The 57,671-nt window shown below is 66.4% G+C and carries 41 protein-coding genes (1 of these 41 only partly in view); 19 read left to right on the plus strand and 22 right to left on the minus strand.

Annotated features, from left to right (window positions below; genetic code table 11):
- Both JHD77_RS26955 and JHD77_RS26960 read left to right on the plus strand, forming a co-directional pair.
- A partial coding sequence (locus JHD77_RS26955) for an amino acid adenylation domain-containing protein (protein WP_442793169.1) occupies positions 1–6,042 on the plus strand: 6,042 nt, incomplete at its 5' end.
- Between the two features lie 176 nt (positions 6,043–6,218).
- Entirely contained in the window at positions 6,219–8,666 is a 2,448-nt protein-coding gene (locus JHD77_RS26960) for a TonB-dependent siderophore receptor (protein ID WP_023082193.1), read from the plus strand.
- 400 nt (positions 8,667–9,066) lie between these two features.
- Here JHD77_RS26960 and JHD77_RS26965 read toward each other — a convergent pair whose 3' ends face one another.
- Positions 9,067–10,719 carry a cyclic peptide export ABC transporter gene (locus JHD77_RS26965; protein ID WP_012614134.1) on the minus strand — a complete coding sequence of 551 codons (1,653 nt, stop codon included), beginning with the start codon at positions 10,717–10,719 and terminating at the stop codon, positions 9,067–9,069.
- Between the two features lie 359 nt (positions 10,720–11,078).
- Here JHD77_RS26965 and pvdF point away from each other — a divergent pair, with 359 nt between their 5' ends.
- Entirely contained in the window at positions 11,079–11,906 is an 828-nt protein-coding gene (pvdF, locus tag JHD77_RS26970; protein WP_012614135.1) for a pyoverdine biosynthesis hydroxyornithine transformylase PvdF, read from the plus strand.
- A 59-nt stretch (positions 11,907–11,965) separates the two neighbouring features.
- Here the strand turns inward: pvdF and pvdO are convergent, their stop codons facing one another.
- The 3 genes from pvdO to pvdM are packed head-to-tail and all read right to left on the minus strand — an operon-like array spanning position 11,966 to position 15,496.
- On the minus strand, positions 11,966–12,820 hold the full coding sequence (pvdO, locus tag JHD77_RS26975; protein ID WP_012614136.1) for a dihydropyoverdine dehydrogenase: 855 nt from the start codon (positions 12,818–12,820) through the stop codon (positions 11,966–11,968).
- A gap of 28 nt (positions 12,821–12,848) precedes the next feature.
- Entirely contained in the window at positions 12,849–14,126 is a 1,278-nt protein-coding gene (pvdN, locus tag JHD77_RS26980; protein ID WP_191519443.1) for a pyoverdine-tailoring periplasmic protein PvdN, read from the minus strand.
- Between the two features lie 11 nt (positions 14,127–14,137).
- Positions 14,138–15,496 carry a pyoverdine-tailoring dipeptidase-like protein PvdM gene (gene pvdM / locus JHD77_RS26985; RefSeq protein WP_012614138.1) on the minus strand — a complete coding sequence of 453 codons (1,359 nt, stop codon included), beginning with the start codon at positions 15,494–15,496 and terminating at the stop codon, positions 14,138–14,140.
- A 214-nt stretch (positions 15,497–15,710) separates the two neighbouring features.
- On the opposite strand from pvdM, the gene pvdP reads away from it, so the two are divergent.
- The gene (gene pvdP, locus JHD77_RS26990; protein WP_031755553.1) at positions 15,711–17,348 is read left to right on the plus strand and encodes a pyoverdine maturation tyrosinase PvdP; all 1,638 of its coding nucleotides are present in this window, start codon (positions 15,711–15,713) and stop codon (positions 17,346–17,348) included.
- A gap of 48 nt (positions 17,349–17,396) precedes the next feature.
- Here pvdP and ompQ read toward each other — a convergent pair whose 3' ends face one another.
- The 4 genes from ompQ to fpvR all read right to left on the minus strand — a co-directional run bounded on the left by ompQ (position 17,397) and on the right by fpvR (position 23,089).
- A complete protein-coding gene (ompQ, locus tag JHD77_RS26995) occupies positions 17,397–18,821 on the minus strand; it encodes a pyoverdine export/recycling transporter outer membrane subunit OmpQ (RefSeq protein ID WP_003120134.1) in 1,425 nt (474 codons plus the stop codon).
- Between the two features lie 5 nt (positions 18,822–18,826).
- The gene (gene pvdT, locus JHD77_RS27000) at positions 18,827–20,818 is read right to left on the minus strand and encodes a pyoverdine export/recycling transporter ATP-binding/permease subunit PvdT (protein WP_003139295.1); all 1,992 of its coding nucleotides are present in this window, start codon (positions 20,816–20,818) and stop codon (positions 18,827–18,829) included.
- A complete protein-coding gene (pvdR, locus tag JHD77_RS27005; RefSeq protein WP_003089547.1) occupies positions 20,818–21,993 on the minus strand; it encodes a pyoverdine export/recycling transporter periplasmic adaptor subunit PvdR in 1,176 nt (391 codons plus the stop codon). The genes pvdT and pvdR overlap by 1 nt, the downstream gene beginning before the upstream one ends.
- Before the next feature lie 100 nt (positions 21,994–22,093).
- Positions 22,094–23,089, minus strand: coding sequence for a pyoverdine signaling pathway anti-sigma factor FpvR (gene fpvR, locus JHD77_RS27010; RefSeq protein WP_003120136.1), 996 nt, complete (start codon positions 23,087–23,089; stop codon positions 22,094–22,096).
- 163 nt (positions 23,090–23,252) lie between these two features.
- Here fpvR and fpvI point away from each other — a divergent pair, with 163 nt between their 5' ends.
- The 6 genes from fpvI (at position 23,253) to lldA (ending at position 30,321) form a co-directional block, all read left to right on the plus strand.
- Complete coding sequence (gene fpvI, locus JHD77_RS27015) at positions 23,253–23,732, plus strand: pyoverdine signaling pathway sigma factor FpvI (RefSeq protein ID WP_003103620.1); 480 nt, start codon at positions 23,253–23,255, stop codon at positions 23,730–23,732.
- A gap of 132 nt (positions 23,733–23,864) precedes the next feature.
- Entirely contained in the window at positions 23,865–25,196 is a 1,332-nt protein-coding gene (gene pvdA, locus JHD77_RS27020; RefSeq protein WP_003103622.1) for an L-ornithine N(5)-monooxygenase PvdA, read from the plus strand.
- A 122-nt stretch (positions 25,197–25,318) separates the two neighbouring features.
- Positions 25,319–27,607 carry a bifunctional acylase PvdQ gene (gene pvdQ, locus JHD77_RS27025; protein ID WP_003103624.1) on the plus strand — a complete coding sequence of 763 codons (2,289 nt, stop codon included), beginning with the start codon at positions 25,319–25,321 and terminating at the stop codon, positions 27,605–27,607.
- A gap of 180 nt (positions 27,608–27,787) precedes the next feature.
- A complete protein-coding gene (locus JHD77_RS27030; RefSeq protein WP_003089535.1) occupies positions 27,788–28,111 on the plus strand; it encodes a transcriptional repressor in 324 nt (107 codons plus the stop codon).
- A 41-nt stretch (positions 28,112–28,152) separates the two neighbouring features.
- On the plus strand, positions 28,153–29,073 hold the full coding sequence (locus JHD77_RS27035) for a LysR substrate-binding domain-containing protein (protein ID WP_003114511.1): 921 nt from the start codon (positions 28,153–28,155) through the stop codon (positions 29,071–29,073).
- A gap of 96 nt (positions 29,074–29,169) precedes the next feature.
- Positions 29,170–30,321 carry an L-lactate dehydrogenase LldA gene (gene lldA / locus JHD77_RS27040; RefSeq protein WP_003104946.1) on the plus strand — a complete coding sequence of 384 codons (1,152 nt, stop codon included), beginning with the start codon at positions 29,170–29,172 and terminating at the stop codon, positions 30,319–30,321.
- A gap of 71 nt (positions 30,322–30,392) precedes the next feature.
- On the opposite strand, the gene JHD77_RS27045 is transcribed toward lldA, so the two are convergent.
- Positions 30,393–30,635, minus strand: a complete 243-nt coding sequence (locus tag JHD77_RS27045) for a DUF1654 domain-containing protein (RefSeq protein WP_003089526.1) — start codon at positions 30,633–30,635, stop codon at positions 30,393–30,395.
- A gap of 294 nt (positions 30,636–30,929) precedes the next feature.
- On the opposite strand from JHD77_RS27045, the gene JHD77_RS27050 reads away from it, so the two are divergent.
- The 3 genes from JHD77_RS27050 to JHD77_RS27060 all read left to right on the plus strand — a co-directional run bounded on the left by JHD77_RS27050 (position 30,930) and on the right by JHD77_RS27060 (position 34,214).
- The gene (locus JHD77_RS27050; protein WP_003104944.1) at positions 30,930–31,166 is read left to right on the plus strand and encodes a hypothetical protein; all 237 of its coding nucleotides are present in this window, start codon (positions 30,930–30,932) and stop codon (positions 31,164–31,166) included.
- Between the two features lie 265 nt (positions 31,167–31,431).
- Positions 31,432–31,902, plus strand: coding sequence for a (2Fe-2S)-binding protein (locus tag JHD77_RS27055; protein WP_003089521.1), 471 nt, complete (start codon positions 31,432–31,434; stop codon positions 31,900–31,902).
- Complete coding sequence (locus tag JHD77_RS27060) at positions 31,899–34,214, plus strand: xanthine dehydrogenase family protein molybdopterin-binding subunit (RefSeq protein WP_019726221.1); 2,316 nt, start codon at positions 31,899–31,901, stop codon at positions 34,212–34,214. The genes JHD77_RS27055 and JHD77_RS27060 overlap by 4 nt, the downstream gene beginning before the upstream one ends.
- A gap of 416 nt (positions 34,215–34,630) precedes the next feature.
- Here JHD77_RS27060 and JHD77_RS27065 read toward each other — a convergent pair whose 3' ends face one another.
- Positions 34,631–35,836 carry an ABC transporter substrate-binding protein gene (locus JHD77_RS27065; RefSeq protein WP_003115787.1) on the minus strand — a complete coding sequence of 402 codons (1,206 nt, stop codon included), beginning with the start codon at positions 35,834–35,836 and terminating at the stop codon, positions 34,631–34,633.
- Positions 35,837–36,036: 200 nt separating this feature from the next.
- Complete coding sequence (locus JHD77_RS27070) at positions 36,037–36,678, minus strand: LuxR C-terminal-related transcriptional regulator (protein WP_023108143.1); 642 nt, start codon at positions 36,676–36,678, stop codon at positions 36,037–36,039.
- A gap of 275 nt (positions 36,679–36,953) precedes the next feature.
- Between JHD77_RS27070 and JHD77_RS27075 the strand changes: the two genes are divergently transcribed.
- On the plus strand, positions 36,954–37,349 hold the full coding sequence (locus JHD77_RS27075) for a DUF4280 domain-containing protein (protein ID WP_003089513.1): 396 nt from the start codon (positions 36,954–36,956) through the stop codon (positions 37,347–37,349).
- A 22-nt stretch (positions 37,350–37,371) separates the two neighbouring features.
- Here JHD77_RS27075 and JHD77_RS27080 read toward each other — a convergent pair whose 3' ends face one another.
- From JHD77_RS27080 to tssB, 11 genes are all read right to left on the minus strand, one after another.
- The gene (locus tag JHD77_RS27080; RefSeq protein WP_003122691.1) at positions 37,372–37,908 is read right to left on the minus strand and encodes a toxin-antitoxin system YwqK family antitoxin; all 537 of its coding nucleotides are present in this window, start codon (positions 37,906–37,908) and stop codon (positions 37,372–37,374) included.
- 10 nt (positions 37,909–37,918) lie between these two features.
- Complete coding sequence (gene tssI, locus JHD77_RS27085) at positions 37,919–39,925, minus strand: type VI secretion system Vgr family protein (protein ID WP_009316136.1); 2,007 nt, start codon at positions 39,923–39,925, stop codon at positions 37,919–37,921.
- A 36-nt stretch (positions 39,926–39,961) separates the two neighbouring features.
- Positions 39,962–41,029, minus strand: a complete 1,068-nt coding sequence (locus JHD77_RS27090; protein ID WP_003124577.1) for a M91 family zinc metallopeptidase — start codon at positions 41,027–41,029, stop codon at positions 39,962–39,964.
- 38 nt (positions 41,030–41,067) lie between these two features.
- Positions 41,068–41,601 (minus strand): hypothetical protein, encoded by a 534-nt coding sequence (locus tag JHD77_RS27095; protein WP_003089506.1) that lies wholly within the window; start codon positions 41,599–41,601, stop codon positions 41,068–41,070.
- 73 nt (positions 41,602–41,674) lie between these two features.
- The gene (gene tssH, locus JHD77_RS27100; protein WP_023116883.1) at positions 41,675–44,224 is read right to left on the minus strand and encodes a type VI secretion system ATPase TssH; all 2,550 of its coding nucleotides are present in this window, start codon (positions 44,222–44,224) and stop codon (positions 41,675–41,677) included.
- Position 44,225: 1 nt separating this feature from the next.
- A complete protein-coding gene (gene tssG, locus JHD77_RS27105) occupies positions 44,226–45,242 on the minus strand; it encodes a type VI secretion system baseplate subunit TssG (protein WP_031755551.1) in 1,017 nt (338 codons plus the stop codon).
- A complete protein-coding gene (tssF, locus tag JHD77_RS27110) occupies positions 45,206–46,999 on the minus strand; it encodes a type VI secretion system baseplate subunit TssF (RefSeq protein WP_191519444.1) in 1,794 nt (597 codons plus the stop codon). The genes tssG and tssF overlap by 37 nt, the downstream gene beginning before the upstream one ends.
- The gene (gene tssE / locus JHD77_RS27115) at positions 46,983–47,408 is read right to left on the minus strand and encodes a type VI secretion system baseplate subunit TssE (RefSeq protein ID WP_003122696.1); all 426 of its coding nucleotides are present in this window, start codon (positions 47,406–47,408) and stop codon (positions 46,983–46,985) included. The genes tssF and tssE overlap by 17 nt, the downstream gene beginning before the upstream one ends.
- Before the next feature lie 12 nt (positions 47,409–47,420).
- On the minus strand, positions 47,421–47,918 hold the full coding sequence (locus tag JHD77_RS27120) for an Hcp family type VI secretion system effector (protein WP_003089495.1): 498 nt from the start codon (positions 47,916–47,918) through the stop codon (positions 47,421–47,423).
- A gap of 73 nt (positions 47,919–47,991) precedes the next feature.
- Positions 47,992–49,476: a type VI secretion system contractile sheath large subunit gene (tssC, locus tag JHD77_RS27125; protein WP_003089494.1), complete on the minus strand. Its 1,485-nt coding sequence runs from the start codon at positions 49,474–49,476 to the stop codon at positions 47,992–47,994.
- Between the two features lie 22 nt (positions 49,477–49,498).
- Positions 49,499–50,044 carry a type VI secretion system contractile sheath small subunit gene (tssB, locus tag JHD77_RS27130; RefSeq protein WP_003089493.1) on the minus strand — a complete coding sequence of 182 codons (546 nt, stop codon included), beginning with the start codon at positions 50,042–50,044 and terminating at the stop codon, positions 49,499–49,501.
- Positions 50,045–50,252: 208 nt separating this feature from the next.
- On the opposite strand from tssB, the gene JHD77_RS27135 reads away from it, so the two are divergent.
- The 5 genes in view from JHD77_RS27135 to tssA are tightly spaced (at most 59 nt apart) and all read left to right on the plus strand, a layout consistent with a single transcriptional unit that may run on beyond the window.
- Positions 50,253–50,729, plus strand: a complete 477-nt coding sequence (locus JHD77_RS27135; RefSeq protein WP_003124582.1) for a hypothetical protein — start codon at positions 50,253–50,255, stop codon at positions 50,727–50,729.
- A 59-nt stretch (positions 50,730–50,788) separates the two neighbouring features.
- Positions 50,789–52,120: a type VI secretion system baseplate subunit TssK gene (tssK, locus tag JHD77_RS27140; protein ID WP_003122697.1), complete on the plus strand. Its 1,332-nt coding sequence runs from the start codon at positions 50,789–50,791 to the stop codon at positions 52,118–52,120.
- A gap of 17 nt (positions 52,121–52,137) precedes the next feature.
- Positions 52,138–52,896 (plus strand): DotU family type IV/VI secretion system protein, encoded by a 759-nt coding sequence (locus tag JHD77_RS27145; protein WP_031755548.1) that lies wholly within the window; start codon positions 52,138–52,140, stop codon positions 52,894–52,896.
- Entirely contained in the window at positions 52,893–56,708 is a 3,816-nt protein-coding gene (locus tag JHD77_RS27150; RefSeq protein ID WP_031755547.1) for a type VI secretion system protein, read from the plus strand. The genes JHD77_RS27145 and JHD77_RS27150 overlap by 4 nt, the downstream gene beginning before the upstream one ends.
- A protein-coding gene (gene tssA, locus JHD77_RS27155) for a type VI secretion system protein TssA (RefSeq protein WP_012614152.1) crosses the window boundary here: on the plus strand, positions 56,705–57,671 show its 5' portion. The gene runs 134 nt beyond the window's last position; only the first 967 of its 1,101 coding nucleotides appear in the window; its start codon is at positions 56,705–56,707; its stop codon lies beyond the right edge, outside the window. Before JHD77_RS27150 ends, tssA begins: the two co-directional genes overlap by 4 nt.

The following is a 57,671-nucleotide window of genomic DNA, read 5'->3' on the forward strand; positions in this document are numbered from 1 at the left end:
TACCTGGGTGGAGAAGGTGTGGCGCGGGGTTACCTGGACCGGCCGGCGCTGACGGCCGAGCGTTTCGTCCCGGATCCGTACGGCAACGGCGAGCGGGTCTATCGCAGCGGCGACCTGACCCGGGCACGTGCCGATGGGCTGGTGGACTACCTGGGGCGTGTCGACCACCAGGTGAAGATCCGGGGTTTCCGCATCGAGCTGGGTGAGATCGAAGCGCGCCTGCTGGAGCAGGAGTGCGTGCGCGAAGCGGTGGTTCTGGCCCGCGATGGCGCGAGCGGCAAGCAACTGGTGGGCTACGTGGTGCCGCAGGATGTCGGTGCGCTGGAGGACGAGAAGCGCGGCGCCCTGCGTGAAGTGCTGAAGTCGGCGCTCAAGGCGAGCCTGCCGGAATACATGGTGCCGACCCAGTGGGTGTTCCTGGCGGCGTTGCCGCTGACGCCCAACGGCAAGCTGGACCGCAAGGCGCTACCGGCGCCGGACGCCAGTGACAGCCAGCAACAGTATGTGGCGCCGGTGACGGAGCTGGAGCGCACATTGGCAGCGATCTGGGCGGATGTGCTGAAGCTGGAGCGGGTCGGGATGGCCGACAACTTCTTCGAGCTCGGCGGGGATTCGATCATCTCGCTGCAACTGGTTAGCCGGGCGCGCCAGGCGGGAATCCGCTTTACTCCCAAGGATCTGTTCCAGTACCAGACGATACAGGGACTGGCAGGGGCTGTGCGGTTCGATACGGGGCAGCTTGTCGATCAGGGGCCTGTTCTCGGCTCGATGCCACTGATGCCGATCCAGCAACGTTTCTTCGAGGAGGATGTCCCCGAGCGCCATCACTGGAACCAGTCTTTGCTGCTGGAACCCAGCGAGGCGCTCGACCCTCAGGCGCTGCAGGGGGCCCTGGCGGCGCTGGTCGAACAGCATGATGCCCTGCGCTTGCGTTACATGCCTGGCGAAAGGGGCTGGCAGGCGGAGTTCCTGCCGCAGGAGGCGAGCGAAGAGTTGTTGTGGGAACGTACGCTGGATGCTACGGAAGAACTGGAGGAGGTGATCGAGGCCTGCCAGCGCAGCCTGGATTTGCGTCATGGCCCCCTGTTGCGGGCGTTGCTTGCGGCCCTGCCGGACGGCAGCCAGCGACTGCTGCTGGTCGTACACCACCTGGTGGTGGATGGGGTGTCCTGGCGGATATTGCTGGAAGACCTGCAGCAGGCCTATCAGGCATTGGCGACCGGAGAGATGCCGCACCTGCCGGCGAAGACCAGTTCATTCAAGGTCTGGGCCGAGCGTGTGCAGGAACATGCCCGGGGGCCGGCACTCAAATCGGAGCTTGCCTACTGGCAGGCACAGCTTCAGGGCTTGTCGGATAACCTGCCCTGCGACAACCCTCATGGGAGACGTCAGCTGAAGCATGCCGCCTACGTTGGCGGGCGGCTGGAGCGAGAGTGGACCCGCCGTCTGTTGCAGCAGGCTCCGGCGGCCTATCGCACGCAGATCAATGATCTGCTGTTGACGGCCCTGGCCCGGGTGGTCTGCCGCTGGAGCGGTGAGGCCGAGGTGCTGGTGCGTCTTGAAGGACATGGTCGCGAAGATCTTTTCGAGGATATCGACCTGAGCCGTACCGTTGGCTGGTTCACCAGCCTCTACCCATTGCGGCTCAGTCCACGAATCGATCTGGTCGACTCGATCAAGACCATCAAGGAGCAGATACGGGCCGTGCCGAACAAGGGTATCGGCTATGGCCTGCTGCGCTATCTCGGCGACGATGAAGCTCGGACAACGCTCGGGTGCCTGCCGGAGGGCCAATTGGTCTTCAACTATCTAGGCCAGTTCGACGGCAGCTTCGACCAGGAGCAGGGGTTGTTCGTGCCCGCGCGGGAGGGAAGCGGTGCCGAGCGTAGCGACGAGGCAGTTCTCGACGGCCTGCTGGCTCTGAGCGGGCAGGTCTATGACGGCGAATTGAGTCTGCAATGGACGTTCAGTCGGGAAGTGTTCGAAGAAGCCACCATCCAGCGGCTTGCGGACGAATACTTGTCAGAACTCCAGGCATTGGTTGCGCACTGTTGCGAAGAGCGGAATCGTGGGCTGACGCCTTCGGACTTTCCTCTGGCGGATATCGACCAGGCACGCCTGGATAGCCTGCCATTGCCCGTCGGCTCGATCGCCGACCTCTACCCGTTGTCTCCCATGCAGCAGGGTATGTTGTTCCACTCTTTGTACGAAGAGGGCGCTGGCGATTACATCAACCAGATGCAGGTGGAAGTGGAAGGGCTGGACGTCGCCCGCTTCCGCCTGGCCTGGGAAGCGACCCTGGAGGCGCACGATGTCCTGCGCAGCGGCTTCGTCTGGGAGGGAGAGCTGGGTCGGCCGTTGCAGGTGGTGCACAAAAGCGTTTCGCTTCCTTTTGCCGAGCACGACTGGCGCGGGCGCACCGACCTCGAGTCAGCCCTGGAGGACCTGGCAGACCAGGAGCGGCTGCGGACGTTCGATTTGCAACAGGCGCCGCTCCTGCGTTGGGTCTCGGTACGAGTGGCCGACCACCGGCATCGCCTGATCTACACCAATCACCACATCCTGATGGATGGCTGGAGCGGCTCCCTGCTGCTCGGCGAAGTACTTGAACGCTACTCGGGGCGTCAGCCTGCTCCTCAGGCCGGCCGGTACCGCGACTACATCGCCTGGCTACAGCGACAGGACCGGGAAAGCGCCGAGCGCTACTGGAAAGAGCGGCTCGCCGAGCTCGATGCGCCAACTCGCCTGGCACAGGCTATACGTTGCGAACTGTTGCCAGCGAGCGGACATGGCCATTTCGTCCACGCCTTCGATCCGGTTTCCACCCAGCATTTCGAGGCATTTGCCCGCACCCAGCGGGTGACCTTGAACACCTTGGTGCAATCGGCCTGGCTGTTGCTGTTGCAGCGTTACACCGGGCAGGACACGGTGTGTTTCGGCGCCACGGTGGCGGGGCGACCGATGGAGTTGCCCGGCATCGAGCAACAGGTGGGATTGTTCATCAATACTCTGCCGGTGATCGCTAGCCCGAGGGCGGACCTGAGTGTTGTCGATTGGATCAGCCAGGTGCAGGACTGCAACCTGGGCCTGCGCGAGTATGAGCATACGCCACTGTACGAAGTGCAGCGCTGGGCCGGGCAGGGCGGCGAGGGATTGTTCGACAGCCTGCTGGTATTCGAGAACTATCCGGTATCGGAGGCACTGGAGCAGGGTGCCCCGTCGGGGCTGCGCTTCGGTGAGGTAGAGAACCGGGAGCAGACGAACTATCCGCTGACCTTGTCGGTCGGTCTGGGGGAGACCCTCCAGGTACAGTACAGCTACGATCGCCGTTATCTGGATTCCGAGACGGTAGAGCGGTTGGCGTCGCACTGGCGCAACTTGCTGGAGGCTATGTGCCGGGCGCCGGAAATCCGCCTTGGCGAACTGCGGATGTTGGACGAGGATGAACGGCAGCGTTACCTGGCGCTTGGCTGCGACATGGATGCGGAATATCCTCGCGGCCTTTGCCTGCATACGCTGTTCGAGGCGCAGGCAGGGCGCTTCGCGGACGCGCCTGCGGTGCTCTTCGACGGTGAGCTACTGACCTACGGTGAACTCAACCGACGCGCCAACCGCCTCGCGCACTACCTGCTCGCTGAGGGAGTGGGGACAGAGAGTCTGGTGGGAATCGCCATGGAGCGCGGGCCGGACATGCTTGTCGGCCTACTGGCGGTGCTCAAGGCAGGTGCCGCCTATGTGCCCCTGGATCCCGACTATCCTCGCGAGCGGCTTGCCTACATGCTGGAAGACAGCGGCGTACGGCTGGTACTGAGCCAGTCCTGGCTGTCCCCTGGGTTGCCCTTGGCGAAGGGCGTGGCCGCCCTCGACCTGGATCGGACTGGCTGGCTGGATGGTTATCCCTCGAATGACCCGCTGCGTCCCCTGGCTGCGGAAAACCTGGCCTATGTGATCTACACGTCAGGCTCGACCGGCAGGCCGAAAGGTGTCCAGATCGAACATCGTTCGCTGCTCAACTTCCTCGCCAGCATGGCGCGGGAGCCGGGGTGCACCTCTTCCGACCGGCTGCTGCAATTGACGTCCCTGTCCTTCGATATCGCTGGCCTGGAGCTATACCTGGGCCTGACCCGCGGTGCCTGTATCGTCATGCCTAAGGCTCAGCAGAGCAAGGATCCGCAGGCGCTGCTGGCCCTCATCGAAGAGGCTGAGGTCAGCATCATCCAGGCGACGCCGGCGACTTGGAGGATGCTGCTGGACGGCGCTCCGGAGCGCGCCGAGGTCCTGCGTGGCCGCAAGGCGCTCTGTGGTGGTGAGGCGCTGGGCGGAGGCCTGGCACGACGTCTGCTCGCGCACGTGGACTCCCTATGGAACGTCTACGGTCCCACCGAGACCACCATCTGGTCGTCCTGCCAGCGTGTGCTCGACAGCGAGGTCATCCATCTTGGCGGACCTATCGGCAACACCGCGCTACACGTCCTGGATGACGAACTCGAACCCATGCCGGCGGGGGGCGGCGGTGAACTGCTGATCGGCGGGGGCGGTCTGGCCAGGGGCTATTTCGCACGTCCCGCCCTGACAGCAGAACGCTTCGTGCCCAACCCGTTCGATGCACACGGCGGACGCCTCTACCGCACCGGAGATTTGGCCAGCCGCCGCTCCGATGGCGTTATCGACTATCTCGGCCGTGTCGACCATCAGGTGAAGATCCGCGGGTTCCGCATCGAACTGGGCGAGATCGAGGCGCGCCTGCAGGAGCAGGGCCTCGTGCGCGAGGCTGTGGTGCTGGCACAGGAGGGAGCCCATGGCGCGCAACTGGTTGGCTACGTAGTGCCCATCACGTCAGAACTGGCACCAGATTGGCGCGATGTGCTGAGGAATGCACTGAAGGGCTGCCTGCCGGAATACATGGTGCCTGCGCAATTGGTGGCGCTCGAACGGTTGCCGCTGACGCCCAACGGCAAGATCGACCGCAAGGCCTTGCCGAAGCCGGATGCCGGCGCACAGACGCAGGCATACGCGCCCCCGCAGACCGAAGCGGAAAAAGACCTGGCGCGGCTCTGGAGAGAGGTACTCGGTGTCGAGCGGGTCGGTTTGCACGACAACTTCTTCGAGCTTGGCGGCGATTCGATCCTGGCCGTCCAACTGGTGGGGAGAATCAGGCTGTGGCGTGCTCCGGGCTTGGAGATCAGCCTGCGCGACCTGATGCACAAGCCAACCATCGCCGCGTTGCTGGAGTCGCGGTCACATGCAGGGAGTCCGCTGGTGAGCTTGAACAGGGGGCTTGAGCAGGTGCCGCCGTTGTTCTGCATTCACGGAATCTTCGGCACGGCCTTCGACTACCTGCCGTTTGCGCGGCGGATGGAGGGACGACGCACGGTTATCGGTATCCAGTCGCCGTTGCTCTCCGGTTATCGCCCCGAAGGCCTGGCGATGCGGGAGCTGGCCAGGCAGTACGCCGGACTGATCAGGCAAAGACAACCTCAGGGTCCTTACAGCCTGATGGGCTGGTCGCTGGGCGCAGTCATCAGCCTCTTCGTGGCGCGGGAACTGGAGAAGCAGGGCGAGGAGGTCGTCTTCCTCGGCCTCGCGGATGCACCGCTGGTCGACGGCAGGGGAAGAAGCGATCAGGAGCTGGGCCAGGTCCTCGATGAGTTCTTGGAGATATTCCTGGGGACGCGCTCCCGGCTTCCGGCCGAGGCGTCGGTGGATGCCTCTGTCGTAGCCAGTCATATCCGTGCTCAGGTGGCGGAGAAACCTGTTCGCCATGGCCTCACGGCGGATGAGCTGATTGGTGTGTTCGAAACCGTGGCGACCTTGCGCAAGCTCTGCTGGGATGCCGCCGAACTCGCAGGGCTCGTTGCCGGGGTTCATTGCTGGTGGGTCGAAGGGCGCGAGGCGGAGGCGCGGCAGTTCCAGGCGCAGATGTCTTTCACCTTGGCGCGAGAAACCTTCTGCCAGGCCGAGCACGACACGATCATGCAGGACGAGCGCCTGTTGCAGGAGCTTGACGAGGCTAGCGAGCGGTCTTTGAAGCAACGTACGTAGCGCGTCGACAAACGAGGGCCGGGCCGGGTTTTACCTACAGGTAAACCCGGCCCGGGTATGTCCGGGGTAACGAAATACGACAGTTGAGTTTTTTTTCCGGTTTTTCCTGCTGAGACGTCTTTGTAATTGATAAGTATTCTTAAATATTTATCCATACGAAATATATGGAGAAAAACATGCCAACAGCACATGCGGTTTCCCCTCTGGCAAGGGCTTTAGGAAGTTTGGGGGCAAACAAGATGTCCAGGCTTGGCCTGGCCCTTCTGCTGGTGAGCGCCCAGGCGGTCGCGCAGGAGTACGAGTTCAACGTTCCCGCCCAGCGGCTCGACGCGGCGCTTCAGGCGCTTGGCCGCCAGGCGGGTCTGCAGGTGCTCTACAACCCGAGCGACCTGAGTGGTCTGCGTAGCCGCAGTGTCAGCGGCAAACTCGAATTGGAACAGGCGATCAGCCAACTGCTGGATGGGGCCAACGGTATCGGTTTCGAACTGCAGGGCAAAACCCTGATCCTACGCCTGCAGGACTCCTCTTCGGTGATATCCCTGGATTCAATGGTGGTCTCAGGCCTGGCGCTGAATCCCACTACTGAAAACAGCGGCTCCTATGCCTCGCCTGCGGTGTCGATCGGCAAGGGCAACAAGAGCATCAAGGAAATTCCCCAATCGGTGACGGTGGTCACCCAGAAGCGGATGCAGGACCAGAACATGTCCACCGTATCCGATGTCCTGGCCAACGCGCCGGGCGTTACCTCCATCCCGATGTTCGGTACCGGCGAGCAGTACTACTCTCGCGGTTTCTTCATCGAAAACTTCCAGTACGACGGTGTACCCCTGGAGCGCCAATCCTATGCCCGTGGTTCGGACTTCAGCGGGCAGACCGCGATCTTCGATCGGGTAGAGATTCTCCGGGGTGCGCAAGGTCTGCTGGAGGGCGGCGGCAATCCCTCGGGCTCGGTCAACTTCGTGCGCAAGCGACCGACGGCGGAGAACCAGGTCCGGCTGACTGCCAAGGCCGGCTCCTGGGATCACTATGGTACCCAGGCCGATATCTCCGGCCCGATCGACGAACAGGGAAGACTGCGAGGGCGCCTAGTTCTCGACTACGACACCAAGAACTCGTTTGTCGACCACGTAGGCGATGACCGCCAGACCATCTATGCCGCGCTCGATTACGATCTTACGGAAGCTACACGCCTCGGCTTCGGCTTCAGTCGCGAGCGGATCGACGCCAACATCGATGTCAACGGCTTGCCCAACTATACCGATGGTTCGATGCCGCATTTCAGTCGCTCGACTTTCCTCGGCGGCGACTGGTCCTACTGGGACAAGATCCAAGAGACCTTCTACTTCGATATTGCCCACCAGTTCAACGAAGACTGGTCGTTGAATGCCACGGTGGTCAATGCGCGCGAGAAGAACGACTACAAGTACCTGCTGATGGCCGGCAGCATCAATCCGGACAATACCAGTACGCTGCGGGGAGATGCCTACGTCTTCGACTTCTTTTCCGAGCACTGGGGCGGGGATGTCTATGTCAATGGTCGTACCAAGGTTGCCGATCGCCAGCTGAACCTTACATTCGGGGCGAACTATTCGGACCTGGACAGCAGCGATACCTTCGGCTGGAGGCAGCGCTACGTACCCAACTGGGATATCTTCAACTCGCCGGTCAATACCAACAAACCATCCGATGACGACATCTATTCCGTCAGGCGCAGCGACGATGGCTACGCTTCGATCCAGAAAGGCGTCTACGGCATGGGGCAATACTATCTGACCGACGACCTGTCCGTAGTGCTCGGGACTCGCATTTCGTCCTACCAGAAGGCTTATACCTCCAATGGGCCTTGGGGTTATTCGAAGGCGGTGGCCAAGGAGTCGGCGAAGGCCATTCCCTATGCCGGCATCATCTACGACCTCAATCCGGAGTGGAGTGCGTATGCCAGCTTCACCAAAATCTTCCTTCCGCAGTCGGTGCGTACCGCGAGCGGCAGCATCCTGGGACCGAAAAGCGGGAAAAGCGTCGAGACCGGTCTGAAAGGCATCCTCAACGATGGCCGCTTGAATGCCACCTTCGCGCTGTTCCGCATGGAACAGGACAACATCCCGATCCAGGACGCCAACCTGCCCGATGACGTTCAGGAAGCCAACTGCGGCGGTACCTGCTACCACGGCGGCGGCAAGGCTATCAGCCGCGGCTTCGAGACCGAGCTCAGCGGCGAGTTGTTCGACAACGTGCAGGTATATGCCGCCTACACCCTCAACCTGCTGCGTTACCAGGGCGAGGTGCCCAGCGAAGCGGATGACGTTGGCGCCAGCGTCAATACACCGAAGCACATATTCCGCTCCTGGGTCGACTACCGGTTGCCGGGCAATTGGTCGCGGGTATCCGTCGGCGGCGGCGTCAATGCACAGAGCCGGTCGGCCGGGTTCGGCTACTACGGACGGGAGCAGAGCGGCTTCGCGGTATGGAACAGTCGCCTGGCCTATCGCTTCACCGAAGAGCTGACCGGTGCGATGAACGTCAACAACATTTTCGACAGGCGCTACTTCAAGTCCGTCGACTATGGCCACAACTACTTCGGCGATCCGCGCAACGTGCTGTTCACGCTTACCTATAGTTACTGAACTGCTGGCGGCTGGTCATCGGGCCTGCCGGAACGGGAAATGTACGAATGCCGGCCTTCGGGCCGGCTTTTTTCTATCCGTTCGGAATCCGGATGACGGCCAGCAGGGTTGTTGGCGATTCTCGTCGGCTGGTCCGTGACGAGCACGACGGTGCGTCATTGCCGGCAGTGCAGGCACAAAGATAGAGGCGCGCAGCTAATGTTGGGCGACTGGGCGGCGGCGATGTCTTCAGCACGCTTCGCAGTAGAAGAGAGGGAGTCGAGAGACGCAGAGACGGGCTGGCTGAGCGGGCGATACGACGTGTGGAAAGGCGGTTTGTCGGGGTGAGCTTCGCTGCTGCCTCACCGCGAGGCGGGAAGGGCGGACGGGACGCCATGGTGTCCCGTCAGGCTGATGTCTATCAGGCGGGGTGCAGCGCGGGTTCCACAATCTGGCCGGCGTGCATATGTACCAATTTGTCGGCGATGTCGAAGTAACGGTCGTCGTGGGATATGACGATGAGCGTGCGGCCCTGGCGTTTCAGTTCGGGCAGCAACTCGGTGTAGAACACGCGGCGGAATGCGGGGTCCTGGTCGGCCGCCCATTCGTCGAATACCAGCACTGGGCGGTCGTCCAGCCAGGCGTTGATCAGCGCTAGGCGTTTGCGTTGACCAGTGGAGAGGTCGGTGGTGGTGAAGCTGCCATTGCGGATACCCACCTTGTGTGCGATGTCTAGGCGCTCCAGGTATTTGTGGGCTTCCGCTGGCAATTCGGTGCGGCCGCGAAGCAATTCGTCGAACAGGTAGTAGTCGGTGAGGACGGTGGCGAACAATTGGCGGTAGTCGTCTCGTCGCGCGTCGTCCACAGTCTTGCCGTTCAGACGGATTTCGCCCTGCTGTGGGGTGTATAGACCCAGGAGCAGCTTGATCAACGTGGTTTTGCCGCAGCCGTTCTCCCCGACGACGAAGACGATTTCGCCCCGGCGAATGGTCAGGTCGAGAGGGCCGAGATGGAAAGACTGACCGCCTTCGGATTGTGGGTAGTCGTAGCGCACCTGGCGCAGTTCGATTCGCTCCAGGCTCATGTCCGCCGGAGCGGGAGTGCTTTCCAGAAGGTGTGGCTCGGAGGAGGAGAACTGTCCTGCCAGTTCGCCGATACGGCGTAGTGCGATCTTGGCGCGACTCAGGTTGGGAATGTTGATGACCAGTTGTTCCAGGGGAGCCTTCATGTACAGCATGACCAGCACGAATCCTCCCAACACGGTTCTTTCGGCAGCGGGCCAGAGTGCCAGGAAGGCGATCGCCATTCCGATCACCGCGAAGAACAGCATCGAGCCGAAGGTCTCGGCGCTTATGAATATGGCGGCGGAGCGTACGTTGGCCTTACAGATGTCTTCTGTCGTGCCATGGATCTGCCTCTCCAGCAAATCGATGCGGCGTTCGCGCTGTATGCGCAGTTCCTTGGCTCCGGCGGAAATGGCTTGGTAGTGCTTCTGCAGTTCGTCCTCGCCGTCGCGAGCTGCCTGTAGGCTATGCGTGCCGCGACGGTGGGCCAGATATTGGGCGCCACTACCGAGCACCACTGTCAGCACCGTGACCAGCAGGATCTGCCAGGATAGCAAGGCCAGGTAACTCAGGCAGCCGATGGTCACAGTGAAGGCGATGAGCATGGGCGATACGCTCAGAGCGAAGACGCTGAGTGCGCCGACGTCGTTGAGCAGTACCGGGATCAGGCGATGCGCACGATAGCGTTCCAGTTGTTCGATCGGCGCGGCGAGAATCCTGGCGGCCAAGTCTCGACGCAGGGTGGCGACCACGCGCTGGCCAACATAATTCGTCAGCAGTTTCGACAGGGTCGAGCAGACCAGGGTCATGACGCACAGGAGGGCGAAAAGCAGGGCCACGTGCAGGTTCGGGCCGCCTTCTGTATTCATTGCAGTGTTGATAGTGGCCAGCAGGGCCGTGACGCTGAGGCCGCCGGCGATTCCCAGCAGTACCGAAAGCAGGACGTGCGGCCAGAACGGCTTGAGGAGAGTCAGGGTTTCATGGGCAAGGCTTTCAGCTGTTCGGGTCATGGGGCCTTCTCGGATGCCTACGGAGAAATGGAGGTCGATGGGTAGTCGCGTCGTTGACCTCGTCTTGATCCAGTGAGACGAGAAGGAGGTCGTCCGATTTAGGCCGTGCAACTGTGGGGCGCATGCTGGAAAGGGCGTGCCATGCGCCGTGGGATACTTCTCCTAGCTGGAGGACGAAGTGGCGGGGGAAATGTTTAAGTTGCTCTGGCCCGTCCGGCAGTTGCCGATAAATTCGGCCGGGGGTCGTTCGTTGCTCTCATGGAGAGCATGCAACCGGGGCGCTCGAAGTCCCGGCGAGTGCCGCGTACACGATGTGTATTCCCATGCACGACGCCGATCCACTCCCAGGAATGAACCATATGAAGAAACGGAAACTCGCCTACATCTGGTCGCTGCGCAATGCTGCAGCGGACAAGGCCGGTCAGTATGTCCCCTACAAGGGCGAAGAGCGCTACATGAAGTCGGTGCTGGAGTCTCTCGTCGAGGGATTGAACCAGACGTCGCTGGGAGAGGCATACGAGTTGGTCGGCGTGATCTATGACGACGATGCGGGGTTGCCGCGCGACCAGGAAAAAATCAGGGACTACGGTTTCGCCTATCGTCCCGGGCAGCAATGGTTCTATCCGGCAGACCTGCAGGTGCAAGGCAAGACCCTGAACGACCTCTTGCTCAGCGTGCCTTCCACCTACCGTCGGTACCCACGGGGTACGCCCGAGCACGTGGCCGGCAAGAGCGATTTCGAGCGACGCTTGCATGACACCCTGGTGGAGCTGGGCGCCGATGTAGTGGTATTGGACGGGCTCCTGGTAATCCTCGATGAGCTGGTGCGCCCAGGCGCTCCGTTCGCACGACGGATCATGAATATCCATCCTGGCGTGACGCGCGAGGACTCGCCTTACGAGCGTCGTGGTGCCTATGCGACCCTGGATGCCCTCTATGGAGCGCGTGGCGAGAAGGTGGTGGATTGGTCGACCCTGGAAAAGGTCGCGGTCGAGCCGCTGTACTGGACCGGGGCATCCTTCCACTATGTGGACAATGGCATCGATTCCGGCGAGGTATTCCACGATGTGTTGAAGACCGAGATATCGCCCGAGGATACCATCCTCGAACTACGCTGGAACAACTTCAACAACAGTCTGTTCCCGGCGCTGCATGAGGGCCTGGCGCTGCTGGCGGAAAAAGGCTGACCGGGAGTTGCCGTAGCGTTGAGCGAAGGCCGGGAGCGAGAGCGTCCCGGCCTTTTCCATCAGAGTTCGCGGGCGACGCGAAAGCCGATCCAGTCTCCGCGGGTGTCGGGGTAGGCATTGTTGCGATTGCCCGAGCGCGAGAAGATCGGCGGCTCGCCCCAGTCGTTGCCGCGGATCTGCACCAGCTCGCACTTGTCCTCCATCCACGCGCTGCCGTCGCTCGGCGCGCCGTTGTAGTGGTCGTGCCAGCAATCGGCGACCCACTCGTAGACGTTGCCGTGCATGTCGTAGACGCCGAAGGCGTTGGGCGGGAAGCTGCCCACCGGCGAGGTGAAGTTGTAGCCATCGCTGGCGCCGTAGGTGTTGGCGTGCTTGGCGATGCTGTATTCCTTGCCTTCGTCGAACGGGAAGGGGAAGGGGCCGGCGCTGCCGGCGCGGGCGCCGTACTCGCGCTCGGCCTCGCTGAGCATGCGGTAGTGTTTGCCGGTCTTCTTTGACAGCCAGGCGGCGTAGTTCTTCACGTCGTTGTAGTCGACGCATACCGCCGGCTGGCGAGGGCCTTGCTGGTAGCGCGGCTTGCCGGCGATGCATTCGCGGCCGGGGCGGGTATCGCCGTCGGCCAGCTTGACGCCGGTGGCCTTCAGGTAGGCGTCCAGTTCGCCGGCGGTGACCTGGTAGCGGCTGATGGCGAACGGCTTGGCGAAGGTCACGTCGTGCAGCGGGCCCTCGTCGGGCTGGCGGCCGACCTCGTCGTCCGGGGTGCCCATGGTGAAGCTGCCGGCGGGCAGTACGACCATCTCCGGGCAGTCCTTGCAATCCTTGAACACCGTGCCGGGTTTCTTCGCTTCGTCGGCGAAGGCTGGGGCGGTGGCGACGATCAGTGCGGCCAGGGCCAGGGGCGGTAATGCGTGCATGGCGGTTCTCGTTGAGTGGCGAAAGGGGTCAGGCGAGTTGCGGGGCGAGGATTTCCAGCACCCGGTCGATCTCCGCCTCGTCGTTCAGCAGGCTCGGCGCCAGGCGCACCACCGGGCCGACATCGCGATCCACGGCGTCGCTGATTACCCGGTGCGCCATCAGGTGTTTGGCGACCGCCTCGCAATCGCGGCCTTCGACGCGGAAGAAGGTGAAGCCCGAAGACAGCTCGGGGCTGGTCGGCGTGACCAGGTGGACCTTGGGATGCTCGCCCAAGCGCTGCTTGAGGTAGGCGTTGAGCTGGTGGATACGCGCCTGGACCTCGGCCTTGCCCAACTGCAGGTGCAGCTCGAAGGCCGTGCCCAGGGCCAGGCGATGTTCGAAGGCGTGGTAGCCGCCAGGGGTCATCAGGGTGCCGAAGTTGTCGGCGCGGGAGAAGGTCGGGATGCTCGGCACCAGGTGCTCCTGGAGCTGTTCCGAGCGGGCGATGATGACCCCGGTGCCACGCGGGCCGAACAGCCACTTGTGGGTGCCGGCGATGAAGTAGTCGCAGTCGAAGTCGGCGAAGCTGACGTCTTCCACGCCGAAACCATGCACGCCGTCGACCACGTAGATGATCCGGTCCTGTTCGTCGCGCTTCTGGTTGAGTTCGCGCACCAGCTTGCCGATCTCGCGGATCGGCAGCTTCACGCCGCTGCCCGACTGCACCCAGGTCATGCCCAGCACCCGGGTCTGCGGGCGGATACGCGAAGCGATGCTGCCGAGTATTTCATCGGCGCTGACCTGGTGTGGTTCCTTGAACAGGGGGAAGGTATGTACCTGGGTACCCATGCGTTTCTGTCGGTACTCCAGGGTGGTGTAGGTGGAGTAGTGCTCGTGGGAAGAGGTCAGGATCTCCTTGCCCGGCTGCACCAGCAGGCCGCCATAGATCGCCGCCAGGCCGTCGGTGGTGCTACCGGTGAGCGCCACCTGGCCCGGACTCACGCCGAAGTAGCGCCCCGCCCAGCTACGAGCACTGTCTTCGTGCTTCCAGATTTCCTCGCGATGCCAGTCGACGGTTTCGCCCGGGTTTTCATTGAAGCGCAGACGCAACCGGTCGATGGCCTGCTGTACCGGGCGCGGATGAGAGGCAAGCAGGAAGTTGGCGAAATGCAGGTACCGCGGATCGAGGTCGAAGAGCTGGCGCAGAGCCTGCCACTTGTCGCTGTTCGACTCGGTGGCTGCCTGGGGGAGTCGGGCCGAAGAAAGCAGTGGCAGGCCGGCGGCGATGATACCGGCCTGCTTGAGGAAGGTGCGACGGTCGGTCATGAAGAGATCCGTTACGGCTGGATGGGGGAGGAGATGGGCTTGGCGCGCTTCTGTACCTCGCCCCAGACGCGCAGGAAGTTACCTCCCCATAGCTTGGCGATGTCGGCGTCGGAGTAGCCGCGGATGATCAGCTCGGCGGTGACGTTGCGGTTCTCGCTGACATCCTTCCAGCCATCCAGCCCGCCGCCGTCGTTGAAGTCCGAGGCGATGCCGACATGGTCGATGCCTACCTTCTTCACCGTGTAGTCGATGGCGTCGACCAGTTCCTTGAGGCCTGCCTTTGGTTCTTCTTCGAGGATTCCATAAAGCGTGCTGGCGTATTCACCGAACTTCGACTCCGGCCAGATAGCGATGATCGGATCGCCCGGCATCAGGGCATAGTCCAGGCTTTCCAGGGGGGGCAGATCGAAGCGGATACGCAACGCATTGAGCTTTTCCAGGGTGGGTTTGCTGAGTGGGCGCAGATAGGCGGGGAAACCAACTACCTGGATTACACCGCCGCTGTCCTTGATCAGTTGCATCTGCCGGTCGCTGAGATTGTGTCTGATATCCACCAGGGCTCGTGGGGCCGAGTGTGACGCGACGATGGGCGCGCGACTGAGCGCGGCTACCTGTTCCAGCGCCTTGCCCGACATCTGCGAGACGTCGATGATCACACCCAGATCGTTGAGTCGTTGTACCGCCTGCTTGCCCAGCGGCGAAAGGCCGCCCAGCGGGTCCGGCGAGTCGTTGAAGAACGGCAGGGGGCGAGCTGCATCGGACCAACTGTTGTTGCCGACATAGTTGAAGCCGAACATTCGGACGCCTCGGGCTGCCCAGCGGTCCAGTTGGGAAAGGTCGTCGCCAAGCGGATAGGCATTGAGCATGCTCATGACTACGGCGAACTTGCCTTCCATGGCCAGCCGTCGGAAGTCTTCGGGCGAGTAGGCGATAGCGATCCGGTTGGGAAAATCGCGAACCATGCCGGTGAGGATCTTGTAGCGGGTTTCCTGCTGGTGGCGAGCCTCTTCGACGAACCCCAGGGTCGGTTTGTGGGGGGAATTGGGCCCGCTCCACATTTCTGGCCAGCCGAAGATCGCCAGGGCGGCGCCCGAAAGGCGGCCCCGGCCAGCCTTGATCAGATCAAGCTGGCCGGGGCCGTCTTTGTCCACTTCGTTGCCGGTCGTACCGAAATCCAGGGGAACGGTGATCTTGCTGTCGAAGGAGAGGATGCGGTCCTGCAATTCCTCTGCATGCTTCATGACTTTGCGTGGGTAGCTGGCGCTGCTCGGCCCGAAAGCTTTCCAGGCCAGCAGGCCTGCGCCGACGAGAGTAATGAAGAGGATCGGTAAGCCTAAGTAGAGGGCCTTGCTTGTACGTGGTCTGGTCATTGCCATCTCAGTCAGGGTCGAGATCGAGGAGCGCCGGCGGTTGCCTGTCGAAGCGGGCCCACCTGTCAGGGAGGAACGAGGCGGGAGAGGGAAAATTTAGCCATGGCCCCTCTCGACCATGGTGTCGAGGCTTGGTGGCGTGCCAGTAAATTTGCCGACGGACGGAACGTTCTAGCTGGATAAAGCGGGCTTCGCGGTTGACACAGGTAGGACGATGACGGTTTCTCGACGAGGTTTCATGGCCGGCTTGGCGCTGACCGGAGCGGCGGCGTTGCCGGTGGCTTACTACACCCGCCGTCACTTGGCCCGCGAAGAAGAGGAACCGCCCACGGCCGACGAGGCCGTGCTCGATCTGGCCGATACCGCGGGTATGCGCCTGGGTGGTCGCTTGCGTGGGGTGTGGGACCTGCGTCTGGTCGGTGCTGATGCTGGCTTGCCCGGCCTGCCGGCGGAAGGCTTGCAAATGGTGCTGGATGTCGCTCCCAAGGGGCGTGGCCTGATTGGCTATCTCGATACTCCTACACGACTGCTGTCGAGCGATGAGCCCAGGTTCCGTGTGAGCGGCGACCTCGTTGGAGCCAGTTCGGCGCGAATTCGCTGGCGCCTGGTCGACCAGGCTTCGGCGTCGATGGCGCCGACCCATGACTGCTCCGCAGTCTTTGATGAAGTCTGGGATAATTTCGCCAATGCCGGGGACGGCACGCTGAGCGGGCATATCTTGCGCCTGGATCGTTCTCCGGGGCTGCCGGAGGAAGATTTCCGCTTCGTAGCGGTCAAGCGACACTTTCCGCCAGCTCGCGAACGCATCGCTCTCAACGAGAAATTGCTGGGATGGTTAGTGTCGCCGCAGCACCGGTTGTTCCACCAGCTATGGCACGCCTCGCGGGACAAGTGGCATCAACTGTCGGAGAAGCAGCGCAATGCGTTGCGTGGGGTGGGCTGGCAGCCTGGCCCGCTGGACCGGGAGCGCGATGCGCGGGGGCCAAGAAAGGATCGCAACGCTTCTGGTATCGACTTCCTTTTCATGCATCGGCATATGCTGCATACCGCACGATCCATGCAAGACCTGCCATCCTGGAGGCGTTTGCCGCGCCCCGCGGTTCCGCTGGAATTCGATCGTCCCGGCTTCATCCGCTACTTCGACAATCCAGATGGTTTCTCCGTGCCGCCGGCCTGGGTAGCGGTCGGGGACGACGAATACAGCGAATGGCTGCGTGGGTTGAAAAGCGTAGAAGCGTACCATTCCAATTTCCTGGCCTGGGAGTCGCAGTACCAGGATCCGGAATATCTGGCGAAGTTGACCCTGGGACAGTTCGGCTCGGAGATGGAGCTGGGTATGCACGATTGGTTGCATATGCGCTGGGCGACCGTGACCCGCGACCCATCCAACGGGTCGCCGGTCATGGGCGACCGCGTCCCGTCGGATTTCTCGCCGCGCTGGTTCCGCCCGGAGAACGATTTCCTCGGCGATCCGTTCTCGTCCCATGTGAATCCCGTGTTCTGGTCCTTCCATGGCTGGATCGACGACCGTATCGAGGATTGGTACCGTGCCCACGAGCGTTTCCATCCCGGCGAAGTGCGGCGTCGAGAGGTGCAGGGTATTCCCTGGTTTGCGGCTGGGCGCTGGGTGGAGGTGGACGACCCTTGGCTCGGCCCGGCGACCCATGGTTGCGGCCTGTCGGATCTGCAGGCGAGCAGCAATTCGGTGGAGCTGGACGTGGAAACCATGAAGCTGGCGGTACGCATCATCTTCAGCGAAGAAGACCGGTTGAGCGGCTGGCTCAAGCGTGCGCCGCGGCGGCCCTGGTACGCGCGCAACCTGAAGCTGGCGCGCGACCAGCTCAGGCGCTGAGCGGCGAAAGAGCGAGTAAGGATGGAGGAGGCCCGCGCAACGCGGGCCTCAGTCTTTCCGCGCGAGACCCTGGCGGTCGCTCTGCCAGCCGCCGCCGAGGGCCTTGTACAGGCCGACCGAGGCCTGCAGGCGGGCCAGTCGCAGTTGCACGGCGGCATCCTGCGCCGCGTACAGCGTGCGTTGCGTTTCGAGGACCGTCAGCAGGGTTTCCGCGCCGGCCTGGTAGCGGCTGTCGGAGAGATCGAAGGCGCGCTGCGCCTGCTCCAGCTCCTGCTGCTGCCAGTGCAGCTGGCGGTCGAGGCCGTCGATGCTGTTCAGCGAGCGTTCGGTGTCGGCAAAGGCGGTGAGGATCGCCTTGCGGTAGGTTTCCAGCAGTTCTTCCTGGCGCGCCAGGCTGCGGTCGCGCTCGGCGCGCAGGCGGCCGTGGTTGAAGATCGGGGCGAGCAGGTTGGCGCCCAGGTTGTAATAGGGGTTGCGGAAAGTGTCGGCGGCGCGGTTGGCGCCGGACGACAGCGAGGCGCTCAGGGTCAGCTTGGGGAACAGCGCCGCGCGCGCCACCTGCACGTCGGCCTGGGCCGCGGCCAGTTGCGCTTCGGCGTTGGCGATATCGGGACGGCGGCTGAGCAGTTCGCTCGGCAGGCCCGCTCCGGTCTCCGGCCAGCGCAGGCTGTCGAAAGGCCGCTCGGCCACCTGTAGCGCCTGCACCGGCTCGCCGATCAGGGTGGCCAGGGTAATCAGCGCCTCATGGGCCTGCTGCTCGAGCAGCGGCAGCTGCTTGCGCTGGCTGGCGACCAGGCTGCTCTGTTGGGCGACCTCCAGGGCGGTGGCCGAGCCCGCGGCATGGCGGGTCTCCACCAGGCGCAGGACGTGCTCGGCGTTGTCCAGGTTGAGCCTGGCGATGCGCTGCTGTTCGCGCAGCGCCAATACCTGCAGGTAGCTGTTGGCGACGCCGGAGAGCAGGGTCAGCTCTACCGTGGCGCGGTCGTACTCGCTGGCCTTGAGGCTTTCCAGGGCGCTGCGGTAGGCAGCCCGGCGACCGCCCCAGAAGTCCACTTCGTAGCTGGCGCTGAGGCCGGCGGAGAAGGAGTCGACGGCATCGTTGTCGGAGGTCGCGTCGGTACCGCTGTAGCCCGAGTCGCGCAGGAGTTTCTGCCGGCTGGCGCCGAGCGTCGCATTCAGCTCCGGCAGCAACGGCGCGCCGGCGATCACCGCCGAGGCCTGGGCCTGGCGTACGCGGGCCACCGCCGCGCCGAGGTCCTGGCTGTTCAGCAGGGCGCGTTGCAGCAGGCTGTCCAGTTCCGGCGCGCCGAAGGCCTTCCACCACTGGCGGATGTCGCTGGCATCGCTGCGCCCGGCCGCCAGGTAGCGCCACTGGCTGGGCGCGGCCAGGCCGCTGTCGAGGGGCGCCGGCGTGCTGCCGCAGGCGCCGAGCAGCAGGCAGGCGGAAATCAGGGAGAGATTCTTCATGGACATATCCGTCATTGGCTGGCCAGGGCGGCCACCGGGTCCAGCTGGGCGGCCTTGCGCGCCGGCATGAAGCCGAACACCAGGCCGGTGACCAGCGCGCAACTGAAGGCGCCGACGATGGCCGACAGGGAAAAGGCCACCGCGACCTGGCCGAGCAGCAGCACGCCGCCGATGCACAGGGCCAGGGCGATCCCGGCCAGGCCGCCGACCACCGAGAGCATCGCCGCCTCGGTGAGGAACTGGCGGAGGATATCGCCCTGGCGGGCGCCAGTGGCCATGCGGATGCCGATCTCGCGGGTGCGTTCGCGCACGGTCATGAGCATGATGTTCATCACGCCGATCCCGCCTACCAGCAGGGAGATCGCGGCGATCGAGCCGAGCATCAGCGACAGGGTGTTCTGGGTCTTCGCCTCGGCCTGGATCATCGCCGCGTTGTTGGTCAGCTCGTAGTCGCGCTGGCCGCGGTGCAAGCGCAGCATCAACTGGTCGATGGCGCGTTCGGCCTGGTGCACGCGCTGGGCGTCGGCGGCGGCGATGATCACGTACTCGGGGTTGCGCGTGCCGAACAGGCGGATGCTGGCAGCGGAGTAGGGGATGGCGATGCGGTTGTCGGCATCCTTGTCGCCGGAGCTGGAGCCTTTCTCGGCGAGCACGCCGATGACCTGGAACGGCACGTTCTCGATGAGGATGTAGCGGCCGATCGGGTTGGCGCTGCCGAACAGCTTCTTGCGCACCTTGTAGCCGATCACCGCGACCGTGGTGGCGGCGTCTTCGTCGCGCTCGGTGAAGTAGCTGCCCTCGGCCACCGGCCAGTTGAGGATTTCCGGGAAGTCGGTGTTGTTGCCGCCGACGTAGGCGTGGTAGTCGATGTTGCCGTAGCGCACCACCAGCTCGCCGCCGTTCACCGGCATGACCTTCTTCACCTGGGGCAGGGTGGCGATGGCGGCGACGTCGTCGCTGCTGACGATGCCCATCGGCGCGCGCGGGTTCGGCGAGTAGCCGCTGAGATAGATGATGTTCGAGCCGAACGCGCCCATCTGCGCCATCACCTGGCGCTTGCTGCCCTCGCCGACGGCGAGCATGACCACCACCGAGGCGACGCCGATGATGATCCCGAGCAGGGTCAGCGCGGTGCGGAACCGATTGATCCACATCACCCGCCAGGCGGCGCGCACCGCCTCCAGCAGTTCGGCGCGCCAGGCCCCCGAGGGTTCGCTGCTGCCCTCGGCGAGGCGCTGGCTGAGATCGTCGGCCTGCAGGTGGCGCTCGACGCCGGCGCTCGGTTGCGCCGGGCGCTCGTCGTTGGCGCTGTCGCTGACGATCTCGCCGTCGCGCACCTCGATGATGCGCTTGGCGCGGGCGGCGACGTCGCGGTCGTGGGTGATCAGGATCACCACGTGGCCCTGGCTGGCCAGCTCGTCGAGCAGCGCCATGACTTCCGCGCCGCTGTGGCTGTCGAGGGCGCCGGTGGGTTCGTCGGCGAGGATGATATGGCCGCCGTTCATCAGCGCGCGGGCGATCGACACCCGCTGCTGCTGGCCGCCGGACAACTGGTGCGGACGGTTGGCGGTGCGCTCGGCCAGGCCCAGGCGTTCGAGCAGGGCCCGCGCTCGGGTGTGCCGCTCGCTCGCCGGGATGCCGGCGTAGATCGCCGGCATCTCGACGTTTTCCTGGGCCGAGGCGGAGGGGATCAGGTGATAGCCCTGGAACACGAAGCCGAATGCCTCGCGGCGCAGCCAGGCCTGCTCGTCGCTGTCCAGTTCGGCGACGTCGTGGCCGGCGAAGTGGTAGCTGCCGGAGCTGGGCCGGTCGAGGCAGCCGAGGATGTTCATCAGGGTCGACTTGCCGGAGCCGGAGGCGCCGACGATGGCGACGAACTCGCCGGCGTGGATCGACAGCGATACGCCCTTGAGTACCTCGACTTCCGGGGTGCCATTGCCGCCGTAGCGCTTGCGGATGTCGCGCAGTTCGATCAGGGGGACGGGGTGCGTGGCGTTTTCCATCAGCTGTCGCTGCCGTCGGGAGCGGCCATCAACAGGCGGTCGCCTTCCTCCAGGCCGGCAAGCACCTGTACCCGCAGGCGGTCGCTGATGCCGGTCCTGATCTGGCGGCTCTGCGGCTTGCCGTTGCTGCCGACCACCCAGGCGACCTGGCCGCCCTTGCCGTCGTCGTGGATGGCGGCGACCGGCGCGGTGAGGATGTTTTCCGCGGTGGCGGCGACGAAGAACACCTGGGCGGTCATTTCCGCCATCAGTTGGTGGTCGCCGTTGTCCACGTCGACCAGCACGGTATACAGCACCACCCGGCCGCTGCCGCTCTGCCCGCCGCTGCCGCTGGTGGGGCTGCCGCCGCCCTGGTTGCTCTGGTCCAGCGGCTTGGGTGGCACCGGGAGGATCTGCCGGACCTTGCCGGTCCAGCGCCGGCCTTCGCCGCTGAGGGTCGTGAAGTAGGCCGGCATGCCGGGCTTGACCCGGCCGATGTCGGCTTCCGAAACCTGGGCCCAGACGGTCATCGGCGACAATTTGGCGATCCTCAGGATCAACGGGGTCTGCTGCTGGGCATTGAGGGTCTGGCCTTCGCGCGCATCGACCGCCACCACCGTGCCGGACATCGGCGCGTAGATGCGGGTATAGCCGAGTTCGGCTTCGTCGCTGCGCAACGAGGCCTGGGCCTGGCGGATCTGCGCCTGGTACATCTCGATCCGCGCCTGGGTGGCGAGCATCTGCGCCTGGGCGCTCTGCACGTCCTCGGTACGCGTCGCGCCGCCGGCGGCCAGCCGCTGCTGGCGCTGGTACTGCTGGCGGGCGAGGGTGTACTGGGCACGTTGCTCGGCCAGCTGGGCCTTGAGCATCTCGATCGAATAGCGGCCGGCATCGACCTTGGCCTGCTGGGTGGAGGGGTCGATCTCGACCAGCAACTGGCCTTCCGTCACATCGTCCCCGGCCTCGACGTGCAACTTGCGGATCTGCCCGGAGGCCTGGGCGCCGACGTCGACGTAGCGCCGCGGTTGCAGGGTGCCGAGCGCCGAGACGCTGCTCTCGATGCTGCCGCGGCTGACGCTCACGGTGTCGAAGCTGTTGCTGCGGAACGGATAGGCCTGCCAGGCGGCCAGGGCGATCAGGGGGCTGAGGCAGACTGCGACGAGCAGTGCGCGACGAGTACTACGGGTTCGTCTCATTCGGGAATCCGGCCGGTGCGTGGAGAGACCGCCGCCGCTGGATCGGCAGGCTGGGCACTGCCAGATATACGAGGCCAGGGCGGCTAAATTTAACCTGGGTTCAGAGCTGGGCGTAACGGCTGCTGATGCGGATGCTGCCGTCCTCGCGATGTTCCAGGTCCACGGGCAGGACTTTCGGCAGGGCGTCGACCAGGCTGCGGATGTCGCGGGTGCTGTAGATCCCGCCAATGCGCAGTTTCGCAGCGCTCCTGTCGCCCAGGACCAGCGGAGCGTCGAGGTAGCGGTTGATCAGCGGCAGGGCCTTGGACAGGGGCAGGTCGTCGAGTACCAGGCGGCCCTCGCGCCAGGCTAGCGTCTGGCGGGTATCCACGGCTTCGACCAACGGTTGCAGCAGGCCCGGATAGTAGCTGGCCTGCATGCCGGGAGTCAGGCTGCTGTCGTTGCCCGAGCCTTCGCTGCGGACCTTCACCGAGCCCTCGGTGACGGTGACTACCACGTTGTCCTGGTACTTCCAGACGTTGAAGCGGGTGCCGGTGACGGTGATCGAGCCGTTGCCGGCCTTGACCACGAAGGGGTGCGCGCTGTCGTGGGTGACATGGAAGTAGGCCTCGCCCCTGTCCAGGGAAACCCGGCGGATGTCCTTGAAATTGGCGAAGCTCAGCTGCGTATTGAGGTCCAGTTCGACCTCGCTGCCGTCGGGAAGAACGGCATGCCTGACGTTGCCCTCGGCCTCGTAGCGCTGGTAGTTGGAAGGAATCCAGCCTTGCAGCCAGCCGAGGTAGCCGGCCGTCGGTAACATAAGCAGGGCGAGGGCGGCGGCGCGTGCCTGGCTCTTCCAGCCCCTGCGGCGACGGCCGAGCGGGCGGGTTGCGGCGTGGTTGCGAAGCTCGGGCGCCGGCGTTCGCGGCAGCAGTTCGCTGAGCGCCCAGATCTCCTCCATTTCTGCGTATTCGGCGGCGTGCCGGGGATCGGCTGCCAGCCAGCGCTGGAACTCGCCACGCTCTTCCTCGGAGAGGTCCTCGGCGTGCAGGCGCATGCACCAATGCGCGGCGTCCTGCACAAGGGTGTCGCTGTCGGCGGGAGAGGGTGTCTTCATCGAGGGTTCCAGTTATGCCTTCGGATTGCGCTGCGAGCGAAACAAGGCTTTAAAGCTTGATGAGAATTATTATAAATTTAATGATTTCATACTGCCAATGTCGCCGGCAGGCGATCCCGCCCTTGGAAGGACAGTGCCGTAGAGGCAGCGAGCAGGAGTCGTCTTGGAAAACCATTATCGGGAGCTGCTGCGATTCCTCAGTGCCAGGCTCGGGGATCGACACGCAGCGGCGGATGTCGCCCACGACGCGTATTTGCGCGTTCTGGAGCGCTCCAGTCAAGCGCAGATCGAGCATCCGAAGGCTTTTCTGTACCGGACGGCGCTCAACCTGGCGGTGGACGAGCACCGTCGCAGCCGGGTGCGCCGGGCGGAACCCCTGGAGGTCCTGGACGACGAGGAGGGCCTGGCCAGTCCCTCGCCGCAGACGGTGGTCGACCAGGGGCAGCGCCTGGACAACCTGCAGCGCGCGCTGGCCGAGTTGCCGGCCATCTGCCGCAGTTCCTTCCTGTTGCGCAAGCTGGACGGCCTGTCCCATTCGCAGATCGCCGAACATCTCAATATTTCCCGCAGCCTGGTGGAAAAGCACATCGTCAACGCGATGAAGCACTGTCGGGTGCGCATGCGCGAATGGGAAGCCGACTGATTTCGCTATTCGTGCTCGGCAACGCTTAAATTTCATTTCCCTGTCCTCGTTCCTAGTCAACAGATGGCCCTCCAGGGCTGCTCTCGACTTATCGCTCCCGCTTGAAAGGGGGCCAATCCAGAGGAACTGGAAATGACTCAGGCAACTGCAACCGCCGTGGTTCACGATCTCATCGGTGTCGGCTTCGGCCCTTCCAATATCGCCCTGGCGATTGCCCTCCAGGAACGGGCCCAGGCGCAGGGCGCCCTGGAAGTGCTGTTCCTGGACAAGCAGGGCGACTACCGCTGGCACGGCAACACCCTGGTGTCGCAGAGCGAGTTGCAGATCTCCTTCCTCAAGGACCTGGTGTCCCTGCGCAACCCCACCAGCCCGTATTCCTTCGTCAACTACCTGCACAAGCACGATCGTCTGGTCGACTTCATCAACCTGGGCACCTTCTATCCCTGCCGGATGGAGTTCAACGACTACCTGCGCTGGGTCGCCAGCCACTTCCAGGAGCAGAGCCGCTACGGCGAAGAGGTCCTGCGCATCGAGCCGATGCTGAGCGCCGGCCAGGTCGAGGCGCTGCGGGTGATCTCGCGCAACGCCGACGGCGAGGAGCTGGTGCGCACCACCCGCGCCCTGGTGGTCAGTCCCGGCGGCACCCCGCGTATCCCGCAGGTGTTCCGTGCGCTCAAGGGCGACGGCCGGGTGTTCCACCACAGCCAGTACCTGGAACACATGGCCAAGCAGCCCTGCAGCAGTGGCAAGCCGATGAAGATCGCCATTATCGGCGGCGGGCAGAGCGCGGCGGAGGCCTTCATCGACCTCAACGACAGCTACCCGTCGGTGCAGGCCGACATGATCCTGCGTGCCTCGGCGCTCAAGCCGGCGGACGATAGCCCGTTCGTCAACGAAGTGTTCGCGCCGAAGTTCACCGATCTCATCTACAGCCGCGAACATGCCGAACGCGAGCGTTTGCTGCGCGAATACCACAACACCAACTATTCGGTGGTGGATACCGACCTGATCGAGCGCATCTACGGCGTCTTCTACCGCCAGAAAGTCTCCGGCATCCCGCGCCACGCCTTCCGTTGCATGACCACCGTGGAGCGCGCGACCGCCACCGCCCAGGGCATCGAGCTGGCGTTGCGCGACGCCGGTAGCGGCGAGCTAAGCGTAGAGACCTACGACGCAGTGATCCTGGCCACCGGCTATGAGCGCCAGTTGCACCGCCAACTGCTCGAACCGCTGGCGGAGTACCTCGGCGACCACGAGATCGGCCGCGACTACCGCCTGCAGACCGACGAGCGCTGCAAGGTGGCGATCTACGCGCAGGGCTTCAGCCAGGCCAGCCATGGCCTCAGCGACACCCTGCTGTCGGTGCTGCCGGTACGTGCCGAGGAAATCTCCGGCTCCCTGTACCAGCACCTGAAGCCCGGCGCTCCGGCCCGCGCCCTGCACGAGCACGCCCTGGCCAGCTGACCGGCGCCACGCCGCCACGCCCTGTGTTGCCCGTTTCCCCGCCAGGGGATGCCCGGCACGCAGGGCGTTTTCGTTGCATGTCCCGGCCGTTCCGGCCACCACTTTGCAGAGAAACGACATCGATGGGGATGCGTACCGTACTGACCGGCCTGGCCGGCATGCTGTTGGGTTCGATGATGCCGGTCCAGGCCGATATGCCGCGGCCGACCGGGCTGGCCGCGGATATCCGCTGGACCGCCTATGGCGTGCCGCACATCCGGGCCAAGGATGAGCGCGGCCTGGGCTATGGCATCGGCTACGCCTACGCGCGCGACAACGCCTGCCTGCTGGCCGAGGAGATCGTCACCGCGCGCGGCGAGCGGGCGCGCTATTTCGGCAGCGAGGGCAAGTCGTCGGCCGAGCTGGACAACCTGCCGTCCGACATCTTCTACGCCTGGCTCAACCAACCCGAGGCGCTGCAAGCCTTCTGGCAGGCGCAGACGCCCGCGGTACGCCAGTTGCTCGAAGGCTACGCCGCCGGTTTCAACCGCTTCCTCCGCGAGGCCGACGGCAAGACCACCAGTTGCCTTGGCCAGCCCTGGCTGCGGGCCATCGCGACCGATGACCTGCTGCGCCTGACCCGGCGCCTGCTGGTGGAAGGCGGGGTCGGCCAGTTCGCCGACGCGCTGGTGGCCGCCGCGCCGCCCGGAGCGGAGAAGGTCGCCTTGAGCGGCGAGCAGGCGTTCCAGGTCGCCGAGCAGCGGCGCCAGCGCTTCCGCCTGGAGCGCGGCAGCAACGCCATTGCCGTTGGCAGCGAACGTTCGGCGGACGGCAAGGGCATGCTCCTGGCCAACCCGCACTTCCCCTGGAACGGCGCGATGCGTTTCTACCAGATGCACCTGACCATTCCCGGCCGGCTCGACGTGATGGGGGCCTCGCTGCCCGGCCTGCCGGTGGTCAACATCGGCTTCAGCCGCCACCTGGCCTGGACCCACACGGTGGATACCTCCAGCCACTTCACCCTGTATCGCCTGGCGCTGGACCCGAAGGACCCGCGGCGCTACCTGGTCGACGGTCGTTCGCTGCCGCTGGAGGAGAAGTCCGTCGCGATCGAGGTGCGCGGCGCCGACGGCAAGCTGTCGCGCGTCGAGCACAAGGTCTACCAGTCGATCTACGGCCCGCTGGTGGTCTGGCCCGGCAAGCTGGACTGGAACCGCAGCGAGGCCTATGCGCTGCGTGACGCCAACCTGGAGAACACCCGGGTACTGCAACAGTGGTACTCGATCAACCAGGCCAGCGACGTCGCCGACCTGCGCCGGCGCGTCGAGGCGCTACAGGGGATCCCCTGGGTCAACACCCTGGCCGCGGACGAGCAGGGCAACGCCCTGTACATGAACCTGTCGGTGGTGCCCTACCTGAAGCCGGAACTGATTCCCGCCTGCGCCATTCCGCAACTGGTCGCCGAAGGCCTGCCGGCCCTCCAGGGGCAGGACAGCCGCTGTGCCTGGAGCCGCGACCCGGCCGCGGCCCAGGCTGGCATCACCCCGGCGGCGCAACTGCCGGTGCTGTTGCGCAGGGACTTCGTGCAGAACTCCAACGACAGCGCCTGGCTGACCAACCCGGCGAGCCCGCTGCAGGGCTTCTCGCCCCTGGTCAGCCAGGAGAAGCCCATCGGTCCGCGGGCGCGCTACGCCCTGAGCCGGCTACAGGGCAAGCAGCCGCTGGAGGCGAAGACGCTCGAGGAGATGGTCACCGCCAACCATGTCTTCAGCGCCGACCAGGTGCTGCCGGACCTGCTCCGCCTGTGCCGCGACAACCAGGGCGAGAATTCCCTTGCCCGTGCCTGCGCGGCCCTGGCGCAGTGGGACCGTGGCGCCAACCTCGACAGCGGCAGCGGCTTCGTCTACTTCCAGCGCTTCATGCAACGCTTCGCCGAACTCGACGGCGCGTGGAAGGAACCGTTCGATGCGCAACGTCCCCTGGATACGCCGCAAGGCATCGCCCTCGACCGGCCGCAGGTGGCGACCCAGGTGCGCCAGGCGCTGGCGGACGCGGCGGCGGAGGTGGAGAAGAGCGGGATTCCCGACGGCGCGCGCTGGGGCGACCTGCAAGTGAGCACCCGTGGCCAGGAACGCATCGCGATTCCCGGCGGCGATGGCCATTTCGGGGTCTACAACGCGATCCAGAGCGTCCGCAAGGGCGACCACCTGGAGGTGGTCGGCGGCACCAGCTACATCCAGCTGGTGACCTTTCCCGAGGAAGGGCCCAAGGCTCGCGGGTTGCTGGCTTTCTCCCAGTCCAGCGATCCGCGCTCGCCGCACTACCGCGACCAGACCGAGCTGTTTTCCCGCCAGCAATGGCAGACCTTGCCGTTCAGCGACAGGCAGATCGACGCCGACCCGCAACTGCAACGGCTAAGCATTCGCGAATGATAAGCAATGCCTATCAGATCTGATGGGAAAAAAACTGACGGTTTTTCCGCGCTCGTTCGTCTTTAACCATAGAGGCGGCCCACAGCCGCCCGGTTCCAGGGAACACGTGCAGGCAGCGAGCAGGGATGCTCGGCTTCGGCGGGGACCCGCTACCCACTCGTCCACGAAAGGAGCGTCACGATGACCCATTCGCCCGTCAAACAGATGTTGAAGGAGGCCGGCCTGAAGATGAGCCTGGCCCGGCTGAAAGTGATCGATGCGCTCTGGGAAGCCTCGGGGGAGCAGGGCCGGGTGCCGATCCGCACCCTGCACCGGCGTCTCTCCGAAACCGGTACGCCGCTGTCCCTGGTGAGCATCCGCCAGGTCCTCGGGCGCCTGGTGGAAAGCGGCCTGGTGACCCTCGACGAACAGGATGTCTACAGCCCCGGCAAGGCTTCCTGGGGCGGTGCCGCCGGTTCCGCGGCGCCCGAGCGCCGCGCCGCGGCCAACGAGCAGCGGCTCTGACGCGGTATCCCTGATCTCGGGCAGCGGGTAAAGTCTGCCCCATGCTCAATCCCGACGATTTCCGTTTTCCTTCCATCGAAGCGTTGCAGGCGTTCGAAGCGGCTGCCCGGCTGGGTACCTTCGAGCGCGCCGCCGAACTCCTGTCGATCACCGGCAGCGCCGCCAGCAAGCGGGTTTCCGGTCTCGAGGGGATGCTCGGGGTGAGCCTGTTGCAGCGCGACGGCCGCTCGCTGGCGCTGACCTCCCACGGCCGCGAGTACCTCGAACAGATCGCGCCGATCCTCGCCCAGCTCGCGGCGGTTCCGCTGCATCGTCGCCAGGTCCAGCGCCAGCAGCGGCTGACCCTGCGCACGCCGCCGACCTTCGCCCGGCAGATCCTGATTCCGCGCCTGGCGTCCTTCGCCGAGGCCTGTCCGGAAATCGAGCTGGAGATTCTCCTGTCGAGTCCTTCGGACGGCCAGGACCTGCCGCTGGCCGATGTCGAGGTGCGCGGCGACAGCCATGGCGTGGCGGCCGGCGAGCGGCTGCTGGAGGAGCGCGTGCTACCGATGGCCGCGCCGGGGCTGCTGCTCGGCCTGCCGCGGCCCTGGACGCCAGCCATGCTCGCCGGCCTGCCGTTGCTGCGCTCGCCGCTGGAGCCCTGGCAGCCGTGGTTCCGCGTGGCCGGGCTGGACTGGCCGGAGCCCTGCGCCGGGCCGCGCCTGCTCGATTTGGGCATGACCCTGGAAGCCGCCGCCAACGGCCAGGGCGTGGCCCTCGCGCGACCCTCGCTGGCGCGCGCCTGGCTTGCCGAGGGGCGGCTGGTGGTGCTGTTCCCGCTGCGTTCGGCGCCCACCCACCATTACCACCTGCGCAGCCACCAGGCCTCGCCGGCCAGCCAGCGTTTCGCCGCCTGGCTGGCGGCGATCTGCCGCGAGGCGGTGGTCCAGGGCAGGGAATTCCTTCCGGCGGCGGACGACTGAAACGGCGGAATTTCCTTCCGCCGATGCCGACAATTATTCCGCCTGCGGCGGTACGTCGCGCTCTACCATCCAGCCACCCCCGAAGGAGTGGACTGCATGAGCGTCATCACCGATATCGAAGACCTGCGCCGCCTGGCGCGCAAGCGCGTGCCGCGGATGTTCTACGACTACGCCGACTCCGGTTCCTGGAGCGAAGGCACCTACCGCGCCAACCAGGACGACTTCGCCGCGATCAAGCTGCGCCAGCGGGTCGCGCGGAATATCGAGAACCGCTCGCTGCGCACCCGCATGCTCGGCCAGGAGATGGCCATGCCGGTGGCCATCGCGCCCACCGGGCTGGCCGGCATGCAGCATGCCGACGGCGAGATCCTCGCCGCCCGCGCCGCCGCCGAGTTCGGCGTGCGCTACACCCTGTCGACCATGAGCATCTGTTCCCTGGAGGACATCGCCACGGAAGTCGGCCAGCCGTTCTGGTTCCAGCTCTACGTGATGCGCGACCGCGATTTCATCGAACGCCTGATCGACCGTGCCAAGGCCGCCGGCTGCGACGCGCTGGTGCTGACCCTCGACCTGCAGATCATCGGCCAGCGCCACAAGGACCTGAAGAACGGTCTCTCGGCGCCGCCGCGGCCGACCCTGGCCAACCTGCTGAACATCGCCACCAAGCCGCGCTGGGCGCTGGGCATGCTCGGCACCCGGCGTCGCGGTTTCGGCAACATCGTCGGGCACGTCAAGGGCGTCGACGACATGGGCTCACTGTCCGAGTGGACCGCCCGCCAGTTCGACCCGCGGCTGAACTGGGGCGACGTCGAATGGATCAAGCGGCGCTGGGGCGGCAAGCTGGTACTCAAGGGCATTCTCGATGCCGAGGATGCGCGGTTGGCCGCCGACTCCGGCGCCGATGCGCTGGTCGTCAGCAACCATGGCGGACGCCAACTGGACGGCGCGCCCTCGACCATCAGCGCGCTGCCGGCGATCGTCGAGGCGGTGGGCGAGCGCATCGAGGTCTGGCTCGACAGCGGCATCCGTTCCGGGCAGGACGTGCTCAAGGCCATCGCCCTCGGTGCGCGCGGGACCATGATCGGCCGTCCCTATCTCTACGGGCTGGGCGCGCTGGGGCAGGCCGGAGTGACGCGGGCGCTGGAGATCATAGCCCGCGAGCTGGACCTGACCATGGCCTTCTGCGGCCATACCGACATCCGCGAGGTCGGCCGGGACATCCTGTTGCCGGGAAGCTATCCGCGATAGCCGCGAACAGCGAATGGAAGGGAAGGGAAGAGCGCAAGCCGCGCGGCTCGACGGCCGCGCGGCAAACAGGATCAGGCGGCGGAACTCCAGCGCAGGACGATGCTGCCGTCGCGCTGCGGGTCGAGCAGCCACTGGTTGGAACGGTCGAAGCTTTCCAGCAGGTGGGCCCAGTCGCCCTCGTCTTCGCCGGGCAATCGGGAAATGCAGGCCTGGCAGGCCTGTTGCGCGGCCGGGGCGTGGATGATGCGCTGGATGCGGGTGTTCAGCAGGTCATAGGCCGTGGGCAGGGCGGGGATCGATGCAGTGTGGTTCATGGGTGCCTCCGCTTGCTTTCTCGGTTATGGGTGGGTGGACAAAGGAACCCTCGGTTCCGGCGAGATACCTTTGTAGCGGAACTCGTGTGAAGAAAGTATTGCAACGTTGTCGCAGGGGCACGCCGCAGGGATGTACGGCTCTTGGCAACGGCTCTGGCGGTAGGCGACACTGCGTCGCGAGGAAAATCGTTGCGCATTGTTTCAATGCGCGGAAAGGCGTTTTTCCAGGGATGGGCTTTGACCGGCACCCAGTGCAAGGCAAGGTGACCGGTACTTCTCGACGGATACGACTGCATGGCGTTAGAACCTTCCGATGTTTTGCTCGAATCGGTGTTTTGTCAGCTGGATGCCGACACCCCGCGTTCCCTCCATGATCTCAAGGGCGACCCCAGGGCCAACCTGCTGGCGATCCGCCTGCTGTTCCGCCAGGGCCGCATCACCGGCGTGCTGCTGGACGACCCCAGCGGTGCCGAGGACCAGCATGGGCCGTTGATCTACCACGCCGAGCGCCTGCGCGTGCGGCGCGGCTAACGCCGTTTCCCCTGGCCGAGCCGCTCGCTTTCCGGCGAGCGGCGAGGAGCGGGCCACCGGGAATGCTGCCTCGCCCGGGCGATTCCCGCCCGGCTTGGGTGTCGTTGAATTCCATTCAACGATACGTTCAGTTCTGCCAGGTTATGCGCCGCAGTCCTCTCGCCAATAATCTCCCTTCAGTCCGATGAGAGACTCGCCGCGCCCATGGGGGGCGGCGCAGTCGCCGTGCGACTCCATAACCAGAAACCAGAAAAGGCGTGCACCGATGATTACCCTGAACCTCAATGGCAAGGATCATCAGCTCGATGTCACCGAGGATATGCCCTTGCTCTGGGCTATCCGCGACGTCGTCGGCTATACCGGGACCAAGTTCGGCTGCGGCATGGGCCTGTGCGGCTCCTGCACCATCCATATCGACGGCCAGGCCACCCGTTCCTGCATCACGCCGGTGAGCCTGGCGCAGGGCAGGAAGGTCACCACCATCGACCACCTGCACACCGACAAGGTCGGCGAAGTCGTCCAGCAGGCCTGGCTGGACATCGGCGTGGCGCAGTGCGGCTACTGCCAGGGCGGGCAGATCATGTCGGCCACGGCGTTGCTGAAGAGCAACCCCGCGCCCAGCGACGAGCAGATCGAGGCGGCCATGGCCGGCAACATCTGCCGCTGCGGCACCTACAACCGGATCAAGACGGCGATCCACAACGCCTCCGCCAAGTTGCAGGAGGCCAAGGCATGAAGCGCTCGTACCCCGACGATCTGGTCATCGGCAATCTCAGCCGCCGCGGTTTCCTCAAGGGCGTCGGCGCCACCGGCGTGCTGCTGGTGGCTGCCAACTGGGGCTGGCGCGACGCCCTGGCCGCCGAGAAGAAGGCCTTCGGCGCCGACGCCATGCCCCACGGCTGGGTGGACAACCCGAAGATCTACGTGAGCATCGACCGGGACGGCACGGTCGGCGTCGTCTGCAACCGCTCGGAAATGGGCCAGGGCGTGCGCACCAGCCTGGCGATGGTGGTGGCCGACGAGCTGGAGGCCGACTGGAGCCGGGTCAAGGTGATCCAGGCGCCCGGCGACGAAGCGCGCTACGGCAACCAGGACACGGATGGCTCGCGCAGCATGCGCCATTGGTTCGAACCCATGCGCCGCTGCGGTGCGGCGGCGCGACAGATGCTCGAACAGGCCGCGGCCAACCAGTGGAAGGTCCCGCTGGGCGAGTGCCGCGCCGAACAGAACAAGGTGCTGCATGCGCCCAGCGGCCGTTCGCTGTCCTTCGGCGAACTGGCCGAGGCCGCCGCGGGTCTCGAAGTGCCGGCGCGCGACAAGCTGCTGCTGAAGAAGCCCGAGCAGTTCCGCTACATCGGCAAGGACGTGGCGCGCGCCATCGACGGCGCCGATATCGTCAATGGCCGCGCCGGCTTCGGCTTCGACGCGCGCTTCGACGACATGCTCTACGCCGTGGTCGCCCGGCCGCCGGTCTACGGCGGCAAGCTCAAGCGCTACGACGCCGCCGCGGCGCTGAAGGTGCCGGGGGTGGTCAAGGTGATCGAGATCGAGGGCCGGCCGATCCCGTCCGAGTTCCAGCCGCTGGGCGGGGTCGCCGTGGTGGCGCAGAACACCTGGGCGGCGATCAAGGGGCGCGAGGCGCTGGTGGTCGAGTGGGACGCCGGGGTCAACGGCGGCTACGACTCGGTGGCCTACCGCAAGCAACTGGAAGAGGCCGCGCGCAAGCCGGGCAAGGTGGTGCGCGACAGCGGCGATGCCGCGGCGCTGTTCGCCAAGGGCGGGGATATCGTCGAGGCCGAGTACTACCTGCCGCACCTGGCCCAGGCGCCGATGGAACCGCCGGTCTCCACCGCCTGGTACAAGGACGGCGCCTGCGAGGTCTGGGCCCCGACCCAGGCGCCGCAAGTGACCCGCGAGCGCATCGCCGAGCGCCTGAAACTGCCGTTCGACAAGGTCACGGTCAACGTGACCCTGCTCGGCGGCGGTTTCGGCCGCAAGTCCAAGCCCGACTTCGTGCTGGAAGCGGCGATCCTGGCCAAGGCGTTCCCCGGTCGCCACCTGCGCGTGCAGTGGACCCGCGAGGACGACCTGCATTTCTCCTATTTCCACACGGTCTCGGTGGAGCGCCTGCAGGCCGTGCTCGGCGCCGACGGGCTGCCGCAGGCTTGGCTGCATCGCTCGGTGGCGCCGAGCATCACCGCACTGTTCGGCCCGGACAGCAAGCACCAGGGCGCCTTCGAACTGGGCATGGGCCTGACCAACCTGCCGTTCGCCATCCCCAACGTGCGCCTGGAGAACCCCGAGGCCCCGGCGCACACCCGGGTCGGCTGGTTCCGCTCGGTCTCCAACATCCCCCACGCCTTCGCCATCCAGAGCTTCGTCGGCGAACTGGCGGCGAAGGCCGGCCAGGACCCGAAGGACTACCTGCTCAAGCTGCTCGGCCCGGCGCGGCGAATCGACACCGCCGAACTCGGCGACAGCTGGAACTACGGCGAGTCGCCGGAGCGCTACCCGCTCGATGTCGGCCGCCTGCGCGGGGTGATCGAGGAGGCGGCGCGCCAGTCCGGCTGGGGCGGCGAGCTGCCCAGGGGCAGGGCGCGGGGAATCGCCGCGCACTACAGCTTCGTCACCTACGTGGCGGTGGTGATCGAGGTGGAGGTGAAGGACGACGGCGCGCTGCTGGTGCACAAGGCCACCATCGCCGCCGACTGCGGTCCGCAGATCAACCCCGAGCGCATCCGCTCGCAGCTCGAAGGCGCCTGCGTGATGGGCCTGGGCCTGGCGGCGCTGGGCGAGATCAGCTTCAAGGATGGCAAGGTCCAGCAGGACAACTTCCACCAGTACGAGCTGGCGCGCATGCCGCTGGCGCCCAAGGCGGTGTCGGTGCATCTGCTCAAGCCGGATGGCGACCTGCCGTTGGGCGGGGTCGGCGAGCCCGGCGTGCCGCCGATAGCGCCGGCGCTGTGCAACGCGATCTTCGCCGCCACCGGCAAGCGCATCCGCGAGTTGCCGATCCGCAATCAGTTGCAGGGGTGGCGGAAGGCCTAGGTCCTTCGTCCTGGTCGTCGCCTGCGTGAGTTCGCGCGAGCGCAGGCGATGGATCAGGTTCTACGCGGAAGTCGTTGTCGAAGAAGAGTTTTCCGTGCCGTCGTCCTTCCCTGGCAGAGGCCTGTCGGCGGATAACGCGGGTGGCCTCGTTCGCCCTGCGCAGCGAAGGCGGCAAGCGGACGCCAGGGCGGACAACGGGTAGCGTTATGCGCCGCCTTGTCGTCTCAACTTAAAGTGAATTCTAGTATTTTATTTATCTTATTAATCAATAATATAAATAGTTTATTAAAAGTATTTTATAAGAAGTGGGAGTCTTCCCAGCCGCTCCAGGCCGCCTGCTTGCCGTCGAAACCGGATTGGCAATTCTCCAGGATCGACGACCCCGCGTCGTCCGTGCGCGAGGCCGTCATGGCGGTTCAGTAGATCGGCAGGTCCGGTTCGGGCAGGGCGACGATGTCGTTCGCCGTCAGCCCCAGCAGGCTCATCAGCGCCGGGTCGCGCAACGGCGACTCGCCGCGTACCGGGCCGAAGATTTGCGCCATGTGCCTGCGCAGGCTGGCCACCCGTTGGCGATCGGCCATCCAGCGGGTGAAATCGTGCACGTCGACGTTCTTCAGCGACTCCAGTGGCGGCAGCCCAGGCGCTTCGCCGACGTCGGCGCGGGCGCGCCAGCCGCCGTAGCTGGACTGGAACTCGGCCGAGCCCAGGTAGGACAGCAGCAGCTTGGCCGTGGCCGGATGACGGGCGGCCTTGAAGATCGCCGCGCGCTGGTTCCAGACGATGAACGGCTCGTCGGTCGGGATGAAGTAGCCGGCCGGCGTATCGCTGTCGGTCGCATAGCCGGTCAGGTTGCCCAGCGAACCGATGGAGTCGGTGCCCACCGAGGCCGCCGGCGCCGCCGTGCCGCGCAGGAAGTTCGGCTTCTGCGCCGCCAGGGCGCGTAGGAAACCGCTGCCGTAGCGCCGTTCCAGCTTGTCGTAGACGTACAGCACCGCATCGTCGTCATGGGGATAGGTCAGCACCAGCTTGCCCTTGAAGGCCGGCTTCAGGTAATCGGCGAAGCGCGTCGGATAGCGCTCCGCTGGCAGCCGGACGGAAGCGTAGGTCGGCACGAAGGCGTTGTTGTAGGCCGTGACATAGGCGCCGTCGGGATCGGCGTAGCCTTTCTTCTGCCGGGCGAAGCCGACCGGCTTGTAGCGCAGCAGCACGTCGCGGGCCTTCCATCTGTCGAAATCGAAGGTGGTTTGCAGCATCGCCACGTCCGGCGTTAGGGTGCCGGCGGCGAGTTCCTGGTCGATGCGCAGGTCGTGGAACTTGGAGAGGTCCACCGTGACGTCCAGGGTCACGCCGGGAAAGCGGCTCTCGAAGGCCGTCTTCAACCAGTCCATCTGGTTCGGCGCGTCGCCGCCGGCCCAGAGCACCACCTTGCCGCCTTCGCCCCGTGCGCGGGCGTAGAGCGAAGCGAGCCTGTCGGTCTCGCCGGGAATGACCAGGGTCGCCCCCGCGGTTTCCGGCCCTAGAGCTGGCTTTCGTGGCAATTTTCCCGCCGTTTCGCTGGCGAACGAAGAAGATGCGAAGACCAGAACCCATGCCGCCATCAGCGGCTTCACCCTGTCGATCATGTGCCGTTCCTCTGCTGAAAACGAGCGTCGCCGCTCCCGGTGAGGCCGGCGCGCAGGCACGCCCCTCATGGATGGGACTGGTCCGCCGCGACGGGCTTCAGCGCCGCGAGGAGACTTCGCGGAAAATCGCGGCAGACTTCTCGTTTCGGCATTCTCGGATGCTTGCGCGGGAACTCCGGGTACGGCCGCGTAGAGCCTGCCTAGAAGCCGGCCTTCGCCGCCAGCGCCGCGGCGGCCGTCCGCGTGTTCACTTCCAGGGCGCGCAGCAGAGAGGAAACGTGCACGCGCACGGTGAACGGCGAGATCGACAGCGCGCGGCCGATTTCCTTGTTCGACAGGCCATCGGCGATCAGCCGCAGTACCGCTTGCTGCCGTGGGGTCAGGGCGTCCAGGAGGGCGCGTTGCCGACTGCCGGCGCTCGACCCGCCGCGCAGGCGCACCACCGGTTCGCCGCTGCCGAGCGTCTGCAACGCCGTGCCGATCTCCCCGGCCTCCAGGGATTTGCCGAGGTAGCCGTCGGCGCCGGCGGCCAGCACCTCGTCCACCAGACGCGGGTCGTCGAGCATCGAGACGATGACGATTGCGCTGTGCCGATAGGCGCGACGCAAGCGCTCGATGGACTGGGAGGCGGCGAAGCCGGGAAGCAGCAGGTCGAGGAGGAAGAGGGCGGGAGGTTCCGGCGAGACGCTCGAGGCCAGGCGCAGCACCTCGTCGAAGCTGTCCGCTTCGCTCACGGCGGCTTGCGGGAGGTAGCGGCGGACGACCCGTCTCAGGCCATCGCGGAACAGGGGATAGTCATCGGCGACGATGACCCGTGCGGGGAGGCTTCTTGTGCTAGGCATTGTCGTCCCGTCCTTGGGGGCGGCCAGGGTACGCCAACCCCTGCATCGACCGGCCGCGGGCCGGCCGGCGAGGGCGCTGCGGGCACCGTTCGATCCGCCGAAAATCCTTTTTCGTCGATCCCTGTCGCGGGGCTCCGCCCCGCATGACAGCGGAATTCTAGCGCCGCTGGCGACACGCATGTCGGGCATTCGTCAGAAAAACAGCAGCCAGCCCCACGGCGAGCGCGATGGGCTGGTCTATCCTGCTACAACGCCATCGCGCTCGGGAGGACGGCATGGGCTGCCCGCAGGTCTGCGCCGGCGCCACCCTGCAATGCAGCTTCGGGGCGGCGCCGACGGTGCTCAACGTGTTGCCGCAGAACCGCACCCTGACCAGCGGGATGCCGGCGGCGAACATCATGGACCACATCCCGCTGCTGAACATTCCCACCTTCGGCCTCTGCCAGAGCCCGGCCAACCCCGTGGTGGCCGCCGCCACCGCCGCCGCCCTCGGCGTACTGACGCCGATGCCGTGCATTCCCGCCACCGCCAGCCCGTGGATCCCCGGCGGCCCGCCGACCCTGCTGCTGGGCGGGATGCCCGCGCTGGACGCCAATGGCACGCTGATCTGCACCTGGGGCGGAGTGATCAAGATCAGCGTGCCGGGACAGGTGCAGATGCTGATTCCCTGAGCGCCGCCTGGCCGATGCGCGCCTAGGGCTCCGCCAGCCTGGTCCACCACCAGCGCCAGCGCGCCATGGGCTTGCCCTCGCTGTCCAGCGGCCGGCCGTCGTCGGCGAACGGCTGGGCGCCGTCCAGTAGCTGGCCGTTCAGGTAGCGTCCGTCGAAGGCCAGTTGGCCATTGCCATGGAAGCGTTGGTAGACCCCGTCGCGTACGCCGTCGCGGTAATGCTCGCGCTCGGCCACCTGGCCGTTGGCGAAATAGTTGAGCGCTTCGCCGTGGAGCAGCCCGTTGCGGTAGTGCGCCTTGCGCTGCAACCAGCCTTCCGCGGCATGGAAACTGGCCGGCCCGTGCAGCTTGCCGTCGACGAAGGCGAGTTGCGCGGAGACCTTGCCGTTGGGATGGAACAGGGTGCTGGCGCCGTGCAACTGGCCCTGCCGGTAGCCGAGGCTGGCCTGCGGCCTGTCGTGCTCGTCGATGCGCAACGGGCCTTCCAGGCTGCCGTCGAGCAGGTTGCCGGCGAGATGGCTGTCGCCACGAACCAGGTCGAGCTTGCCGGATGCCGCCATGCGCTTCTCCTCAGTTGACCTTTACCAGGCCGCCCTTGATGGTCAGCATGCCGCCGCCGTCCACCGTCTGTTCGGCGCCGGCCTTGTTGGTCAGGCTGACGCCGGCATCGTTGGTCAGGCTGGTGCCGGCCTTGTTGGTGAGGGAGGTGCCGGCCTGGTTGGTCAGCGACGTCCCGGCCTTGCTGGTCAGCGAGGTGCCAGCCTGGGCGGCGAGGTCGGCGTCGCTCTTCAGGGTCAGGCTGCCGCCGCTCTGCAGGGCGAGGGTGCCGCTGACCTTGATGGTCAGGTTGCCGTCCACCGTCAGCTCGAAGTTGCCGCTGACCTTGTGGCTGTAGTTGCCGCCGGTGCTGTGGGTCTGGTCGGCGCCCACCGTCACCGTGCGCGTGTCCTTCACATCCAGACTGTCGCTGCCGGTCTGGATGGTCACCGTGCGCTTGCCTTTCTCCAGGGTGACGGTCTCGTCGCCTTCCTTCACCGTGCGGGTGCGGGCGTTCTGCACCGTCAGGGTCTCGTCGTGGCCGATGCTGGCGGTGCTGTCGTTGAGCACGTTGACGTTGAGGTCCTTCTGCGCCTGGAGGAAGACTTCCTCGGCGTCCTTCTTGTCCTCGAAGCGCAGCTCGTTGAAACCGCCGCCGCCCTTCGACGAGTTGGTCTTGATCCCGGACTGCGTCTGGTTGTCCGGCAGCGCGTAGGGCAGGGCGTTGTCGCCGTTGTAGACGCAGCCGGTGACCAGCGGGCGGTCCGGGTCGCCGTCGATGAAGGTGACGATCACTTCCTGGCCGATGCGCGGCACGAACTGCATGCCGAAGCCCTTGCCGCTCCAGGGCAGCACCACGCGCACCCAGCAGGAGGAGGTCTCGTCGTTCTTGCCGTCGCGGTCCCAGGGGAACTGGATCTTGATCCGGCCGTACTGGTCGGTCCAGATCTCCTCACCGGCCTTGCCCACCACCAGGGCGGTCTGGGTGTGCATGCGCGGCTTGGGCGTGACCCGCGCGGGGCGGTAGGCGGTGGCCTTGGGGATCGCCTCGAAGCGGTTGCGGTAGTGCGCGTGACTGGCGTCATGGGTGACCGAGGTCAGCACCCAGTCGATATTCAGCGAATCGTCATCATGCCCGCTGAGGGTGAACCAGTGGCCGGGCACCAGCCAGCGGCAGTCGCTCTCGCCGATCAGGCGCGTCTCCTGGCTGCGCAGGCCGTCGATGCGTTGCTTGGTCAGGCTGTCGCCCTGGGCCTTGGCGGTGTAGCCGCCGGGGTGCTGGTAGACGCCGGCGGCGCCGGAAACCGCCTCGGCCTGGGAGTAAAGCGAGGTGCCCGGGGTGGTGAACTCGTAGTCGGTGGCGCTGTAGGTCCCGGATACCGCCTGGAGGCTGTACTGCGCCGAACGCACGCCCTGCAACTCGCGCACGCCGATTCCTTGGCCCAGGTAGGCCACTTGCGGGCCGTTGGGAATCGGCGGGAAGGCGTCGTTGCTGTCGGCCAGCACCAGGGTGTGCTTGCCGGCGGCATGGGTGAAGAACCAGAAGATGCCGTCTTCCTCCAGCAGCCGCGAGACGAAGGCGAGGTCGCTCTCGCCGTACTGCACGCAGTATTCGCGGGGCTGGTAGCTGCCGCTGAGTTGCAACTGGTAGTCGCTGAAGCCGTGCTGGTCGAAGACTTGGGTGACGATGTCGCTGGTGGCCAGGTTCTGGAACACCCGGTTGTTGCTGGCCAGCGTCAGCCACCAGAGCCAGGGGCGCAACAGCACCTGGTAGCGCTCGGCGCTGGCATCGCCGGGGAGTTGGCGGATCTCCGCGACCAGGCCGTCGAGCGGACGCTGGTCGGCGTCGTTGTGCAGGGTGGCGGTGAGATGGGTGGCGATTGCGCCGTCCAGGGCTAAGGGGCTGGCGCTGTAGCCCAGCAGTTCCCAACCGGGCAGTGCGTTCAGGCGTTCTTCCCCGGCCAGACGCTCCGGGAACAGGGCTGCCAGCGCCGAGGCGGTCAGGGAGAGGCTGGTATTGCTATCGGTGGGACGGGGCATCTGGGTCCCTCGTTTCTGTCGGGACAGCGGCGACGACTACATGTAACTGATGCGTTTGCCGATGGCCTTCCTGTTCTCTGGGTCGCTTCCGGGCACCTGCTGGCAGGCATAGCTCCACCATTCTTTGCGTAGGGCATTTTCCGATAATGGTGCTTCGTCCCAGGGGCCGAGGCCGACGCAGCGGTATTCGAACAGTACCGTGGAGTAGTGGTTGTCGTCGTAGCCGGGTTGTGCGCCTCGGCAACTGTAGTAGGCATGCAGCAGCTCATGAGCCAGGCCGATTGCCGGAGGACGTATCCGGTTCAGCGGGTTGGTCGCTGTGGGGTTCCATCTCACATGGGCGGAACAGCCAGCCGAAGGCGGCGAAACGTCCTTAAGGGCAACTATGGTCGCAAGCCGCGCATGGTTCTGCTGGGCATCGCTGAGGCGGTGGGGTAGCGGCTGTCCGGCAAGCCAGGCCGCCACTTCGTGGTTGGTGATGGCGATGTTGTGGGCGGAGATACCGAAATGTCCGCTGTAGCTCTGCTCATTGAAATAGCCTTCATTGCTGTCGCTCCAGCGGAAGTAGCGGTGGTCGAACAGCAGCATCCAGCGGTTGGCATACTGGCGGGCGCGCTCTAGATAGCCGTAAAGGCCACCACCGTTGCCCGGCACGCCGTCCAGGGCCCAATGCGGCGAACTGTTGATGACATAGGTCAGCCACTGGGTCTGCGCCTGCGGGGCGATGCCTGTCTGATTGAGCGCGATCTGGGTCTGGGGGCCGGGACCGGTTCCTACGATGATTTCTCTGGCGACCTGATTGAGCGCCATGGGCTGATTGGTGGACTGGACATTGTTGCCCAGCGACGAGGGGGTGATGTCGACGAAATTGTTCGTCGTGTAGAGGTTCCAGAGCAGCGATGCGCCCGTCGGCGTAGCGTTTATGTAGTTCAGCGCGCGATACACCTGTCCCTTGAAGGCGGAGGGATACGGGCTTTCCTCGTAGAAGCCGGTGGCTTCGTTGAGCACCTCCCAATCGCTGTCCTGGGTCAGCACGGCGATTCCGGGCGGGGTCGCATGATACAGGCCGTTCGTGGGGCGCCAGTATTCGATGGTTCGGGGCATGACGGCAGTCCTCGAAGGTGGGGCAGTTCGGCGGGAGTTCAGCGTCGGTAGAACACCAGCCCGGTGGGTGCGAAGAGGAAGATGGTGTTGTCGGGGGCGCCGTCGTAGCCGTCATCGCTGGAGACGACGATAGTATGTGGTCCGTTCTGGGCGAGCTGGCGGTAGCCGGCGCGGCAGCGCGTACAGGGTGCGACGCTCTGGCGCACGATGATGTTGCCAACGATGGCGTTGATGCGACCGACCAGGGCATCGTTGAACAGTGTGTTCTCGTAGCACACGGCGGAGCCGGCTTTCTGACCGACGAACTGGCTGGTGATGGTCAGAGACGCGCCACCGGGCACGTATTGGGCGATGTGGAAGGAAATACCGTCGGACACACCACCGCGCCTGGTCCTCGGGGCCTCGGTCAGACGTAGGGCGTCGGCAGCGTTCATCATGGCGGTCAGCGTCGCGCCGTTGGGCATTCCGGTCCTTCCACGTCGGTCGTGGTCGACGCCGGGACCGACCAGGGTCGGGATGTCTATGGCTTTTCCGGCTACCGTGTTTATTCCGCAAAGATCGTTCCAGTTCATGAATTCGTCCGCTGTTCTCTAGCCGATACGTTCTCCATCGGAAACGGGCGGATGCCGCGATGCCTCGGGACGCTCATTCGAGTACCCACTCCGCCAACTTCCCCGTCACCTGCGCCATCAGCACGTTCTCGATATCCCGCGCGCCCGCCGCGCTGCACTTGGCGAGCACGGCCTTGACGATGGCCGGGTCGAAGTCGAACTGTTTGCCGGTAGCGGCCTTGTAGCGTTCCCGCAGTTTTTCCAGCTTGGCCACGACGATGCCTTCCAGGGTGGCTTCCTCCAGCGGCCGGTAAGGCACCACGGTCATGCGCGCGAGGAACGCCGGGCGGAAGGTTTGCAGCAAGACTTTGCGCAGGCGCTCGTCGAAGGCCGGGGTGGCGACCTGTTCGGCCGGGCTGTCCAGCAGCAGTTCGGCGCCGACGTTGCTGGTGGCGAGGATCACGGTGTTCCTGAAGTCCACCACCAGGCCGGTGCCGTCTTCCATCACACCCTTGTCGAACACGTTGTAGAAGGCTTCCAGCACGTCCGGATGGGCTTTCTCGATCTCGTCCAGCAGCACCACCGAATAGGGCTTGCGGCGCACCGCTTCGGTGAGCACGCCGCCGCTGCCGTAGCCGACGTAGCCGGGCGGGGCGCCCTTGAGCTGGCTGACGGTGTGGGCCTCCTGGTACTCGGAGAGGTTGATGCTGATCAGGTTGCGTTCGCCGCCGTAGAGGGCGTCGGCCAGGGCGTAGGCGGTCTCGGTCTTGCCCACGCCGGTGGGGCCGGGCAGGAGGAATACGCCGACCGGCTTGGCCGGGTCGCTGAGTCCGGCGCGATAGGCCTGGATGCGCTGGGCGATGGCGCCCAGGGCGGCCTCCTGGCCCATCACCCGCTGGCCCATTCGTTGCGCCAGGGAACGGATGGCGTGGGCTTCGTCGGCGAGCATCTTGCCCACCGGGATGCCGGTCCAGCCGGCGATCACCGCGGCCACGGTACGCGAGTCCACCTGCTCGGGAACCAGCGGGTCGTCCTGGCGGATGGCTTCGAGGCCGGCCGCCAGGCGCGCCAGTTCGGCGGCCAGGTGGTCGATGCGACCGTCCAGTTCCTCGTCGGGCTTGGCCGCGTCGGCGCTTTCGCTGAGGGCCAGCAGTTCGCGGCGGATGTCGAGCAGTTCGCGCACCGCTTCGCGTTCCTCGTCCCAGCGGGTCTCCAGCTCGCGGATGGTCCGGCGGTTATCGCCCGACTCGCTTTCCAGGGCGGTGATACGCGCGCTGTGGTCGAGGCCGGTGGCCTGTTCCCGGCGCAGCCGCTGCAATTCCTCTTCCAGCGCCTGCTCGCGATGGCGCAGGCTTTCCAGCGGCGGCGGCACGTCGTGCTGGCCGAGGGCGACCCGCGCGCAGGCGGTGTCGAGCACGCTGATCGCCTTGTCCGGCAACTGGCGGCCGGAGATGTAGCGGTGCGACAGCTTCACCGCATCGACGATGGCCGCGTCCATGATCTGCACGCCGTGATGCAGTTCCAGCTTGCCGGCGACGCCGCGCAGCATCTCCACGGCGGTGGCCTCGTCCGGCTCCTCGACCTGGACCAACTGGAAGCGCCGGGTCAGCGCCGGGTCCTTCTCGAAGTATTTCTTGTATTCCAGCCAGGTGGTGGCCGCCAGGGTGCGCAACTCGCCGCGCGCCAGGGCCGGCTTGAGCAGGTTGGCGGCGTCGCTGCCGCCTTCCGCGCCGCCGGCGCCGATCAGCGTGTGCGCCTCGTCGATGAACAGGATGATCGGCTGCGCGCTGTTGCGCACGGCGTCGATCACGCCCTTGAGGCGCTGCTCGAACTCGCCCTTCATGCTGGCGCCGGCCTGCAACAGGCCGAGGTCGAGCACCCGCAGGATCACCTCCTGCAACGACGGCGGCACCTCGCCGGCGGCGATGCGCAGGGCCAGGCCCTCGACCACCGCGGTCTTGCCGACGCCCGGCGCGCCGACCAGGATCGGGTTGTTCTGCCGCCGGCGCAGGAGGATGTCGACACACTGGCGGATTTCCCCGTCGCGCCCGACTATGGGGTCGATGCGCCCGGCGCGGGCCTCGGCGGTGAGGTCCTGGGTGTACTGGTCGAGCAGCGGGTCCGGGGCGCTTTCCGGCTTGTCGCCGCCTGCCGCCGGGCGGTTCGGCGCGGGCGGCTGTTCGCGGGAGACCTGGATCCACTCCAGCAGGTTGGCCTGCAAGGCCTCGTGGGGAATCCGCAGTAGCGACGACGCGCTGTTCAGCAGCAGGGCGCGGCGCTCCTCGCGGTCGAGCAGGGCGAGCAGCAGCAGGCCGGAACGGATCTGCGCCTGGCCGAGCACGCTGGCGTGGACCACGGCGTCTTCGAGCAGGCCGATGGTGTGCGCGGACAGCGCCGGAGTGCGGGTATTGCCGGCCTTGAACAGCTCCAGCGACAGGTTGATCTCGGCGACCAGGGCGTCGCGCTCCAGGCCGAAGCGCGGCAGCAGGCAGGCGAAGTCGCCGCCGTCGATGTCCAGCAGCTCCAGCAGCAGGTGCTCGATCTCTACGTAATGATGGGTGCGTTGCAGGCAGCGTTGCGCGGCGCGCTCCAGGGCGCGGCGACAGTCAGGGTTGAGGCGGCCGATCAGGGCGGCGAGTTCCATTTCAGGCTACCTCCGGCTGCCGCAGGTCGAGATCGATGCGCTGCCGCTGGCCGTCTTCGACGCGCCGCAGGCCGGTGTTCCAGCTCAGCCTGGGCGGTGCACCGCGCTCCAGGCGCAGCGGCGCGCCGCCGCTCACCAGCAGGCTCAGGCGACAATCCAGGTCGGGGCCGAAGTACAGCGCGGCGAGGCTGGCCAGCTGGCCATGGGCGTCGCCGTCGGGGAAGAAGCGGGCGGCTTCGCGGGCATCCAGCGGACCGAGACTGAGGGCGATGCCGGCGTGCTCGTCCCAGGTGCGCGTGCCGGCTATGGCGTCGCGACCCAGGCGCAGGTTGCGTCCGCCGCGTTGCAGCCGGCTGCGGCTGGCCGCGGGGATTTCCTTCCAGGCGCCCTGGTAGGCGTCCAGCCGTGCCTCCACGCCGAAATGCTGGCGCACCAGGCCGGCGAAGCCGGCCAGGGAGCGACGCCCGCCGGCGAACAGCGCGGTGCGTGCCAGTACCGCGCTGTCCGGCAGCGCCAGGCGCTCTTGCAGGGCTTTCGGCAACAGGCCGCTGAGGGCGCGTAGCTGCGCCTGCACCGGGGTCGCCGCCGGCACCGCGAAACCGAGCGCCACGCGATGCTTGCGCAGCACCCGGTAGAGCAGGCTGAGCAGGCGGTGCTGGAACAGGTCGAGGAACTCGGCGGCGGCATGGTCCTTCTGCCGGGCGCGTTGTTGCAGCCATTCCTGGTAGGCATAGGGCAACGGGCCGTCGGGTCCGCCGAGGCCGAACACCGGGGTGGACAGCACCGGTTGCTGCGGGTCGTCGAGCAGGCTTTCCACCTCGCTCGAGGCGAACAGCGGCAACAGCGGCCCGCGCAGGCGCAGGGCCTCCGCCCGCGGCGCGTTGCCGGTGCCCAGCGGCAACGCCTGGGGACGCTCGCGTTCGAGCAGCAGCAGCGCCTGCAACAGTTCGAAGCGCTGCGGCGTGCGGCGCAGCCGCTGACTCAGAGGGAGAGCGGCGAGCCGGCCTGGGGTTGCCATGTCTTCACCTCCTTGTCGGCTTCCACCAGGACCGTGCGCACGAAGCGGTTGGCGGTGGCATACAGCGAGAAGAACTGCGCCAGCACGGCGGAGAACAGCACGCCGCTGGCGCCGACGAAGTGTTGCGGATCGAGTTGCAGGCGGATTTCCAGGCCATTGCGCCAGCCGCGCCAGGCATCCTCGCCGACGTGCGCCACCACCCGCTGGCAGTCGAGTTGCCTCAGCCCTTCTATCTGCCGGCGGGCGCTGGCATCGTCGCGCAGGTTGTGCAGGGCGAGGATTTCCCGCAGGGCTTCGAGGGCGCGCGGACCTTCCACCAGCGAGAGGTGGTTGAGGGTCAGCTGCGAGACCAGTCTCCAGCGCGACTGGCCGTCCAGGCGCGGCTGGCTCTGCGCGCTGGGCGCGTTGCGCAGGCGTGCGGCGGCGACCGGCCCGGGCCGTTCGAAGCCCAGCGCGGTGCCGGCACCCAGGCGCTCGGCCAGATAGCGATTGGTGCATAGCAGCTCGGCGGTCAGGCTGAAGGCCGGGGTCTCGCGCAACGGGTCGAAGCCGGTATCCACCAGGCTCAGCAGCAGATCGCTGCCCAGCCGGTTCGGGGTCAGCCCGGCGATGCGCCGGGCGTGCCAGTAGAGCGTGCCGAGGTGGCTGTCGTGGCGGCAGCCATAGTAGGCCGGGACTGGCTGCACGGTGCTCCCGGCAACCGAGCGCACGGCGCGGATGCTATGGATTTCCACGCTGTTCTCGCGGTGACTGTCGGCGACCAGGCGGTACTCGCTGCGGGTGCCGTCCGGGCGCAGCGGCTCCGAGGTCCGCGGAAAGAGGTTGATCGCCGGCGCGCAGCCGAGCTGGAAGTCTTCCGCCTGCAAATGCAGGCGTGCCGTCGGTGCGCGATCGAAGACTAGGTACAGGTAGAGCGTCTGTCCGTCGGCGAGCGCGCCGGACAGTGGCAGGTCGAAGAAGTGGAACTTGTCGGGGAAGGCGAAGTACTCGGCGAGCAGGCGCAGGCCCGGATGTCCGCCGTCTTCCTCCGGCAGCAGCGCCTCGTCGGCGGCGAAGCCGACGATCTCCGGCAGTCCGCGGAGCGCCGCCGGCGGCGTGCCGGGCGCCCCCGCCATGACCTGCACGGTATGCGCGGCGAGCAGGTCGTAGAGGATCGCGCAGCCCATCGGCGAAGCCGCCAGGTGGATGCGCAGGCGCTCGATCGACAGTTCGTCCCAGCGGTACTCGCCCAGGCAGCGCAGGCTCAGGCGCAACGCCGAGCGGGCGGCGCCGACTCCGGTCAGGGCTTGCGCCTCCTCGCCGCCGAGCAGGTTCGCCTCGTCGATCGCCAGCGGCCACAGGGTCGCCTCGGCGCTGCTACGGAAATGCACGCTGTCGCCGCCACGGGTGGTGACGAACAGCGCGGTGTCGCGCGGCAGCCGGTAGCCCTCGGCGAGGCTGCCCTGGGTCGGGTCCGGTTCGAACTGGACGATCGCGCAGGACGGCAGCGGGCGCAGCGCCAGGGGGTAGAGCTGTTCGAGGAGGGCGTCGCTGAACTCTGCGTAGTCGTCGTCGAGGCGCCGTTGCAGGCGCGCGGTGAGCAGCGAGAAACCTTCCAGCAGACGCTCGACGTGCGGGTCGGGGCATTCGCCGGGAGCCAGTTGCAGGCGCCGGGCGACCTTCGGATAGCGCTCGGCGAAGGCGCCGCCGGCGTGCCGTAGCCAGGTCAGCTCGCGCTGGTAGTAGTCGAGCAGGTCGGCATCAATCGAATCGCTCATGGCGCACCTCAAGGCCATCGCTGCCCTGTTCGATGACGAATAGCGCAGGCGTCAGGCGCGACCCGCTGCGCAGGCTGCCGCCGAGCTGGATACGCAGGCGCTGCGGATTGCCCGGGTCAGGTTCGACCTCGACCTCGGCCAGTTGCAGGCGCGGCTCGAAATGCTCGACCGCCGCCCGCACCTCGCGCGCCAGCTGGCGCCGGTCCTCGGCGCGCAGGCGTTGCACGGCGGTCCAGTCGGCGAGCCCGTAGGCGAGGATGCCGCTGCGCGCATTCGCCGGGCGCCGTGTGTTGAGCAGGCGCAGCAGCTCGCCGCGGACCGACTCGGCCAGCGCCCGGTCGTCGAACGCGGGACGTTCGTCGGCCTCGGCGCTGAGGCGCTCGAACAGCGGCGGCAGGGCTCCGGACATGTCGGCGCCCGGTCACTTGACCAGCTGGTTGGCGGCCAGGTCCCAGGTCGAGGCGGCCGTGCCTTCCTTGGTGCCGTCGTCCTTCTGCGCGGTCAGCTCCCACTTGATCTTGGTGAAGTTCAGCGACAGGGTCTCCACCGGCTTGCCGCCGGCGCCGCCGCTGACGCTGACGTTGGAGAGCACCACGTTGTTCAGGGTGTAGACGATGAAGGGCATGATCTGCCCGTTGCCCTCGGCGGCGTTGCGGCCGATGGTGATGGTCGCCTCGGCGATCGGCTTGCCGGCGCAGCAATACTCGTTGAGGGTCGGGGTCGAGGTGTCGATGAACTTGGTGAGGGTGAATTCGCCGACGTGGGGTTTGCCGGAGGTGCGCTCCGAGTTGCTGACGTCGTTGGTGACCTGCATCGCCACGTTGTGGCTGTAGGACATGATTTCGATCTTGTTTTCGTAGCCGACGAGCAGGCTGTCGCCTTTGATGTCGCTGCCGAAATCGAGAATGATCGCATCCATCGCATCTGACTCCTGGAGAGGGGCTGTCTGGAACGGGAAGGGCGCCCCGCCGGCGCTGCCGGCGGGGGCGGACTCACGCCGCTACCGGCGGCGGCAGGTTGGCGACCAGGCGGATCGACGCGCTGAGTTCCTCGAGCTGGAAGTGCGGCCGGAGGAACACCGTGGCGCGGTAGGCCCCCGGTTTGCCGGCCACCTCGCTGACATCCACCCGCGCCTCGCGCAGCGGGTACTGCGCCTTGATTTCCTGCGGTGCGTTGTCGTTGATCAGCACGTAGTCGGCGATCCAGTTGTTCAGGTAGGTCTGCACGTTGTCGCGGGTCATGAAGCTGCCGACCTTGTCGCGCATGATCACCTTCAGGTAGTGGGCGAAGCGCGATGCCGCCAGCACGTACGGCAGCATCGCCGACAGGCGCGCGTTGGCGTTGGCCTCGTTGGTGTTGTAGAGCCTGGCCTTGTTGGTGGTCTGGCCGCCGAAGAACACCGCCACGTCGCTGTTCTTCTTGTGGCACAGGGAAATGAAGCCGAGATCGTTGAGTTCCTTCTCGCGGCGGTCGGTGATCGCCACCTCGGTCGGGCACTTCAGCGACAGGTCGCCGGAGCTGGTGCGGAACGTGTGCGCCGGCAGGCCCTCGACCGCGCCGCCGCCTTCCGCGCCGCGGATCGCCGCGCACCAGCCGTACTTGGCGAAGGCCTCGGTGATGCGCTGCGCCAGGACCCAGGCGGCGTTGCCCCAGAGGTACTTGGAGTGGTCGGTGCCGTTGACGTCCTCGACATAGTTCATGCCTTCCACCGGGCGCGTCTCCGGGCCGTAGGGCAGGCGCAGGAGGAAGTTCGGCAGCACCAGGGACACGTAGCGCGAATCCTCGCTCTCGCGGAAGGCGCGCCACTTGATCAGCTCCAGGCTCTCGAAGATCTTGGTCAGGTCGCGCGGTACGGCCAGTTCGGTGAAGCTGTTCATGTCGAACAGGCGTGGGCTGGCGGCGGCGATGAACGGCGCGTGGGCAGCCGCGGCGACGTTCGACAGCTTCTCCAGCAGGCCGATGTCCTGCGGATGGCGACCGAAGGTGAAGTCGCCGATCAGCAGGCTGAAGGGGTGTCCGCCGAAGGTGCCGTATTCCTCTTCGTAGATCTTCTTGAACAGTGCGCTCTGGTCGAACTCGACCGCCTTCTCCAGGTCGTTCTGCAGTTCGTTCTTGCCGACGTTCAGCAGGCGCAGCTTGAGCCGCGCGCTGGTCTCGGTGTTGCTCACCAGTTGGTGCAGGCCGCGCCAGGAGGCTTCCAGCTTCTGCAACTCGGGGTGGTGGATGATCTGGTTGAGCTGGTCGCTGATCAGCGCATCGATCTGGCTGATGCGGTCGTTGATCATCGCCACGGTGTCCTTGTCGACGGCCATGCCCTCGTCGAGGACCTGGGTGGCGAATTCCGCGAGCATGTCGCGGGCATAGTCCTGCTGGCTGTCGTCGTGGGCCATGCGGCCCTTGGCGATGATCTCGTCGAGCAGGGACAGGGTCTGGGTCGAACTCTCGCCGGATTGTTCGGCGGCGGATGACTTGGGCATGGCGGCTTCTCCGGGAAGAGGGTCAGGCCGGCTGGTCGGCCGGGGGTTCGCTGTCGCCGGCCGGGGCCGCTTCGGCTTCCGGGCGGGCCGCTTTGATTTCCTGCAGGCCTTCGGTGTTGGCCACCACGTCCTGCAGTAACTGGTCGAGGTCGTCGTTGCCGTCGAGCTTGGTCAGCAGGTCGCGCAGGCGCTGGCGCGCCTCGAACAGGCGACGCAACGGGACCACCTGCTTCACCAGGTTGACCGGGTCGAAGTCCTCGATGTGGTTGAAGCGCAGCTCGACGTTCAGCTTGCTGTCGTCGCCGCTGATGGTGTTGTCGACCTGCAGGGTGGCGCGGGGAGAGATGGAGGAGAGGATCTCGTTGAAGTTGTCGCGGTCGATGTCGACGAAACGCCGTTCGACCAGCTTCGCCGGCGGGGTATCCGGCTTGCCGGAGAGGTCGGCGAGGATGCCGACCACCAGGGGCAGCTCCTTCTTCTCGATGGCGTTGCCGATCTCGACGTCGTAGGTGATCTGCACGCGCGGCGGGCGCACCCGGTCCAGCTTGTGCTGCGTACTCTCGGCCATGGCGGCTGACTCCGATGCAATGGTGGGGGAGCAATGCATCGGGGGGATGCCCTGATCATCGCAGTCCCTTGCTGGATCACAGGCATGACAGGGAAAACGGCGCAGAACCTGTCCTTGGCGATCCCTCTGGTCCGTCACTGGCGACGAACTACAAAAGACGCTAGAACAGGTCTATGGATTTGCAAAATAAAATTTTCATTGGACTCCCATGAAGCACGGATGTTTCACCATATGTCGGAAACTCTCCCTGGCGCTGGCGATCCTGGCGCTGGCCGGCTGCTCGTATTTCTTCGCGCCGCGGGTCGAGTTGCAGCGGCTGACCCTGGATGTCGCCGCGCGCGCCAACGACGACTCGCCGATCGCCGTGGATTTCGTCGCGGTGAAGGATGCGGAGCTGTTCAAGGAACTGGCCGGACTGCCGGCCAGCCAGTGGTTCGCCAATCGCGAGCAGTACCGCCGCGACTACCGGCAGCAGTTCGCGGTATGGAGCCTGGAGCTGGTCCCGGGGCAGTTCATCGAGTCGGAGTCCTTCCCCTTGCGCGGCGACCGCGCAACTGGACTTTTGGTCTTCGCCGGCTATAACACACCCGGCGCGCACCGCTTGCGCCTCGACCAGCAGCAGCGCGTCTGGCTGCGTCTGGATACCCGGGAAATGCGACTGGTCAACGATCCCGCCACGCGTTAGCGGAGGGGCAGGCGAGCGACCGTCGTGCACGACAACGTAGGACGTCGAAGGGGAGTCGTATGAGTGTTCTGCCTGACGCGGTGTGCTGGCACGAAGGGATGCAACTGCTTCCCCAGCATTTCCAGTTGCAGGGATTGCGTGCCGAGGCGCTGGCGGCGCGCATCGGACAGGCCTGCAACCCTTGGTTCTGGGGAGTGACCGCCCTGGAACTGGACCCCTCGGCGTTGTGCGCCGGCCAAGTGCGGGTCCTGCACCTCGAAGCGATCCTGCCCGACGGCCTGCCGGTGAGCGTGCAGGCTGGTGTCGACGCGCCGCTGGAGTTCGATCTGGAGACAGCGCTGGCGGCCGCCGAAGGGCCGCTGCTGAACGTCCACCTGGCGGTCAGTCCGCTGTGGCGGGCGGGTCAGTTGCTGCCGCTGAAGGGCCGTCTGCAATCGCGGGTCGGCGCGCCGCTGCCGGACCTGGCCAGCGGCGAGCACCCCGAGCCGATCACCGTCTGGCGAGCGTCGCTGCGGCTGGTCGGCGACGACGGCAAGGCCGACTCCGTGTGCCTGCCGTTGCTGCGCGTGGCGAAGGAGGGCGGCGCCTATGTCAGCCTGCCCTACGTCCCGCCGACGCCACTGATCCTGCCGGAGTCGCCCCTGGGCAGACGCGTGCAGTCGCTTTGCGCGCGGGCCCGGGAGAAGGCGCTGTTCCTCGGCGGGCGCCTGCGCCTGGCGCAGCAGGCGGGCAACCAGGACGACGCGGTGGAAATCCGTCGCCAGCTTGCCGCGCTCTGGACCCGCCTGCCGGAGGTCGAAGGCCTGCTGGCAAGCCGTGCGGCCTCGCCGCTGGCCCTGCACGGCAGCCTGCTGGGCCTGGCCGGTGCCTGGGCGGCGCTCGATCCGCTGGCCGGCGTGCCGGCCTTCGAAGCGCTCGACTTCCTCGACCTGCGGCGTGGCTACGAGCCGCTGTTGGACTGGTTGGAGCGCGCCATCGAGTCGATCCGCGCGGGCTACCGCTGCCTGCCGTTCGAGCAGGAGGAACAGGTATTTTCCGTGCGCCTGCCCGATCCGGCACCGCGTCAGCGCCTGGTGGTCGGCCTGCGGATGCCCGCCGGCGCCGGCGAACAGGCGGCGGCTGACTGGCTGGAGCGCGCCATCGTCGCCTCCGACCCGCACCTGCCGTTGCTCGCCCGGCAACGCATGAGCGGGCTGCCGCGGCAGCCGATGAATCGCCAGGAACAGGTGGCCTACAGCGTTGGCGACGACACCCGTTTGTTCGTCGTGCAGGGTGCCGGCGACTGGTTCGATGCCGGCCAGCCGCTGCGCATCGTCGCGCCGGTCAGCGGGGTCGCCAGCAGTCCCTGGCAGATCGTGCTGTTCGTCGCCGACGGCAGCGACAACACCTAGACAGGAAGGAGCCGCCAATGCCCGAAGGGAGTGCAGGGTCTTTTTCCCAGGCGTACCAGGAGCAGCCGCTCAGCACGGCATTCCGCCAGGCCTGGCAGGAATGGCTGGAGGCCTGGGGCGCCCTCGACCGGGACGCCCAGGATGTGCCACGGATGGTCGAGCGCGCCCTCGAACTGTCCACCCGCATCACCCGGCGTCTGTGGCGCAGCGCCTTCGCCAGCGTCGGCGACGCGGCGGGCGTGCAGGTCAAGGCGATGGTCTATGCCTTCGTCGCCCTGGTCGACGAGACCCTGGTCTTCAGCGCCTGGCCGGGGCAGGGCGCCTGGCAGGACAAACCGCTGGAGTCGCATCTCTACGGCAGTCGCCAGGCGGGCGAATACCTGCCGCTGGCGATCAAGCGCCTGCTCGACGAACGCGCCCCGGCCAGTCGCGACCTGGCCAACGTCTACCTGCAATGCCTGATCCTCGGCTTCCGCGGTCGCCTGCGCGGGCCGCGCGGCGAGGCGCTGCACGAGAAGTGGCGGCAGGCGTTGTTCGCCTTCGCCTGGCAGCGCGAGGCGGACGCCGCCGACCTCGGCCGTCGCCTTGAGCAGCCCGCCGCTGCGCCGCCACGGCGTCTGCCGGTGCGCGCAGCGCTGCCGGACGGCTTCCGCCTGGGCCTGGCGATGCTCGGGCTGGTGCTGTTGATGAGCGGTATCGGACACCTGTTCTGGCGCGACATCCAGCACGAAATGGCGGCGGTGACCCACCTGGCCGATGCGGAGCAGGCGCCATGAGCGGCGCGACCCTGTTCATGCTGGTTCTCCTCCTGGTGCTGCTGGCGCTGCTGCTGGGGGCGCTGGGCTGGTGGTGGCGAACCCGCGGTGGTACGGAGATCCGCAGCTTCTACGCGGCGGTCCGGCAGATGGAGCGCGAGCAGGGCTGGCAGGGCCGCTACGAAGCGCCGTGGCTGCTGATGCTCGGCAACGAGACCGAGGGCGAGCAGTTGTGCTCCACCTGGCGTCTGCTGCCGGTGGCGCGCCCGGCCTGGTTCGGCCGCTGGTGGTCGGACGGCGAGGGGGCGATCCTGCTGGTGCCCGAGTCGGTGTTCCTGCCCGACGAGGGCCTGCGCCGGCAAAGCGGCGCCTGGCTGCGCCTGTTGCGTCTGTTCCTGCGCCTGCGTGGCAGGCGCGCGCTGGACGGAGTGGTCTGGAACATTCCGCTGGCGCGGCTGCAGGATGGCGAGCAGGCGGCCAACCTCGGCCTCGCCGCGCGCCGTCGCTACGTGGAACTGACCCAGCGCCTTGGCCTGAGCCTGCCGGTTTACGTGGTGATCACTGGCATGGAAGACCTGCCTGGCTTCCAGGAACTTCTCGCGGCGCTGCCCGAGGAGGCGCGCGAGCGCGCCCTCGGCTGGTCCTCGCCGTTCGCCGCCGAAGCGGCCTGGCAGTCGCGCTGGTGCGAGCAGGCGCTGGAGGAAATCACCGCCACCCTGACCGAGTCGATCGTCGAACTCGGTACCTTGCGCGGCCAGGTGGACAATGAGCTGTATTGCCTGCCGCCACGCCTGGAAAGCCTCCGCGGTTCGTTGCAGGCGCTGCTCGAACCGGTCTTCCAGGGCAACGCCAGGGGCGAGGCGCCGCGCTTTCGCGGTCTCTACCTGAGCGGCAGCGAGGCGGCGGGCGCGGCAGCCGACGAAGTCCTGCCGGCGGTCGACGCGCCGCGTCGGCGCAGCAGCTTCGCCAGCCAACTGTGGGCACGGCGGATCCTTGCCGAGGAAGGCCTGGCCCAGGCGGTGCCGCGCATCCTCCAGCTGCGCCAGCGCTGGCAGCGCGGGATCGGCCTCGCCGCGTTGTGCCTGTGCCTGCTCTGGGGCGGCCTGATGACCTGGGTCTGGCGCGACGCGCTGCGCGACGCCGGTGAACTGTCGCAACTGCTGCATGGCGCCAGTGAGCGCTACCAGCCGCTCGACGACGACACTCGGCGCGCCGCCCAGGTCCGGCAGAACGTCCAGGCCTGGTGGCAACTGGTGTCACAGGCGCCGCGCTGGCGCTTCACTTCGCTGGCGTTTCCCAGTTCCTGGTTTTCCTCCCTGGATGCACGTATCGACAACGCGTATCGCCGCGTTTCCGAGCGCCTGCTGGTGCGACCGCTGCGCAGCCTGCTGGAAGGCGAGGCGAGCGACCTGCGGGCGATCCGCAGCGATGGCCAACCCGGCCTGAAGGAGGGCGACGACCCCAGCCAGTGGAAGGACTACCTGGCGGCGAAGGACCTGGTCGCCCGCGCCACTACGCTGGAGCGCCACAATCGCTTGTTCGCCCAGGCCATCGACAACCGCAGGACGCCGCTCGACGACCTTCTGCAACTGAGTAACGATGCCTTGGGCAGCAGCTACAACGCCGGCAGCCTGGCGCGCCTGGCCTATTACAACCGCACGCTGTTCGCCGAGCGTCCGGCCGATCTCGCCGCCCTCGACCTGGGCCGGGTCGCCGCCACGGCGGCGGATAACTTCCATGACCTGATGGCACGCTGGCTGAACGCCTACTTCCTCACCGACAGCCTGGAACGCACCGGCAATGCCCTGACCCAGGAACTCGCGCAGCTCGGCCAGGAACGAGACGCCACGGCGGCCCAGTTGCTGGGGATCGGCGAATTGATCAACCACCTGCAGCAACAGGTCAACCGCATCAACCTGATCTGGGGCAATGGCGTCGGCCAGGATCTCGTCCCTGGCTACCAGAACCTGCTCAAGAGCGCCCAGCAAAGCAGCTTGCTGGGAAACCGCGTGGAGGAACTGCAGAACCTCACCGTGCAGTTGCAGCAGCAGTTTCGCAGCGAATGGATCGCGCCTCCGGAGGCTGCCGGTGACGGCCTGCTGGTGAAACAGGGGGCGACGCTCAAGCTGGCCGATGACCTGCTCGGTCTGAAACGCGCCATCGATGACCTGAAGACCAAGGACTTCGTCTCCGTGGCCCTGGCGGACAAGACACTGGCGGACCACTCCTTGCTGAGCATCGACGATATCGGCGTGACTCAGGCGTTGAGCTTCTTCAACGACTTCACCGGCTACTACGAGAGCACCCTGCCATCGCTCAACCCGCGCTATCGCTATTCGGTCCTGCACGCCGCCGCCAGCGCGGCGACCGAGGCCATGTGGCAAAGCCTCGGGCCGCGCAGTCGTAGCCTGGCCAGTCGCAATGCCTCGCGTTTCGACGTGCAGGTCAAGCAGGTCCAGGTGTTGCAGGCGGCGCTGCTGGAGTTGCAGGACCTGCAGGCCGGCGCGCGCCTGCTGCTCAGCCTCAACGCGCTGGCCGTGGCCGATATCGGCCAGGCCCTGCGCGACATCGACGAGCAGGCGGTGCTGCGCGAGCCGGTCGATTTCAGCCGCTGGTCGGGCGCGCCGAATTTCGGCCTGCAGATGTTCCGCGCCCAGGACAGTGCCGAGCTGAAGCAAAGCCTGAACAGCCAGTTCAATGCCATGGCGGCCGTCGCCGAACGCCACGCCCCGGCGCTGGAGTGGTTGCAGGCGCAGCAATCCAGCCTGGCCACCGCCGACTACAACGCGTTCGTGCGCTTCAGCGCGCTCAACGCCGAACTGCGGAAATTCAAGGCCGACAACCCGGCGAGCACCGCGGCGCAGTTGGCGAAGCTGGTGGGTAACGATTTCAACCAGATGGACATCGGCAGTTGCGCCGACATTCTCAACGGCGTGCTCCTGCCGTCCAGCCGCAGCGACCTGGCGACGCGCCTGGTGGACCTGCGCCAGGGCGCGCTCGGGCGCTGCCAGTCGTTGCAACAGCAGCAGGCGGCGCAGGCCTGGAAGGACCTCGCCGACTACTTCAACCAGTACCTCGCCGGACGCTTCCCGTTCGCCTACAGCCTGGAAGCGGCCGATGCCGAGCCGGGGCGGGTGCGGCACCTGCTGCAACTGATGGAGACGCGCTTGCCGCAGGTGCGCGAAGGGCTGGCCCAGGTTCGCTCGCCGGACCTGCCGGCCGCCGAGGACTTCGTCCGCCGCCTGGAGCAGGCGCAGCGCTGGCTCGGCCCGCTGTTCGAGCGCGACAAGTCGGGCCTGCTCGGCGTCGCCCTGGACATCGACTGGCGCAGCGACCGCAGCCTGGAACGCGGCGCCGACCAGGTGATCGCCTGGAGCCTGTACTCGGGCGACCAGGAAAGCCGTTTCCCCGGCGCGCAGGACAAGGGCCTGACCTGGAATGTCGGCGATCCGCTGAAAATCATGCTGCGCTGGGCGAAGAACGGCTCGCAGCGTCCGGCAGACGACCCGCGCCAGGCCAGCCTGGCGGTGGCCGACCTCGAGGCCGGCTGGAGCTACCAGGGCTCCTGGGCGCTGTTGCGCATGATGCGCGCGCACTTCTCCCGGCAGCGCCCGCCGAACGTCGACTACACGGAGTTTCCGCTGGTCCTGCAACTGCCGGTGTATGCGCCTTACAGCCCGGAAAACGAGGCGCGGATGTTCCTCCGCCTGTCGTTGATGAGCCTGGGCGGCAAGACCCCGCTGTCCATCCAGCCGCTGCCGGTGCGCGCGCCGCAATCGCCGTTCGCGACGCTGTTGCCGGCCACCGTCGCCAGCACCGGAGGTACCCCATGACCCTGCCTCTTTCCGGCAACGCCCTGTCCCTGGAAGTGCTGCTCGAACCGATCGACCCCGGACAGCCGTGCGGCCCCAGCCTGCGCTACGACCCGGACTACGACCGCCTGCGCGAGTTGCGCCGGGAGGATGACAGCAGCCTGCCGACCGGCGTCTGGCAAGCGGAGGCCAAGCGCGCCGACTGGGCCGCGGTGGAGCAGTTGGCCAGCGAACTGTTGCAGCGGCGCAGCAAGGACCTGATGCTCGCCGCCTGGCTCGGCGAGGCCTGGCTGCAACGCGGCGGGCTGGGCGGATTGCAGCGCGCGCTGGTGCTGCTGGCGGAACTCTGCGAGCGCTACCCCGAGGAGGTGCATCCGCAAGCCCAGGACGGCGACCAGTCGTGGCGGGTGCCGCCCATCGACTGGCTGTTGCGCCGCTATGCCGAGCTGCTGCACACGCGCCTGCCGCTGATGGGGCAGGGCGCGTTCGCCGAGATCACCCTCTATGCCTGGCAGAGGTTGCAGCGCCAGCAGGTCGCCAGCGGCGACAGCAAGAGCGCCAAGGCGGCGCTGGAAGCGGCGCAACTTCAGCAGAAGAAGCTAGACGAAGCGTTGCGCGCGGAGCCCCTGGTGCAATGGCAGCGCAAGCAGGCCAGCCTGCTCGCCTGCCAGCAGCAACTACTGCGCCTGGAACAGTGGTGCGACCGCTGCCTGGGCGAACTCGCCCCCAGTTGCCAGCCATTGCGCGAGGTCATCGCGCAATGGCTGGCCTTGCTCAAGGAGTTCATCGCCATGCACCCGCAAGCGCCGCTGTCCGAAGAACAGCCCCCGGTCGCGGAGGCGGATGCCAGCGAAGGCGACGCGGACGGCGAGGAAAGCGTCCCGGCGAGCGCGCCGAGCGGGCCGGCTGGCGGGCCGACCAGTCGCGAGGACGCCTACCGGCAATTGCTGCTGATCGCTGACTACCTGGCGCGCACCGAGCCGC

Source organism: Pseudomonas sp. P20, assembly GCF_016463925.1.
Lineage (GTDB): Bacteria > Pseudomonadota > Gammaproteobacteria > Pseudomonadales > Pseudomonadaceae > Pseudomonas > Pseudomonas aeruginosa.

What these genes read in the sequence shown, in the direction of transcription:
- JHD77_RS26960 (WP_023082193.1), top strand. Translation starts at nt 6,219, where the DNA reads ATGCCAACAGCACATGCGGTTTCCCCTCTGGCAAGGGCTTTAGGAAGT.
- JHD77_RS26965 (WP_012614134.1), bottom strand. Translation starts at nt 10,719, where the DNA reads ATGACCCGAACAGCTGAAAGCCTTGCCCATGAAACCCTGACTCTCCTC.
- pvdF (WP_012614135.1), top strand. Translation starts at nt 11,079, where the DNA reads ATGAAGAAACGGAAACTCGCCTACATCTGGTCGCTGCGCAATGCTGCA.
- pvdO (WP_012614136.1), bottom strand. Translation starts at nt 12,820, where the DNA reads ATGCACGCATTACCGCCCCTGGCCCTGGCCGCACTGATCGTCGCCACC.
- pvdN (WP_191519443.1), bottom strand. Translation starts at nt 14,126, where the DNA reads ATGACCGACCGTCGCACCTTCCTCAAGCAGGCCGGTATCATCGCCGCC.
- pvdM (WP_012614138.1), bottom strand. Translation starts at nt 15,496, where the DNA reads ATGACCAGACCACGTACAAGCAAGGCCCTCTACTTAGGCTTACCGATC.
- pvdP (WP_031755553.1), top strand. Translation starts at nt 15,711, where the DNA reads ATGACGGTTTCTCGACGAGGTTTCATGGCCGGCTTGGCGCTGACCGGA.
- ompQ (WP_003120134.1), bottom strand. Translation starts at nt 18,821, where the DNA reads ATGTCCATGAAGAATCTCTCCCTGATTTCCGCCTGCCTGCTGCTCGGC.
- pvdT (WP_003139295.1), bottom strand. Translation starts at nt 20,818, where the DNA reads ATGGAAAACGCCACGCACCCCGTCCCCCTGATCGAACTGCGCGACATC.
- pvdR (WP_003089547.1), bottom strand. Translation starts at nt 21,993, where the DNA reads ATGAGACGAACCCGTAGTACTCGTCGCGCACTGCTCGTCGCAGTCTGC.
- fpvR (WP_003120136.1), bottom strand. Translation starts at nt 23,089, where the DNA reads ATGAAGACACCCTCTCCCGCCGACAGCGACACCCTTGTGCAGGACGCC.
- pvdA (WP_003103622.1), top strand. Translation starts at nt 23,865, where the DNA reads ATGACTCAGGCAACTGCAACCGCCGTGGTTCACGATCTCATCGGTGTC.
- pvdQ (WP_003103624.1), top strand. Translation starts at nt 25,319, where the DNA reads ATGGGGATGCGTACCGTACTGACCGGCCTGGCCGGCATGCTGTTGGGT.
- JHD77_RS27030 (WP_003089535.1), top strand. Translation starts at nt 27,788, where the DNA reads ATGACCCATTCGCCCGTCAAACAGATGTTGAAGGAGGCCGGCCTGAAG.
- JHD77_RS27035 (WP_003114511.1), top strand. Translation starts at nt 28,153, where the DNA reads ATGCTCAATCCCGACGATTTCCGTTTTCCTTCCATCGAAGCGTTGCAG.
- lldA (WP_003104946.1), top strand. Translation starts at nt 29,170, where the DNA reads ATGAGCGTCATCACCGATATCGAAGACCTGCGCCGCCTGGCGCGCAAG.
- JHD77_RS27045 (WP_003089526.1), bottom strand. Translation starts at nt 30,635, where the DNA reads ATGAACCACACTGCATCGATCCCCGCCCTGCCCACGGCCTATGACCTG.
- JHD77_RS27050 (WP_003104944.1), top strand. Translation starts at nt 30,930, where the DNA reads ATGGCGTTAGAACCTTCCGATGTTTTGCTCGAATCGGTGTTTTGTCAG.
- JHD77_RS27055 (WP_003089521.1), top strand. Translation starts at nt 31,432, where the DNA reads ATGATTACCCTGAACCTCAATGGCAAGGATCATCAGCTCGATGTCACC.
- JHD77_RS27060 (WP_019726221.1), top strand. Translation starts at nt 31,899, where the DNA reads ATGAAGCGCTCGTACCCCGACGATCTGGTCATCGGCAATCTCAGCCGC.
- JHD77_RS27065 (WP_003115787.1), bottom strand. Translation starts at nt 35,836, where the DNA reads ATGATCGACAGGGTGAAGCCGCTGATGGCGGCATGGGTTCTGGTCTTC.
- JHD77_RS27070 (WP_023108143.1), bottom strand. Translation starts at nt 36,678, where the DNA reads ATGCCTAGCACAAGAAGCCTCCCCGCACGGGTCATCGTCGCCGATGAC.
- JHD77_RS27075 (WP_003089513.1), top strand. Translation starts at nt 36,954, where the DNA reads ATGGGCTGCCCGCAGGTCTGCGCCGGCGCCACCCTGCAATGCAGCTTC.
- JHD77_RS27080 (WP_003122691.1), bottom strand. Translation starts at nt 37,908, where the DNA reads ATGGCGGCATCCGGCAAGCTCGACCTGGTTCGTGGCGACAGCCATCTC.
- tssI (WP_009316136.1), bottom strand. Translation starts at nt 39,925, where the DNA reads ATGCCCCGTCCCACCGATAGCAATACCAGCCTCTCCCTGACCGCCTCG.
- JHD77_RS27090 (WP_003124577.1), bottom strand. Translation starts at nt 41,029, where the DNA reads ATGCCCCGAACCATCGAATACTGGCGCCCCACGAACGGCCTGTATCAT.
- JHD77_RS27095 (WP_003089506.1), bottom strand. Translation starts at nt 41,601, where the DNA reads ATGAACTGGAACGATCTTTGCGGAATAAACACGGTAGCCGGAAAAGCC.
- tssH (WP_023116883.1), bottom strand. Translation starts at nt 44,224, where the DNA reads ATGGAACTCGCCGCCCTGATCGGCCGCCTCAACCCTGACTGTCGCCGC.
- tssG (WP_031755551.1), bottom strand. Translation starts at nt 45,242, where the DNA reads ATGGCAACCCCAGGCCGGCTCGCCGCTCTCCCTCTGAGTCAGCGGCTG.
- tssF (WP_191519444.1), bottom strand. Translation starts at nt 46,999, where the DNA reads ATGAGCGATTCGATTGATGCCGACCTGCTCGACTACTACCAGCGCGAG.
- tssE (WP_003122696.1), bottom strand. Translation starts at nt 47,408, where the DNA reads ATGTCCGGAGCCCTGCCGCCGCTGTTCGAGCGCCTCAGCGCCGAGGCC.
- JHD77_RS27120 (WP_003089495.1), bottom strand. Translation starts at nt 47,918, where the DNA reads ATGGATGCGATCATTCTCGATTTCGGCAGCGACATCAAAGGCGACAGC.
- tssC (WP_003089494.1), bottom strand. Translation starts at nt 49,476, where the DNA reads ATGCCCAAGTCATCCGCCGCCGAACAATCCGGCGAGAGTTCGACCCAG.
- tssB (WP_003089493.1), bottom strand. Translation starts at nt 50,044, where the DNA reads ATGGCCGAGAGTACGCAGCACAAGCTGGACCGGGTGCGCCCGCCGCGC.
- JHD77_RS27135 (WP_003124582.1), top strand. Translation starts at nt 50,253, where the DNA reads ATGAAGCACGGATGTTTCACCATATGTCGGAAACTCTCCCTGGCGCTG.
- tssK (WP_003122697.1), top strand. Translation starts at nt 50,789, where the DNA reads ATGAGTGTTCTGCCTGACGCGGTGTGCTGGCACGAAGGGATGCAACTG.
- JHD77_RS27145 (WP_031755548.1), top strand. Translation starts at nt 52,138, where the DNA reads ATGCCCGAAGGGAGTGCAGGGTCTTTTTCCCAGGCGTACCAGGAGCAG.
- JHD77_RS27150 (WP_031755547.1), top strand. Translation starts at nt 52,893, where the DNA reads ATGAGCGGCGCGACCCTGTTCATGCTGGTTCTCCTCCTGGTGCTGCTG.